Annotated in this window: 64 protein-coding genes, 1 tRNA gene, 1 pseudogene and 1 other annotated feature (2 of these 67 cut by a window edge); of the genes and pseudogenes, 19 read left to right on the top strand and 47 right to left on the bottom strand. The window is 37.2% G+C overall.

Annotated elements, in window-relative coordinates; translation table 11 throughout:
- From CCK98_RS08170 to CCK98_RS08120, 12 genes are all read right to left on the bottom strand, one after another.
- Positions 1-1,064, bottom strand: partial view of an aldehyde dehydrogenase gene (locus CCK98_RS08170; RefSeq protein ID WP_088086124.1) — the 5' portion only. Its footprint begins 397 nt before the window's first position; 1,064 of the gene's 1,461 nt are visible here — the first part of the coding sequence; it begins with the start codon at positions 1,062-1,064; the stop codon falls past the left edge of the window.
- Positions 1,065-1,106: 42 nt separating this feature from the next.
- The gene (locus CCK98_RS08165) at positions 1,107-2,402 is read right to left on the bottom strand and encodes an aspartate aminotransferase family protein (RefSeq protein WP_088086123.1); all 1,296 of its coding nucleotides are present in this window, start codon (positions 2,400-2,402) and stop codon (positions 1,107-1,109) included.
- Positions 2,386-3,771 carry an aspartate aminotransferase family protein gene (locus CCK98_RS08160; RefSeq protein ID WP_088086122.1) on the bottom strand — a complete coding sequence of 462 codons (1,386 nt, stop codon included), beginning with the start codon at positions 3,769-3,771 and terminating at the stop codon, positions 2,386-2,388. The genes CCK98_RS08165 and CCK98_RS08160 overlap by 17 nt, the downstream gene beginning before the upstream one ends.
- A complete protein-coding gene (locus CCK98_RS08155; RefSeq protein WP_088086121.1) occupies positions 3,759-4,949 on the bottom strand; it encodes a thiolase family protein in 1,191 nt (396 codons plus the stop codon). Before CCK98_RS08155 ends, CCK98_RS08160 begins: the two co-directional genes overlap by 13 nt.
- Positions 4,949-5,611 (bottom strand): 3-oxoacid CoA-transferase subunit B, encoded by a 663-nt coding sequence (locus CCK98_RS08150; RefSeq protein ID WP_088086120.1) that lies wholly within the window; start codon positions 5,609-5,611, stop codon positions 4,949-4,951. The genes CCK98_RS08155 and CCK98_RS08150 overlap by 1 nt, the downstream gene beginning before the upstream one ends.
- Position 5,612: 1 nt before the next feature.
- A complete protein-coding gene (locus tag CCK98_RS08145) occupies positions 5,613-6,269 on the bottom strand; it encodes a CoA transferase subunit A (RefSeq protein WP_088086119.1) in 657 nt (218 codons plus the stop codon).
- A 188-nt stretch (positions 6,270-6,457) separates the two neighbouring features.
- Positions 6,458-6,787, bottom strand: a complete 330-nt coding sequence (locus CCK98_RS08140) for a DUF3870 domain-containing protein (protein ID WP_088086118.1) — start codon at positions 6,785-6,787, stop codon at positions 6,458-6,460.
- A gap of 215 nt (positions 6,788-7,002) precedes the next feature.
- Positions 7,003-7,884, bottom strand: a complete 882-nt coding sequence (gene pdxS, locus CCK98_RS08135; RefSeq protein WP_088086117.1) for a pyridoxal 5'-phosphate synthase lyase subunit PdxS — start codon at positions 7,882-7,884, stop codon at positions 7,003-7,005.
- Between the two features lie 703 nt (positions 7,885-8,587).
- Positions 8,588-8,749, bottom strand: coding sequence for a hypothetical protein (locus CCK98_RS35180; RefSeq protein WP_179195741.1), 162 nt, complete (start codon positions 8,747-8,749; stop codon positions 8,588-8,590).
- 31 nt (positions 8,750-8,780) lie between these two features.
- Positions 8,781-9,260, bottom strand: coding sequence for a Gp49 family protein (locus CCK98_RS36095; RefSeq protein ID WP_256942284.1), 480 nt, complete (start codon positions 9,258-9,260; stop codon positions 8,781-8,783).
- 255 nt (positions 9,261-9,515) lie between these two features.
- A complete protein-coding gene (locus CCK98_RS08125) occupies positions 9,516-9,872 on the bottom strand; it encodes a GNAT family N-acetyltransferase (RefSeq protein ID WP_256942283.1) in 357 nt (118 codons plus the stop codon).
- 70 nt (positions 9,873-9,942) lie between these two features.
- Entirely contained in the window at positions 9,943-10,830 is an 888-nt protein-coding gene (locus CCK98_RS08120; RefSeq protein WP_088086116.1) for a DMT family transporter, read from the bottom strand.
- 372 nt (positions 10,831-11,202) lie between these two features.
- Here CCK98_RS08120 and CCK98_RS08115 point away from each other — a divergent pair, with 372 nt between their 5' ends.
- Complete coding sequence (locus CCK98_RS08115; RefSeq protein WP_256942282.1) at positions 11,203-11,571, top strand: DUF3888 domain-containing protein; 369 nt, start codon at positions 11,203-11,205, stop codon at positions 11,569-11,571.
- Between the two features lie 222 nt (positions 11,572-11,793).
- Here the strand turns inward: CCK98_RS08115 and CCK98_RS36090 are convergent, their stop codons facing one another.
- From CCK98_RS36090 to CCK98_RS08085, 7 genes are all read right to left on the bottom strand, one after another.
- Positions 11,794-11,919 (bottom strand): hypothetical protein, encoded by a 126-nt coding sequence (locus CCK98_RS36090; RefSeq protein ID WP_256942281.1) that lies wholly within the window; start codon positions 11,917-11,919, stop codon positions 11,794-11,796.
- A gap of 268 nt (positions 11,920-12,187) precedes the next feature.
- Positions 12,188-12,634, bottom strand: a complete 447-nt coding sequence (locus CCK98_RS08110; RefSeq protein ID WP_088086115.1) for a hypothetical protein — start codon at positions 12,632-12,634, stop codon at positions 12,188-12,190.
- A 247-nt stretch (positions 12,635-12,881) separates the two neighbouring features.
- A complete protein-coding gene (locus CCK98_RS08105) occupies positions 12,882-13,376 on the bottom strand; it encodes a PTS glucose transporter subunit IIA (protein WP_088086114.1) in 495 nt (164 codons plus the stop codon).
- A 29-nt stretch (positions 13,377-13,405) separates the two neighbouring features.
- A complete protein-coding gene (locus tag CCK98_RS08100; protein WP_088086113.1) occupies positions 13,406-14,410 on the bottom strand; it encodes a sugar kinase in 1,005 nt (334 codons plus the stop codon).
- The gene (locus tag CCK98_RS08095; protein WP_088086112.1) at positions 14,411-15,316 is read right to left on the bottom strand and encodes a Cof-type HAD-IIB family hydrolase; all 906 of its coding nucleotides are present in this window, start codon (positions 15,314-15,316) and stop codon (positions 14,411-14,413) included.
- A 156-nt stretch (positions 15,317-15,472) separates the two neighbouring features.
- Positions 15,473-16,129: a bifunctional 4-hydroxy-2-oxoglutarate aldolase/2-dehydro-3-deoxy-phosphogluconate aldolase gene (locus tag CCK98_RS08090; protein ID WP_088086111.1), complete on the bottom strand. Its 657-nt coding sequence runs from the start codon at positions 16,127-16,129 to the stop codon at positions 15,473-15,475.
- 161 nt (positions 16,130-16,290) lie between these two features.
- Positions 16,291-17,679 carry a PTS transporter subunit EIIC gene (locus CCK98_RS08085; protein WP_088086110.1) on the bottom strand — a complete coding sequence of 463 codons (1,389 nt, stop codon included), beginning with the start codon at positions 17,677-17,679 and terminating at the stop codon, positions 16,291-16,293.
- A 318-nt stretch (positions 17,680-17,997) separates the two neighbouring features.
- Here CCK98_RS08085 and CCK98_RS08080 point away from each other — a divergent pair, with 318 nt between their 5' ends.
- The 3 genes and pseudogenes from CCK98_RS08080 (at position 17,998) to CCK98_RS08070 (ending at position 21,657) form a co-directional block, all read left to right on the top strand.
- Positions 17,998-19,197: an enolase C-terminal domain-like protein gene (locus tag CCK98_RS08080; RefSeq protein WP_088086109.1), complete on the top strand. Its 1,200-nt coding sequence runs from the start codon at positions 17,998-18,000 to the stop codon at positions 19,195-19,197.
- Between the two features lie 153 nt (positions 19,198-19,350).
- A complete protein-coding gene (locus tag CCK98_RS08075) occupies positions 19,351-20,064 on the top strand; it encodes a GntR family transcriptional regulator (RefSeq protein ID WP_088086108.1) in 714 nt (237 codons plus the stop codon).
- A 377-nt stretch (positions 20,065-20,441) separates the two neighbouring features.
- Positions 20,442-21,657, top strand: a pseudogene (locus CCK98_RS08070) (IS110 family transposase).
- 141 nt (positions 21,658-21,798) lie between these two features.
- Here the strand turns inward: CCK98_RS08070 and CCK98_RS35175 are convergent.
- The gene (locus CCK98_RS35175) at positions 21,799-21,942 is read right to left on the bottom strand and encodes a hypothetical protein (RefSeq protein ID WP_179195740.1); all 144 of its coding nucleotides are present in this window, start codon (positions 21,940-21,942) and stop codon (positions 21,799-21,801) included.
- Between the two features lie 392 nt (positions 21,943-22,334).
- Between CCK98_RS35175 and CCK98_RS08065 the strand changes: the two genes are divergently transcribed.
- Positions 22,335-23,570, top strand: coding sequence for an IS110 family transposase (locus CCK98_RS08065; RefSeq protein ID WP_088086107.1), 1,236 nt, complete (start codon positions 22,335-22,337; stop codon positions 23,568-23,570).
- Between the two features lie 186 nt (positions 23,571-23,756).
- On the opposite strand, the gene CCK98_RS08060 is transcribed toward CCK98_RS08065, so the two are convergent.
- Positions 23,757-24,110, bottom strand: coding sequence for a DUF6054 family protein (locus CCK98_RS08060; protein ID WP_088086106.1), 354 nt, complete (start codon positions 24,108-24,110; stop codon positions 23,757-23,759).
- On the opposite strand from CCK98_RS08060, the gene CCK98_RS35170 reads away from it, so the two are divergent.
- The gene (locus CCK98_RS35170) at positions 24,102-24,371 is read left to right on the top strand and encodes a phage integrase SAM-like domain-containing protein (RefSeq protein ID WP_179195739.1); all 270 of its coding nucleotides are present in this window, start codon (positions 24,102-24,104) and stop codon (positions 24,369-24,371) included. The two genes, CCK98_RS08060 and CCK98_RS35170, sit on opposite strands and share 9 nt — an antisense overlap.
- Positions 24,372-24,482: 111 nt before the next feature.
- Here CCK98_RS35170 and CCK98_RS08050 read toward each other — a convergent pair.
- Positions 24,483-24,554, bottom strand: a tRNA-Val gene (locus CCK98_RS08050).
- Positions 24,555-24,746: 192 nt separating this feature from the next.
- Between CCK98_RS08050 and CCK98_RS08045 the strand changes: the two genes are divergently transcribed.
- The 5 genes from CCK98_RS08045 to CCK98_RS08025 all read left to right on the top strand — a co-directional run bounded on the left by CCK98_RS08045 (position 24,747) and on the right by CCK98_RS08025 (position 29,308).
- Positions 24,747-25,040, top strand: a complete 294-nt coding sequence (locus tag CCK98_RS08045; protein ID WP_088086104.1) for a hypothetical protein — start codon at positions 24,747-24,749, stop codon at positions 25,038-25,040.
- A gap of 38 nt (positions 25,041-25,078) precedes the next feature.
- Entirely contained in the window at positions 25,079-25,801 is a 723-nt protein-coding gene (locus tag CCK98_RS08040; protein WP_088086103.1) for an esterase family protein, read from the top strand.
- Positions 25,802-25,923: 122 nt separating this feature from the next.
- Positions 25,924-26,436 carry a YjcG family protein gene (locus tag CCK98_RS08035; protein WP_088086102.1) on the top strand — a complete coding sequence of 171 codons (513 nt, stop codon included), beginning with the start codon at positions 25,924-25,926 and terminating at the stop codon, positions 26,434-26,436.
- A 5-nt stretch (positions 26,437-26,441) separates the two neighbouring features.
- On the top strand, positions 26,442-26,864 hold the full coding sequence (locus tag CCK98_RS08030; protein ID WP_088086101.1) for a GNAT family N-acetyltransferase: 423 nt from the start codon (positions 26,442-26,444) through the stop codon (positions 26,862-26,864).
- A 137-nt stretch (positions 26,865-27,001) separates the two neighbouring features.
- On the top strand, positions 27,002-29,308 hold the full coding sequence (locus CCK98_RS08025) for a UvrD-helicase domain-containing protein (protein WP_088086100.1): 2,307 nt from the start codon (positions 27,002-27,004) through the stop codon (positions 29,306-29,308).
- A 25-nt stretch (positions 29,309-29,333) separates the two neighbouring features.
- On the opposite strand, the gene CCK98_RS08020 is transcribed toward CCK98_RS08025, so the two are convergent.
- From CCK98_RS08020 to CCK98_RS07990, 8 genes are all read right to left on the bottom strand, one after another.
- Positions 29,334-29,588 (bottom strand): stage VI sporulation protein F, encoded by a 255-nt coding sequence (locus CCK98_RS08020; protein ID WP_088086099.1) that lies wholly within the window; start codon positions 29,586-29,588, stop codon positions 29,334-29,336.
- Between the two features lie 176 nt (positions 29,589-29,764).
- On the bottom strand, positions 29,765-29,887 hold the full coding sequence (locus CCK98_RS08015; protein ID WP_088086098.1) for a YjcZ family sporulation protein: 123 nt from the start codon (positions 29,885-29,887) through the stop codon (positions 29,765-29,767).
- A 109-nt stretch (positions 29,888-29,996) separates the two neighbouring features.
- On the bottom strand, positions 29,997-30,353 hold the full coding sequence (gene spoVAE / locus CCK98_RS08010) for a stage V sporulation protein AE (protein ID WP_088086097.1): 357 nt from the start codon (positions 30,351-30,353) through the stop codon (positions 29,997-29,999).
- A gap of 4 nt (positions 30,354-30,357) precedes the next feature.
- Entirely contained in the window at positions 30,358-31,383 is a 1,026-nt protein-coding gene (gene spoVAD / locus CCK98_RS08005; RefSeq protein WP_088086096.1) for a stage V sporulation protein AD, read from the bottom strand.
- The gene (gene spoVAC, locus CCK98_RS08000) at positions 31,384-31,863 is read right to left on the bottom strand and encodes a stage V sporulation protein AC (protein WP_088086095.1); all 480 of its coding nucleotides are present in this window, start codon (positions 31,861-31,863) and stop codon (positions 31,384-31,386) included.
- Positions 31,864-31,879: 16 nt separating this feature from the next.
- Positions 31,880-32,350, bottom strand: coding sequence for a sporulation protein (locus CCK98_RS07995; RefSeq protein ID WP_088086094.1), 471 nt, complete (start codon positions 32,348-32,350; stop codon positions 31,880-31,882).
- 148 nt (positions 32,351-32,498) lie between these two features.
- Positions 32,499-32,660 (bottom strand): hypothetical protein, encoded by a 162-nt coding sequence (locus CCK98_RS35165; RefSeq protein ID WP_179195738.1) that lies wholly within the window; start codon positions 32,658-32,660, stop codon positions 32,499-32,501.
- Between the two features lie 82 nt (positions 32,661-32,742).
- The gene (locus CCK98_RS07990; RefSeq protein ID WP_088086093.1) at positions 32,743-33,099 is read right to left on the bottom strand and encodes a DUF1360 domain-containing protein; all 357 of its coding nucleotides are present in this window, start codon (positions 33,097-33,099) and stop codon (positions 32,743-32,745) included.
- A 137-nt stretch (positions 33,100-33,236) separates the two neighbouring features.
- Between CCK98_RS07990 and CCK98_RS07985 the strand changes: the two genes are divergently transcribed.
- Entirely contained in the window at positions 33,237-33,749 is a 513-nt protein-coding gene (locus CCK98_RS07985) for a CotY/CotZ family spore coat protein (protein WP_088086092.1), read from the top strand.
- Between the two features lie 43 nt (positions 33,750-33,792).
- Here CCK98_RS07985 and CCK98_RS07980 read toward each other — a convergent pair whose 3' ends face one another.
- From CCK98_RS07980 to CCK98_RS07970, 3 genes are all read right to left on the bottom strand, one after another.
- The gene (locus tag CCK98_RS07980) at positions 33,793-34,302 is read right to left on the bottom strand and encodes a CotO family spore coat protein (protein ID WP_179195737.1); all 510 of its coding nucleotides are present in this window, start codon (positions 34,300-34,302) and stop codon (positions 33,793-33,795) included.
- 130 nt (positions 34,303-34,432) lie between these two features.
- Positions 34,433-35,203 carry an enoyl-ACP reductase FabI gene (gene fabI / locus CCK98_RS07975; RefSeq protein ID WP_088086090.1) on the bottom strand — a complete coding sequence of 257 codons (771 nt, stop codon included), beginning with the start codon at positions 35,201-35,203 and terminating at the stop codon, positions 34,433-34,435.
- 121 nt (positions 35,204-35,324) lie between these two features.
- Entirely contained in the window at positions 35,325-37,184 is a 1,860-nt protein-coding gene (locus tag CCK98_RS07970; RefSeq protein WP_088086089.1) for a monovalent cation:proton antiporter family protein, read from the bottom strand.
- 94 nt (positions 37,185-37,278) lie between these two features.
- Here CCK98_RS07970 and prpE point away from each other — a divergent pair, with 94 nt between their 5' ends.
- Positions 37,279-38,019, top strand: coding sequence for a bis(5'-nucleosyl)-tetraphosphatase PrpE (gene prpE, locus CCK98_RS07965; RefSeq protein ID WP_088086088.1), 741 nt, complete (start codon positions 37,279-37,281; stop codon positions 38,017-38,019).
- Positions 38,020-38,068: 49 nt separating this feature from the next.
- On the opposite strand, the gene CCK98_RS07960 is transcribed toward prpE, so the two are convergent.
- Genes CCK98_RS07960 through CCK98_RS07945 form a run of 4 tightly spaced genes read right to left on the bottom strand, consistent with a single transcriptional unit; the run spans position 38,069 to position 40,864 of the window.
- Complete coding sequence (locus CCK98_RS07960) at positions 38,069-38,974, bottom strand: RluA family pseudouridine synthase (RefSeq protein ID WP_088086087.1); 906 nt, start codon at positions 38,972-38,974, stop codon at positions 38,069-38,071.
- 18 nt (positions 38,975-38,992) lie between these two features.
- Positions 38,993-39,787 carry an NAD kinase gene (locus CCK98_RS07955; protein ID WP_088086086.1) on the bottom strand — a complete coding sequence of 265 codons (795 nt, stop codon included), beginning with the start codon at positions 39,785-39,787 and terminating at the stop codon, positions 38,993-38,995.
- 53 nt (positions 39,788-39,840) lie between these two features.
- Entirely contained in the window at positions 39,841-40,479 is a 639-nt protein-coding gene (locus CCK98_RS07950) for a GTP pyrophosphokinase family protein (RefSeq protein WP_088086085.1), read from the bottom strand.
- A 19-nt stretch (positions 40,480-40,498) separates the two neighbouring features.
- Complete coding sequence (locus CCK98_RS07945) at positions 40,499-40,864, bottom strand: hypothetical protein (protein WP_088086084.1); 366 nt, start codon at positions 40,862-40,864, stop codon at positions 40,499-40,501.
- Positions 40,865-40,984: 120 nt separating this feature from the next.
- Between CCK98_RS07945 and CCK98_RS07940 the strand changes: the two genes are divergently transcribed.
- The 3 genes from CCK98_RS07940 to CCK98_RS07930 all read left to right on the top strand — a co-directional run bounded on the left by CCK98_RS07940 (position 40,985) and on the right by CCK98_RS07930 (position 43,051).
- Positions 40,985-41,575 carry a CYTH domain-containing protein gene (locus CCK98_RS07940; protein WP_088086083.1) on the top strand — a complete coding sequence of 197 codons (591 nt, stop codon included), beginning with the start codon at positions 40,985-40,987 and terminating at the stop codon, positions 41,573-41,575.
- A 206-nt stretch (positions 41,576-41,781) separates the two neighbouring features.
- The gene (locus CCK98_RS07935) at positions 41,782-42,189 is read left to right on the top strand and encodes a globin (RefSeq protein WP_088086082.1); all 408 of its coding nucleotides are present in this window, start codon (positions 41,782-41,784) and stop codon (positions 42,187-42,189) included.
- On the top strand, positions 42,182-43,051 hold the full coding sequence (locus CCK98_RS07930) for a ClpXP adapter SpxH family protein (protein WP_256942279.1): 870 nt from the start codon (positions 42,182-42,184) through the stop codon (positions 43,049-43,051). Before CCK98_RS07935 ends, CCK98_RS07930 begins: the two co-directional genes overlap by 8 nt.
- 602 nt (positions 43,052-43,653) lie before the next feature.
- Here the strand turns inward: CCK98_RS07930 and pepF are convergent.
- The 5 genes from pepF to spxA all read right to left on the bottom strand — a co-directional run bounded on the left by pepF (position 43,654) and on the right by spxA (position 49,887).
- Positions 43,654-45,477, bottom strand: a complete 1,824-nt coding sequence (pepF, locus tag CCK98_RS07925; protein WP_088086081.1) for an oligoendopeptidase F — start codon at positions 45,475-45,477, stop codon at positions 43,654-43,656.
- Positions 45,478-45,623: 146 nt separating this feature from the next.
- Positions 45,624-46,820 carry a competence protein CoiA gene (locus CCK98_RS07920; RefSeq protein ID WP_088086080.1) on the bottom strand — a complete coding sequence of 399 codons (1,197 nt, stop codon included), beginning with the start codon at positions 46,818-46,820 and terminating at the stop codon, positions 45,624-45,626.
- A 103-nt stretch (positions 46,821-46,923) separates the two neighbouring features.
- Positions 46,924-48,435, bottom strand: a complete 1,512-nt coding sequence (gene cls / locus CCK98_RS07915; RefSeq protein ID WP_088090336.1) for a cardiolipin synthase — start codon at positions 48,433-48,435, stop codon at positions 46,924-46,926.
- 79 nt (positions 48,436-48,514) lie between these two features.
- Positions 48,515-49,186: an adaptor protein MecA gene (mecA, locus tag CCK98_RS07910; protein WP_088086079.1), complete on the bottom strand. Its 672-nt coding sequence runs from the start codon at positions 49,184-49,186 to the stop codon at positions 48,515-48,517.
- Between the two features lie 305 nt (positions 49,187-49,491).
- The gene (gene spxA, locus CCK98_RS07905; RefSeq protein WP_026566143.1) at positions 49,492-49,887 is read right to left on the bottom strand and encodes a transcriptional regulator SpxA; all 396 of its coding nucleotides are present in this window, start codon (positions 49,885-49,887) and stop codon (positions 49,492-49,494) included.
- Between the two features lie 587 nt (positions 49,888-50,474).
- Between spxA and CCK98_RS07900 the strand changes: the two genes are divergently transcribed.
- The gene (locus CCK98_RS07900) at positions 50,475-50,660 is read left to right on the top strand and encodes a hypothetical protein (RefSeq protein WP_088086078.1); all 186 of its coding nucleotides are present in this window, start codon (positions 50,475-50,477) and stop codon (positions 50,658-50,660) included.
- Positions 50,661-50,703: 43 nt separating this feature from the next.
- Here CCK98_RS07900 and CCK98_RS07895 read toward each other — a convergent pair whose 3' ends face one another.
- From CCK98_RS07895 to CCK98_RS07875, 5 genes are all read right to left on the bottom strand, one after another.
- On the bottom strand, positions 50,704-51,642 hold the full coding sequence (locus tag CCK98_RS07895) for an ABC transporter ATP-binding protein (RefSeq protein ID WP_088086077.1): 939 nt from the start codon (positions 51,640-51,642) through the stop codon (positions 50,704-50,706).
- Complete coding sequence (locus CCK98_RS07890; protein ID WP_088086076.1) at positions 51,643-52,737, bottom strand: ABC transporter ATP-binding protein; 1,095 nt, start codon at positions 52,735-52,737, stop codon at positions 51,643-51,645.
- Between the two features lie 17 nt (positions 52,738-52,754).
- Positions 52,755-53,783, bottom strand: coding sequence for an oligopeptide ABC transporter permease (opp3C, locus tag CCK98_RS07885; protein WP_088086075.1), 1,029 nt, complete (start codon positions 53,781-53,783; stop codon positions 52,755-52,757).
- Complete coding sequence (gene opp3b, locus CCK98_RS07880; protein ID WP_088086074.1) at positions 53,780-54,712, bottom strand: oligopeptide ABC transporter permease; 933 nt, start codon at positions 54,710-54,712, stop codon at positions 53,780-53,782. The genes opp3C and opp3b overlap by 4 nt, the downstream gene beginning before the upstream one ends.
- Positions 54,713-54,827: 115 nt before the next feature.
- On the bottom strand, positions 54,828-56,522 hold the full coding sequence (locus CCK98_RS07875) for a peptide ABC transporter substrate-binding protein (protein ID WP_088086073.1): 1,695 nt from the start codon (positions 56,520-56,522) through the stop codon (positions 54,828-54,830).
- Positions 56,523-56,743: 221 nt separating this feature from the next.
- On the opposite strand from CCK98_RS07875, the gene CCK98_RS36995 reads away from it, so the two are divergent.
- Both CCK98_RS36995 and trpS read left to right on the top strand, forming a co-directional pair.
- Positions 56,744-57,109 carry a DUF3899 domain-containing protein gene (locus tag CCK98_RS36995; RefSeq protein WP_179195736.1) on the top strand — a complete coding sequence of 122 codons (366 nt, stop codon included), beginning with the start codon at positions 56,744-56,746 and terminating at the stop codon, positions 57,107-57,109.
- Positions 57,110-57,156: 47 nt separating this feature from the next.
- Positions 57,157-57,398: a binding site (T-box leader), on the top strand.
- 49 nt (positions 57,399-57,447) lie between these two features.
- Positions 57,448-57,671: the start of a tryptophan--tRNA ligase gene (gene trpS / locus CCK98_RS07865; RefSeq protein ID WP_088090335.1), read on the top strand. Its footprint extends 769 nt past the window's final position; the window shows 224 of its 993 coding nt (coding positions 1-224); its start codon is at positions 57,448-57,450; the stop codon falls past the right edge of the window.

Here is a 57,671-nt window from a genome sequence, read left to right as displayed (position 1 = left end):
ATTTTCCCACCTTCTTCAATCGCTGTTTTTACATATTTTTCGACTATATGAAGCTGGTCTTCATTTACGAGAGGTCCCACTTGTTTCCCTTCTTCAAGTCCATTTCCTATTTTCATAGATTTTGTTATTTCGACTACTTTTTGTACGAGCAGTTCCTTTACTGGATGCTCGACGATTACTCGGCTTGCCGCTGTACAGCGCTGACCAGTTGTTGTAAACGCTGATTTTACGATTCCGTCTGCCGCCTTGTCCAAGTCCGCATCCTTCAGGACGATCACTGCATTTTTCCCACCCAATTCCAATGAAATACGTTTTAATGTTTTACTGCTCATTTCAGCCAGCTTTTGTCCGACCTCTGTTGAGCCCGTAAACGAAATGACTTTAACATCCGTATGCTCTGCGAGTGTTTGTCCGACTGTTCTTCCTGAACCGGTAATTAAGTTCACAACCCCTGCTGGAAATCCGGCTTCATCTAACACTTCCACAAATATCTTTGCCGATAGCGCAACCTCTGAAGCAGGCTTCCATACGACGGTATTACCAGCAATCAGAGCTGAAAAGATTTTGTAGGAAGCAAGCGCAACTGGGAAGTTCCATGGGGTAATGCACGCCGCAACTCCAAGAGGTTCACGAACCATTCTTACGTTCCGGTCTGGGAAGCCCGCAGGGACCGTTTCTCCAAAGAGGCGTCGTCCCTCGCCTGCCATATATTGAGCAGTCGCGATGACCACTCCGACTTCGCCTAAAGACTCTGGCAGCACTTTTCCCATCTCCATTGTCATAACGCTAGCAAGTTCCTCTTTTCGTATTTCAAACAATTGGGCTGCTTTCGTTAAATAAGCCGCTCGTTCTGGAATGGGAGTGTTCTTCCATTGTGAAAACGCTTCATTCGCTTTTGCAACAGCCTCATCCACTTGCTCTGTTGTGGCGGCCGCACATACGCCGACAAGTTCCCCCGTTGCCGGATTTAAGCTTTCAAAGTAGGACTGATCGGGGGCACTTACCCATTTTCCATTTATATAAAGATCTCCCTGAAGAATATCTGTTTTGATTTGACTAGACATAAACTTGACCTCCTTTTTCGTGGTATTCCGAGGAATCGAAAATTAGTTTCCGGATATAATTTCTGTTATCACATCTTCTAAAATCGTTAATCCTATATCTAGCACATCTTCTTGAATATTAAGAGGCAGCATTAATCGGATCGTTTGCCCGCTTACACCGCAGTTCATAATGAGCAATCCATTTTCCAGTGCTTTCGATTTAATTTTCGGTACAAAGAAAGCAGCAGACTCAGAATCGAATTCGATACCAATCATCATGCCGACTCCTCGGACTTCAACAATGCCCGGTAAACGTCCTACCGAGTTATGAAGTCGACCGACAATCTTGGCACCGAGTTTAGCACTGCGTTCTACTAACTTCTCTTCCTCAATGACCTCAATGTTTGCCAATGCTGCAGCACAAGAAACTGGATTTCCTCCAAATGTCGAACCATGACCTGCCGTCGGCCATTTTTCATGAAGCTCACGACTTGCTACAATGGCACCAAGAGGCATTCCGCCGGAAAGGGCTTTTGCCAGTACTAAAATATCAGGAGTCACATTCGCATGCTCTGCCGCGAACATTTTGCCTGTACGGCCAAATCCTGTTTGTACTTCGTCAAAGATAAGCAAAATGCCGTGTTCCTCTGTAATCTTTCTTAACTCCTGCAAAAAGCTTGGCGGTGCTGGATAATAGCCACCTTCACCCATTACCGGTTCAATGATGATAGCCGCTACACGTGAAGGATCCACGCGTAGATCGAACAATTTTTGAAGCTGATTCAAGCAATACTCTTCAGCTTCTTCTTCTCTAATGTTTTTCAGCTGGCTGGGATACGGATATGGAACGTGATACACCTCACCTAAAATCGGTTCATAATAACGGCGGTATTTAGAGCTTGATGCTGTTATGGCTGTTGCTCCTAATGTACGGCCATGAAACGATCCTTCAAAAGCAATGATGGCCGGTCTGCCTGTGGCCGCCTTTGCTAGTTTAAGCGCACCGTCAATGGCTTCAGCTCCCGAATTGGAGAAAAAGACAGTGTCTAGATTTCCTGGTGTGATTTGAGCAAGCTTTTCCGCCAAATTCGCAGCCGTTTCATAATAACCATAGTTCAATCCAAGATGAATCAAATTTTCAGCTTGCTTTTTAATGGCATCAACCATTTTATCGTTCGTATGCCCAACTGCATTGACTGCCACTCCTGAAACAAAATCAATATATTCCTTTCCGTCTGTCGTCCAAAACTTTGCGCCATGCGCTTTTTCAATGACAAGCTCCGTTACCCTTGTCATAACCGGTGATAAATGCTTTCGTGCTTTTTCTTGAATTACGTTTGTTTTACTTTGCAATTTCATATGCCTCATCCTTTCTAAATTGGCCCTCGAATATCGATAATGATTCATCTAGTATTCTCACAATTTCATCAATTTCTATTTTCGTTACATTTAAAGGTGGACTGATGATAAAGTGCTCCCCCATTGTGCCGTCAATTGAACCGGAACCGGGATAAAAAACCGCACCGAGTTCCATCGCAATTCCATTCAATCTTTCAGCAGCTTTTTCAGATGGATCGAACAATAGATCCTGCTCACGATCCTTCACAAGCTCCATACCGATTAAAAGCCCTCTGCCCCGGACATCGGATATACAGATATGTTTATGCTTAAGTTCCAAAAGCCTATCGAAAAGGTAAGAACTCTGCTCTTTCACGTTTTCCAGCACCTTGTCACGCTCATATACATCCAGGGCAGCAATGCCCGCTGCCACTGCCACAGGATGCCCGCTATAGGTATAGCCGTGAATAAATTTCCCATCACTATTTTGAATGAGCCCATCTATCAATCGTTCATGAACAATCATTCCGGCCAGCGGAGCATATCCTGCCGAAACCCCTTTTCCAAACGTGATGATATCAGGTTCGATTCCAATCTGTTCTGTCGCAAAGTTGGTACCAGTACGGCCGAATCCAGTCATCACTTCATCGATAATTAAGACAATTTCGTAACGGTCACAAAGCTCTCGAACTCTCTTAAAATACCCTGGCGGCGGTGGAACAGCTCCTTGCTGGCTTCCGACAATGGGTTCAGCGATAAATGCCGACACGTTCTCAGGACCAAGCTCTAAAATGGTTCTTTCAATATCCGTAACGCACGTCCAGTTTTGTATAGAGAGACAATCATCTTTTTGACGATCGTATGGACATCGGTGGCAGTAAGGAGAATAGACATGGGCATAGTTTAAAAGATTAGGAGTGTATGCATGCCTTCTTTTAACGTCTCCTCCTGCTGATAAAGAACCGATGGTGTTACCGTGATACGATTGCCATCGCCCGATCACCATGTGTTTTTGGGATCTGCCGGCGTCCCTATGATATTGCCTCGCAAGCTTCAAAGCACTTTCATTTGCTTCTGAGCCTCCGGTTGTAAAATACACTTTATTTAAATGGTCGGGGGCCATTTTTCCGATTGTTTCAGCCAGTTCATGCAACGCTTTCGTCTCGAAGCGCATTGTATGGACGAAAGCTGCTTTTTTTGCTTGTTCTGCCATGGCCTCTCCTATAGAACTAATCCCCTGGCCCAAGTTGGCTGCAACTGCTCCCGAGCAAGCATCCAAATATTTTTTCCCATTCTCATCTATGAGATAGACCCCTGCACCGTGGGTAATAATCGGGTACTCCTTTTTTAGATCACGATGAAACACGTAGTCTTTTTTTATTCCATCCATCTTTCCACCACCATTGCCATTCCTAATCCCCCCGCGACACAAATCGTCGCAAGGCCAAATTGCCGCTTTTGTTTTTCAAGCTCATGACATAATGTAGTGATGATTCTTGCACCGGAGCACCCAAGTGGATGACCTAAGGCAATCGCCCCTCCGTTTACATTCACATTGTCTCCTTTTATGCCCCATTCTTTTAAACAAGCAAGACTTTGAGCGGCGAATGCTTCATTTAATTCAATCAAATCGATATCTTCTAAACGAAGACCCGCTTTTTTCAATGCAATTTGGGAAGCAGGAACCGGACCGATTCCCATTTCTTTTGGTGATACACCCGCTGCAGCAAAGGAACGAATCGTTGCCATCGGCACCACTCCAAGTTGTTTCGCTTTTTCTTCCGACATCAACAGCAGCATCGAGGCTCCATCATTTCTTCCGGAAGAGTTTCCGGCAGTTACCGTACCATCGTTTTGAAACATAGAACTTAGTGTTCCTAACTTTTCAATGTCCGTCAATCTTGGGTACTCATCTATCGCAAAGTGTCTGATCCCCTTTTTTCCTTCCTTTACCGGAACAGGAATGATTTCTTCTTCAAAATGGCCCATTTCAATTGCACGTTTCGCTTTCTGCTGACTCGTGAAGGCAAATTCGTCTTGTTCACGGCGGCTAATGTTATATTTTTCAGCTAGCCACTCAGCTGTTTGCCCCATCGTGAAACGACCATATATCTCCTCCGGCTGCGATTTTGGCTGACTCTCCGTATTTGAATCATACAGCGTCAGATCTCCAATCTTAAGGTCGAATCGAGTGCCAACCGTATAATGAGGCGCTTGTGACATGCTTTCGACACCTCCTGCTAAAACGACGTCCGCCTGACCTGTCAAAATGGACATCGCTCCGTTAATGACGGCCTGCATACCCGAACCACACTGACGATGAACAGTATAAGCAGGAATCGATTCTGGAAAATGGGCCTGTAATGCGGCAACTCTTGCAATATTCGGAGCATGCGCACTCTGCTTTGTTTGGCCGACGATGACTTCATCGACAATATTGGCACTATAACCAGAAGACGAAAGATTATTTTTCATGATGAGAGATACGAGCTCTTCCGGGCGCGTATCCGCCAGTGATCCACCGATGCTTCCGATAGCAGTCCGAAATGCATTTACGATTACAACCACTACACAGTCACCTCTTTGCCTATATTGAAAGATTCAGCAATATGGAAGGGTGCATCCGTTTTCTGTTGAACTTCCTCAAGGGAAATTCCAGGGGACAGCTCAATAAGATGAAGTCCATCTTCCTTTACAGCGAACACCGCCAAATCGGTAATAATTAAATCCACTATTCGTTCCGATGTGATCGGATAGGTTAATTCCTTGACGATTTTTGAATCTCCCTGGTTAGACGTATGCAACGTTGTTACGATTACCTTTTTGGAGCCCTCCAATAAATCCATCGCCCCGCCTACACCAAGAACACTTTTTCCTGGTACGGCCCAGTTGGCAATCCGCCCAATTGCATCGATTTGCAGCACACCAAGAATCGAAACGCTTACATGTCCTCCGCGAATCATCGCAAAAGAGGAAGCGCTATCAAAATAGGATGACCCTTCCAATACTGTGACAGGAAGTTTCCCTGCATTGACAAGATTTTTGTCAATATGCTCTGGATCAGGGGTAGGACCTACTCCAAGGATGCCGTTTTCCGAGTGTAAAAAAACTTTAACATCTGATGGAATGTAATCAGCAACCAGCGTTGGAATCCCTATGCCCAAATTGACGATATCGCCATGCTTTAATTCCTTCGCCGCTCTTGCAGCAATGTATTGTTTTACGTTCAAGCTAGTTACCTCCCTTCACAACGATAAAATCAACGTATAAATGAGGGGTCACAATTTCTTCAGGAGAAATTTGGCCTACCTCCACAATCTCGTCCACCTCTGCAATAACCACATCCGCAGCTGTTGCCATCATCGGATTGAAGTTTCTTGCCGATTTGTTGTATATGAGATTTCCTAATTGATCCGCTTTTTTCGCTTTAATTAAAGCAAAATTGGCTTTAAGAGGCTCTTGGAACACATATTTTTTACCGTTAAGAGTACGCTCTTCTTTGTTTTCGGCGATTTTTGTTCCTACGCTGACCGGTGTATAAAACCCTCCTAGTCCCGCACCACCCGCTCGAATGGCTTCAGACATCGTTCCTTGCGGTAGCAGCTCCACTTCCATTTCCTTATCCTGATAAGACTTAACCACTTCCGGGTTGGATGTAAAATACGAACCTATCGCTTTTTTCACTTGCTTTTGCCGTACTAAAACTCCAAGACCTCTGCCTGGTTCACCAAGGTTATTACTAATAATCTCTAAGTCTTTCACTTTCGATTGAGCCAAAGCGGCTATTAAACTAAGCGGACTTCCTACAAGTCCAAATCCCCCTACCATAATTCGTGAGCCGCTTTTAACCTTTTTTACAGCTTCTTCGCATGTAATCAGCTTGCTCATCTTTTTTCCCTTCCTCTCCATCGACTTTTGTGGGTGTTAACAGTTCGGTAAAATAAAAAACCGAGCAAAACATAAATCTCTATAAAGAATGTCGTTCCAACGAACATTCCTTACAAAGAGTTCATGTTTGCCCGGTTTTAATAAGACCATGGGAAGAGGTCATCTTCCCACTTTATTATAACCAAACGTTATGTATTCATTTGCTTCACATTATCCCAGTAACGTTGAACTGCAGCTTGTAGAGCCACAATGATCGCTTGCTGGGATGGAGCAAAATAAAAACTTTGAATTCGTTTAATCAACTGCTCGACACCGTCTTCAAGACAGTAGCCTATCAGCAGTTTTTGAAAATAATTTTTAGTTAGTTCAGTTACGAATGTGAATTCAGCTCCGATAATCTTATGATCTTTCAGATTCACTTCGAGAACAATTCCCGCATGCTTATATATTTCATACATGGAAGTTCCCTGTGGAGCTTTTGCATATCCTGTAACAATCACCGTTTCCAGTGTTTGCATGCTATAATCCACCTTTCAAAAATCCACTGAACATGTTTCTAACACGAGTATACGGGTCAGAATAAACAATGTCAATGTGAATATTTTAAATTTTCAAAAATGTTAAAGCGCTTTCACTAATAAGAAAGAGCTTACGACTATTTTTTAGACCTATACACAATAAATAGATTATTCTCCCCTGTATGTTAAAATCCTTCTAGAAAGATTTTAAATTTTTACCAACCACGTTCCTGCATTCGCGCTTCAGGAGACAGAGTTGAAATCTCAATACCTTTCATTGCAATTCCAAGATTTTTTGAAATCTCTGCAATTAGTTTATAGTCCTTATAGTGGGTTGTTGCTTCCACGATAGCTCTAGCGAATTTTGCTGGGTTATCAGATTTGAAGATTCCAGAACCAACAAATACTCCATCAGCACCTAATTGCATCATAAGTGCAGCATCAGCAGGCGTTGCTACTCCACCAGCTGCAAAGTTTACTACAGGCAGTCGTCCATGACGCTTAATCTCTAGAAGAAGTTCATAGGGAGCTCCAAGTAGCTTAGCCTCTGTCATCAATTCATCTTCACTCATTGTAGCGACTTTACGTACTTGTGCATTTACCTTACGGATATGACGAACAGCTTCTACGATATTACCAGTTCCCGGCTCTCCTTTTGTACGCAGCATAGATGCACCTTCACCTATACGGCGTGCTGCTTCGCCAAGATCACGGCAACCACATACAAATGGAACTGTATAATCATTTTTATTTAAATGGTATTCTTCATCTGCAGGTGTTAAAACTTCACTCTCATCAATATAATCAACGCCCAATGATTCAAGAATTCGGGCTTCTACGATGTGTCCGATACGTGCTTTTGCCATAACTGGAATAGAAACCGCATTCATAACTTCTTCAGTAATTCGTGGATCTGCCATTCTTGCTACTCCGCCACTTGCACGGATATCAGAAGGAACGCGCTCCAATGCCATTACAGCTACCGCTCCTGCTTCCTCTGCTATTTTTGCTTGCTCAGCATTCACAACGTCCATAATGACGCCGCCCTTTTGCATTTCAGCCATGCCTCTTTTTACACGATCCGTACCTGTTTTCATTGTTAAGCCCCCTTAGATGATTATGGACATCAAAAAATGGATACCAATACATATTTATCCAAGATTTAATTTTCACTTATAAACTTGCAATTACCGTGCCAATATTAAAAACTCCTATTTGTTCACTATTTGTGGAAAGGATATGCAAAATTTATTGGCACTTTTCTTGTTTTTTTGCACTTAAACTGCAAAAAGAATATTTGAGGTACGGTGGACACATTTATTAGAAAAAATGGAGAGGCTCTAGTTCCATTAAAGGACCAAACGGAGCGATTTGAAATAAATTTTAACTTAAAATAAGAAACTAAAAGATATAAAAAAAATCCTAACATCATAAAGATGTTAGGATTTTAGTTGATGACCTGTGAGGGATTCGAACCCACGACCCCTTCCCTGTCAAGGAAGTAAAGTGAATCTGATTATAACAGTTTAGTTATGAAAACGTTGATTTAAAAGGATATTATTTCATCCATAAATGGTTTAATAAGGTGGAGTTGGTGGCAGTATGTTGGAGTTTGCCACCAACTTGCCACCATTGTTTCTACATACACTTGTGTCGTAAACTGGTCACTACTTCCATCGACCAGAAAAGGGTTAGAAAAACCGTAGTGCATAATAAGATGCTTGTTTTCCTTCAGCTCAATTTTATGAATAAGCTTATGAAGTAACTCCGGGGTTATATCATTTATATTTATAAGCTTCTTTAGTTCATTTTGGACTTTTCAACCATCTCTGTACTTTTTGTGTATCGTTTTAACATATCCTTCTTTTCAAGAATTTCTGATTGTAGCTTTTTTATTACATTTCTATTTTCATTAACCGCTTCATCATAATCAACTTTTTCGATTACTTCATTCGCTGACAATTTTAGAAATTTCTTATTTTCCTTTTTCAGCTCAGCAATTTTGTTTTCCCTGATTCCTATTTCTTGACTGTATCGCTACACTTTGAGTTTTGTAAGCTTCAAGCTCACTAATTTTATGTTTAATCCGTTCCAAACAAATCTGGGTGTTTGTTTCTTTGTTATAGGATGCCTCATCTACACTGGTTATCGATTCGGTGATGATAAACCCATTGGGCAGCTGGACCGCAACCATAGTGCATATTCCAAAAGCCTTAACAACTTTAACCTGAGATTTTTCGATCATTTCATTGATATCCGCTGGTACACTATGATTTATCATTAGTGCCTTTGCTTGTTGTTTCTCAATAGAGGAATAATCGGATGATGGTTCAAATGCCATTTCAAAGGCTCGCATTGTTGTTTCAATGACCTCATCATTGTTGATATCCCTAACCTTCACTTTCCCATTCTCTGTGATTTCCAACAATTCCATTACACTATCTGGCGACCCTTTCACTTGGTATATCTTCAAGCTCTTTCCCTCCACCATGCCTTTTTAAATAAGCTTCCATTAACCTAGTCTATTCAGCATGTAGAAAAGCTGTGAAACTTGAGAAAAAATTAGAACCGTTCATACGAAAAAAGCCAGGCCACATCGCAAGAAGGCCTGACACTAACTAGGAATCATCGCTCTTTTTCAAATACAATCATATCTAAAGCTCTTATCCCGTTTTCAAAGATCGGTGTTGGATAGGCTTTAAAAAAGTCTCTTTTATTTTCCGCCATTCTAAATCCGCAGCTTTTGATAGAAAGCAATGTTATCAATAATGGAATTCGCCGTGCCGACGATCATTTTTTGCAGTCCCGTTGATTGATATAATGTAAAAGCCTGTTTGAATGCTATCTTGCCTAGCCCCATCCCACGGTACTGTTCGGCTAAGGCGATGTTTTTAAGCTCTGTGTTGTTCGGATGGAAACAAAATAATACAACACCGGCAACCTTGTCCTCATAACCAATCGAGAACATCTCGCCATCATTTATGGACTGCTTGACGATTTCTTCGCTTTCATCGGCCATAAGTAGGTAATCTAAAAGCAAGATTCGTTCCTCTGTCTTGACTGGAACTAAAGATACTTTTTTCATGTTAATCCTTCCTCTATAAACTTTTTACAACTGGTTAATCTGTTGGGTGGCATCTACCCTCACAAAATATCTATTCCATATACTTCTGATAATTTAGTTTTAATAAACTTTTAAAATCTAGTTCAGCAATTAGAACACTTATTAATAAGAGTAATGCCCCTAAATAACCTCTAGATGTGAGAGTTTCACCCGTGAAAAAGAAAGCAAAAACAGAGGAAAAAACAGGTTCTAATGTAAAAATAAGACCTGCATGGGTTGGACTGGTATGTTGCTGGGCAATGATTTGAACAATGAAAGCGATTCCCGTACAAAATATACTTAATGCCAAGATTGCAAACCATGACTCATAATTGTCGGGAAGTTTTGGTTTTTCCATAAAAATAGAGAAAATAATACTAAACAGTCCAACAAAACCAAGTTGTAAAACTCCAAGGGAAATGGAATTTACATGCTTAGCCACTGCTCCTGTAATCATGATATGAACGGCATAGAATAAAGCACAAAGAATACAATACAGATCACCAAAACCTATCTTAAATTGGTTTTGTAAGGTTAATAGACCTATTCCTACTATTGATAAAACAATTCCGAAAACAACTTTTTTTTCAGGCGTTTGTTTTAAGAATACAGAAGATAATAATGGTATAAATATGACTGTGAGACTAAATAAAAAACCAGCATTCGAGACGGATGTATACTTCGTACCGAAAGTCGCAAACACATAAACAATAAACAAAATAAACGATAATATAAAAGCATATTTTACTGTTTTAAAATCAGTCTTAATTAAGTGCTTGTAAAATACAATCCCTGATAAAAGAAATGCAAGAGTGAAACGTAATGAGATTAAATTATATTCTTGCAGATAGTCGAGACCAATTTTTGTAAGTAAAATCGATCCACCCCAAAAAAATGTAATCATTAGCAGCATTAAATCAGCTCTAAGTTGTAATTTCATCTATTTTCCCCCGTTATATCTTGAGCTAAATGTCTGGTTTGGTTCAAACTTATATCTCAAAATAGAATTATTTTATTTTAGATATTCTATATACTTCTTCAATAAACCTGCTCCGGTAGTGGAACAACAAAAGAAGGCTGCCGAAGCAGCAGAATGGTTTCTAAGGTAACGCACCCGTTCAATAAGCACATACCCTATTCAAAAAAGGTAATAATAAATTAAATAGTTGAAAAGAGGTGTATTAAAAAGAATGAAAAAGATGCTAATCGCTTTTATACTATCCTTTCTTGCTATTACTTCTTTTCAAACAACAACCGCTTCCGCAGATAACCAACTCAAGATTCCGAAGAACTTCGTTTACAGGATATGCTTATGAATTTGCTTACTCCTTATATCAGAGAAGATTTGAATAAGTATTATTATCCGAAGATTTTAAAGGATTTTTCACCTCAAGTCTCTCCATGGTTAATTGAAGTGATTGAAACAAGAAGAGTAAATGGCTTCCGTGGCTTAATATTGGAGATTACATTTGAAATCGAGCTTGACGATGGCGGACACCATGTTCAAGTAGGGAAGGACCGAATGACATATCGGATTTCTTATGGACCTGAAGTGAAGTTAATAACTCACACGCACTTAAAGACATATAAATACCCTCCTCCTGACTTGCACTTGCAGGGATCGTTTGATTTTAATAAGCTGCCATATTTGTTTAAGTATGTTCTTAAGAAACCTTTTTAGGTTAATGTTACTGCCAATAAAAGATGCAAACTCGTCTATTCCTTCTTCAACTAAACTCCCGTTGCTGAACAAGAAAAGCGAATGTTCTTATTAAACAATCGCACCCGTTACTTTAAGTACAATATTTCACAAACTTAATATTCTTTTAATATGGTAATTAATCAAATTGTAACAACGATATTTTCCTTATAAAAGGCATCCCATATGAAATGCCTTTAAATATTAACTCGAATAAGATTCAATCAAGACTCTTGTTAAGTCAATTAATAGATTCAATCGAGTAGCAATATAAATCAAAATGCCAACAACAGCAAGCCTATAAACTATCGTCCAGTGTTTACTTTCCATATTAGATACCTCTTCTTAATTTTATATTAAAGCAGAATATAAATTTCTACATAATGGACATTTTTTCCTTCTTCTACTAATTCCTTGTTAAACTAAACTGCTTACGTTAGCTCAATAAGAAAAAAGATGCTGCTACTGCAACACCTTGTTAAACTCTTGCACCCGTTACTTTAAGTACAATCTTTCACAATCTGCTTCGTTAATCAAAACCAAAAAAGGTGATGCCTTGTTAAAGCATCGCACCCTTTAGTTTAACATGCATGCTATTCTAGTTTACAAACCTCTTGTAATAAACCAATAAAATAACAAGCAAGATAGGATTAATAATTGCTGAATATCCTAAATTCCACCATCCGTAATGAAAATATCCCCAAGGTTCGGGCAATAGGGTGATGGATTCATAGGTTAACAAACATACTTCCCAATAGATAAAATAACGTATTTGTTTAATTAAGGAACTTTTAAAAGGATACCAATTCAAAAACATCATATTTACAGGTGGAAGTAACATAGTATTGGCTGGTAATGCTGCCCAATCCACATTTTTAGTAAAATACCAGTATGCATGATATTTCAAATCTATGTAAGCATCTAAAGACATTTGAAATGCAGTTGTAAATGACCAGATATGAGCAATTTGTTTTGCCGATAAATTCTTATTAGTTTTGAAAGCAAGCACATTAAATATGATAATTGCGATAAAAAGTCCAATCATTATTATTTTTCCTTTTTCTTCTTACAATATCCTTATTAAGTAATTATCATACTCAAGGTCTTCTTCAACTAACCTGCTTACGTTAGTGGAACAACAGAAGAAAAGGCTCTACTCGTTATTGAAGTAAAGCACCCCTTTAGTTTAAGTACAATTTTTCACATTCTTATTTTTACAAAAAAAATGCCATAATAAATCCTTGCACTTGCACGCCTTCAGTTGAACAATACCTCAAAAAATCCCAAACATTTTATTTAATATTGCAACTTAATAATAAATCTCCCCAGGTTATTTCATGTTTATTATTTGGTTCCACATTCAAAACCTTCTCCATATTTGTAATAATAATAGGAGTGATTATGTCTTTGTTTTTACTTTTTAAATACTCTAAATTTACATTTGCCAAGGTGTCCCCTGTTTTAACATGTTGATTGCTGCTAACTAGTACCTCGAAACCTTCTCCATTCAATTCAACAGTTTCTAATCCAATATGGATAAGTATTTCAAGCCCCTTTTTAGACCGAATACCAATTGCGTGTTTTGTAGGAAAAACCTGAATAACTTCACCATTAACCGGTGAAACCACCTTTCCACTCTTTGGAATAATAGCAATCCCATCTCCTATCATCTTTTGGGCAAAAACAGGATCAGGCACTTCCGATAATGGAATAACATCACCAAATATAGGTGAAAGAACTTCCTCTATTTTAGAACTATTTTTCTTATTTAATAAACCTTTAAGCATGATTACACCCCAACCTCATTTATTCCAATCTACCGTATAATTCTTTGATTTTTACGATTCATAAATTCTTCAATCTCTTCTATGGAAAATTGGTTACAATCTCCATAAACTGTATGTTTCAATGCTGAAGCAGCAGTTGCGAATGATACAGTATAATCATAATCTTTTTTTGTGAGTAATCCATGTAAAACACCTGCTGAAAAGGCATCTCCCCCACCAACACGATCAATAATTGGTGAAATATAGTGTTTTTTCGAAGTATATAAAATACCTTTATTCCAAATTGTTCCTACCAAAGAATTGTCACTAGTTGATTTTATTTCTCTCAAAGTTGAATAAAACACCTCAATGTTAGGATAAAGCTCACTCATTTGTTCGTAATAATAAGAGGCATTATCTGTATTAATACTTTTTTCTTTAATCCCAAAAAGATGAATAGCGTCTAATTTTCCGGCAGAGCAATAATCCACCAAAGGGAGCAATGTTGATAACACCTTTTTTGCCTCGGTATAACTCCATAATCTTGCCCGATAATTAATATCAAAACTTATTTTCACATTACGTTTTTTTGCTTCTCTCATTAGTTTTTCGGTTAGCATTGCCCAGCTACTTGATAGTGCTGGAGTAATTCCTGAAACATGGAATAATTCCACATTGTCAAAGAGCTCATCCATCGACCATTCAAGCATATCCATTTCTGCAAAACTAGAATTAGCACGGTCATAAATGACGGAAGAAGCACGTTCTCCAACACCATCTTCTAAGAAATAACTCCCTAATCTATTCCCACCAAAAAGTAATAAATGGGTTGAAACTCCAAAATGCTGTAAGTGTTTTTTTACTGCTTGTCCCAATGAATTTTTTGGTACTCTACTTGCGAAAGATACAAAATGGTTATAATTAGCCAAACTAATAGCCACATTGGCTTCACCACCACCATAATGAACTTGGAATTGTTTTGATTCACTTAATCTAGTATCTTTACTAGTAGATAACCGAAGCATAATTTCACCTAAGGTCAAAATTTTACTCATTTATCTGTCTCCTCTAATTGCCTGTACTGAATTAATATATTGCTCTTGTTGGTTCAGTATAAACTGATCTATGGCATATGAGACCCCGTTTTCAGCATTAGAAAGTGTTACGGCTTTGCAAAGTTGTTTAACTACTGTATCTGCATTCCCCATGGCGATTGAGAATCCAGCTACTTTAAGCATTGGGATGTCATTAAAGTTGTCTCCAATTGCCACGGTATCCGCCATAGAAATACCATAATAGTCAGCAACGATTTTCAGGGCATTTCCCTTATTACCATATTTATCCATAACTTCGATGTTCATTGGTCCTGACGAAGTTGTGGCAACTCCGGAAATATTACTAAGGTAAGTAGTCAACTCTGATTTTCTCTGTTGATTTAAAGTAAGTATAAAGAATTTTTGAATTTTCAAGTCTACTCTATCAAACAATTCATTATAATCATGAAAATACTTAATTAAATTAGACTGCTGTGGTTGTTCTGTTATCCTTCTAAAGGTTTCATCGGAGAGACCTTCCACTTTTATGGTATCCCCTTGGAGGTCACGGTTCACTCGCTCCGACCAGTCTTCAGGTACAAATATTCCCTGATTGGCATAGATACGATAAGGAGCCCTCTCGTCATCTAATTTCTTTGCGATTTGTATGATATTTTCCCGACTCATTGAAACGATTCCTAATAATTTTCCTTCAGCTTGAACAACCGTTCCGTTGCTTCCTGCCAAGGGGCAAGAAAGCTCATATTTTTTAAGGATTTCTCGAATATCTTCAGGGGCACGTCCAGAGCATATCATCACGATATGCCCCTGGCTTTGTGCCTTTCGAATAGCCTGCACATTTTCCTGAGTAATGAGAGTATCTTGGGACAATAGGGTACCGTCCAAATCAATCGCAATTAGTTTCATATCCGTCACTCCTAATTGAAAAGTCCAAAAAATGATTATAACTAGCCAAACTAATCACCACCTTGGCTTCACGACCACTACTTGAAATGGTTTTGATTCACTAAGTATGGTATCGAGATACACGGCAGCACCATGCATCTAAAGTCAAAACTCAGCTTAAGATAATCTGTCTCCTCTGATCATCTTAAGCTTATCTATGTATTGCTTTGCAAGATAGGTTACTTTGTCAAAGTCTCCCGTTTTAGCTGGTGCGAATAAATTGCCACCCACTCCAACAGCAATACATCCATGTGCAAACCATTCTTCCATATTCTCCAAATTTACACCACCAGTAGGCATAATATTAACATGCGGCATAGGTCCTTTTATTGCACTGACAAATCCAGGACCAAATGCACTACCAGGGAATAGTTTTAAAATATCAACACCGGCTTTTAAAGCAGTGGAAATTTCAGTTATAGTCATACATCCAGGAAGATACGGGATCTGATATAAATTACAACATTCCGCTGTTTTCTGGTCAAAATAAGGACTAACGATATACTCAGCCCCTGCCATAATTGCAATTCTTGCTGTAGTAGCATCTAAAACTGTACCAGCTCCAACTACAATATCCTCATTGTTTGCATACTTGTCCTTTAATTCACGAATTAAATCTTCAGCTTGTGGTATTGTAAAGGTTACTTCCAATCCAGTAAATCCACCTTTAATAATTGCTTCTGTTACACTTAAAGCTTCACTATTCGAAGCTGCTCTTATAACTGCAATTACACCACTACTCACTAATTTATTTAATATTGAAATTTTTTTCATATGATCACCTTATAATTGTTTCTTATGGTTTTCGTAAAGATAATGCTTGACCACCTAAAAGCAGTCAAGCATCATTATAGCCTATAAAACGACTTGTTTATTTGTCTTGATTAACAAACATGATTCCATTTGGGACACATCTAATGGTTGCAAATCAATAATTAACTAGTTTTCTTCAAAACACTAACGTTTTGTGATTCGCTATTTACTGTTTTTTTTACAAGAATATAAGTAATTGCGAACGAATTACCTATTGCAATTGCGATTCCAATTAATGCATACGGAAAATATGGTCCAACATAAGCCACTAAACTCACAATACTTGAAAGGATATAACCATAAATTCTAACACCCATTGTAGCAAAAAATGTGGAAGCTACTGCACTACCAATCGTACATGCGATAAAGGCTTTCTTATTTTTAATTAGTACACCGAATAAAGCTGGTTCTGTAATCCCTAGAAGAGCAGAAACACTTGCCGAAAGAGCAATAGTTTTTTCCGTTTTGCTTTTAGCTTTGAAAAACATCGCAAAGGTTGCACCTGCAATCGCCATGTTTGTCATAAACATCATAGGCATTAGCATGTCAAATCCTTTATCGGCGAAGTTTTGAAGCGCAATTGGAGTTATTGCGTGGTGCACACCAAATACAATTTCAATTGGTCTTGTTGCACCCATCACAACACCTGCCAAGATAGGAGAAATATTAAATAATCCTTCAACCATGAAAGCGATTCCTTTTCCTACGTAACTACCCAATGGTCCAGATACGATTAACGCAAAAGGGATAGCAATAAATAAAGTTAATGTTGGTGTAAATACAGTTCTTAAAATGTTAGGCATAAACCTATCCACCCATTTGTGAATATAACTTAATGCCCAAACAGATAAAATGACTGGAATAACATTACCTGCATAATTAATGACTGGAATTGGTAAACCAAGAAAATGAAATTGACTGATCTCACCTAATTTAGCCGCATCATTTAAGGTTGGATACATAAATCCAGCTGCAATGGCAATGGCAAGATATTGGTTGGTTTTAAAAATTTTGCCTGCTGAAGCAGCTAGGAAAAATGGTAAGAAATAAAAGACGCTGCTTGCTACCAAGTCTAAAATTTTTACTGTTTCAGTATCCGCAGATAATATTTTTAATGCAATGAGACCAGCAATAACCCCTTTGAGCATCCCGGCACCAGCTATTGCGGGAACAATTGGACCGAATACACCTGACACAACATCAAATAATCGTCCGAAGAAACCTTTTTTCTTATCAATTTCTTGCTCGTTTTCTTGCTCTCCGTCCATCCCTAGTTCTTCTGTCAAAACTGCATAATATTTTTGTACATTTGTACCAACTATGATTTGATATTGATCGCTTTGTAGTTGTTCTCCGATAACTCCTTGCAATTGTTTAACTTTATCATGTTCTATTAAAGATTGATCATACAAATCAAAACGCAGCCTAGTCATGCAATGCCAAGCTTTCTTAATGTTCTCTTTACCACCGACATAATCGATGATTTTTAGTACAGTGTCTTTTTCTTTCACTGTTCGTTCATCCCCTTAAAATGAATTATTTAATAGACTTCCCAAAATAATGGCTGCAAAATTGCAATTCGAATTGACACGCCAATAATAGCATAATGAAAAGCACTTTGAAAACGGTTTAAAAAATCCAAAAAAATAAAGAAAACCCTATTATATCAAGGTTTCACCCTTATGCTTTTTAAAAATTGGTATGGTAAATTACTTAAATAAAACTACTTCCCGTACCAAATTGACGCTGGTGTTTTTACTATGTTTTAATTTAGGTATAAATTGCTTCGAGTTGACAAATGCAATTTAAAACGAGAGGAAGAATCACAGTTGGAACCTACACTTATAACAGATATTAAATCATTTGTGACTAATCCACATAGACATAATCTTATTGTTGTCAAAATAGAAACAAATAAAGGTGTTTACGGATATGGTTGTGCAACTTTTCAGCAACGCCCTTTAGCTGTTCAAACCATTATTGATGAATATTTAAAACCACTACTAATAAATCGTGATGCGAACCATATTGAAGATATATGGCATATGATGATGGTCAATTCTTATTGGAGAAATGGTCCAGTTATTAATAACGCTATTGCTGGTGTGGACATGGCTTTATGGGATATCAAAGCCAAATTAGCTGATATGCCTCTTTATCAATTATTTGGAGGAAAGTCAAAAAACGCTATTGCAGCTTATACGCATGCCGATGGATTAACACTCGAAGAACTTTTTTCCAATGTTGGTCTATTAATCAAGAAGGGATACCGCCATATTCGTTGTCAATTAGGTCTGTATGGCGGCAAAAATCACAATATGCACTTAACAAAAGGTTTAAGTGAGGGAGAATACTTTGATCAAGACATTTATATGAGAGATGTCCTGACTATGTTTAAGGCATTACGTGAAGAATACGGTTATGAAATTCATTTTCTTCATGATGTTCATGAAAGACTGTTTCCTAACCAAGCACTCCAATTGGCAAAAGATCTGGAACCATATAAGCTTTTCTTTCTAGAAGATATTTTACCTCCTGATCAAAATGAGTGGTTATCTCAATTACGAGCACAATGTACTACACCTATAGCAACAGGGGAATTATTTAATAATCCAGCTGAGTGGAGAAATCTCATTGTAAATCGTCAAATAGATTTCATTCGTTGCCATGTTTCTCAAATCGGAGGAATTACACCTGCACTAAAGCTAGCTGCACTTTGTGAGAATTTTGGTGTTCGGATTGCTTGGCATGGTCCGTCTGATATGACTCCTATTGGAGTCGCGGTCAATACACACTTAAATATTCATCTTCATAATGCAGCAATTCAAGAGATTCAAGAACCAGATGAAAATACGAAGAAAATGTTCCCTAACTCTGTTGAAGTAGTGGATGGATATATTTATCCTATTGAAAGAGTTGGTATTGGCGTGGAATTTAATGAAGATATGTCAAAAGAATATCCGGTCATTTATCGTAAACATGAATGGACCCAAGCACGTATTCCAAATGGCACTATTCACACACCATAAAGTACAGACTCTTCTTTTATTCAAGTGCCTCTAGAGTATTTACGCTTTAGAGGCATTTTTATTGTAAAAAAAATATTAAAAACTTTCCTGCAAGTAAAAAATATGAAAAGATAAATTAAAGGAAGTAAATCTTTTTTCTAGAGGTAAATGACTATGAACAAACGTGATTTCATTGCTGATGATATCCTGAGTAAGATTTATCAAAATAAATACAAAACTGGTGAAAAAATGCCTACAGAAAGGGATCTTGCTGACCAATATGATGTATCGCGATATACAATTCGAGAGGCATTGAAAAAATTAGTTAATATTGGATGTATTAAAGTTATTCAAGGATCAGGAATTTTCGTAAATGAAACAAGATATAAAAGTCCATTAATTTATAATTCATTAACCGAAAAAAAATTTAAAGATATTCAATCTAAAATTATTTATCTAAAAAAGATCAAACCCGATAATAACTTAGAAAAGATTTTTGATATAAACGGACATCACGCAAAATTATGGGAATATAAACGAGTTCGGATTGTTAATTACCACAAAATGCAAATTGAAACCACAAGATTACCTTATTCTTACTTTCCAGATTTAAATGAAGAAGAAATAAAAAAGTCTGTGCATGATTATGTGCAACAATGTGATTATCAAATATCTCACTTCATCACAACCTATACTCCTGTAAATGTTAGTAAAGAGGATGCTGCACTTCTTAACTGTAAAAAAGGAGTGGCTGCAATGAAAATAATAAATAGAGGAATTCTTCAAAACGGTAAAGTGTTCGAATATAGCGAAATGATAAACTTGGATTATTCGGTTTCTTACTTTACACCTTTTAACCCGCATAGTCATAAATACAGAAAAAAATAATGTTACTCTAGGTACATTTCTTCACAATATTTTGTGGAGTAAATATTTTGGGTATTATGTTTACTCGTACCAAAAGGGACCGTCAAATTACGGTCCCTTTCTTTCACTAAAGCACCCCTTAGCCATCCATGAAGCGCAAAAATCGGCGCTTCACCACAAAGAATGAAAATATATCGAATCCTAGATACTGTTCCTAAGGCTGGGAGAGGAAGGTCGATAAACTATGGTGCCTTAGAGCCCATCCGTTAGTCTGACTCCAACGACCACGGTGCACCACAAACTGTCGCTCCCTTACGGGAAGCACTCGTGGTAGATTAATCCTAGTTCTGATTGCTTGCACCAGCCTCCAATTTTCAAGCCTAGAAAGGAAGTTTTCAATGGATGTTATTATTGAAAGAGCATGTGGATTGGATGTCCATAAGGACAATATCACTGCTTGTATTATGACTTCACAAGGAAAGGAGATTCAAACGTTTTCTACTAAAACGGTTTTTCTATTAAAGTTATTGGACTGGATTAAGGAGAATAATTGTACTCACATTGCTATGGAAAGCACGAGTGTTTATTGGAAACCTATTGTTAACTTATTAGAGTCCGAAGGAATCGAGTTTTTAGTTGTAAATGCTCAACACATGAAGGCACTTCCGGGACGTAAAACGGATGTTAAAGATGCCGAATGGATAGCCCAACTTCTTCGTCATGGACTACTGAAAGCAAGTTTTATTCCTGATCGGAATCAACGAGAACTGCGGGAACTTGTACGCTATCGCCGAAGTATCATAGAAGAACGAGCCAGACAACATAATCGAATTCAAAAGGTTTTAGAAGGAGCTAATATCAAACTTGGTTCTGTTGTTTCTGATATTATGGGCGTTTCATCGAAGGATATGCTTCGAGCCATTGCGAATGGTGAAGACGATCCTGAAAAACTAGCAAACTTCGCTCGTCGTACAATGAAACGAAAAAAGGAAGAACTTGAATTAGCACTTCGGGGCTATGTTAACCCACACCAACGTTTAATGATAAAAACTATTTTAACGCACATTGATTTTCTTACAGAGCAAATTGAAATGTTGGATCAAGAAATAGCTCAAAGAGTGAGCTCGTATCAGGAAGATATTGAACGACTCGATTCCATTCCAGGGATTGCCACCAGAATGGCTGAACAAATCTTAGCTGAGATAGGAACGGATGTTGGGAACCAATTCCACCGCCGCTCATCTATGTTCTTGGGCTGCTTTAGTTCCTGGACATAATGAAAGCGCGGGTAAAAGGAAATCTAGTAGATCTAAAAAGGGAAATAAGTATTTAAGATCCGCATTAACAGAAGCAGCTCAATCAGTAAGAGGGTCAAAAAACTATCTCGGTGCACTATATAGACGTACAGCCGGACGAAAAGGAACGAAAAAGGCAGCAATTGTAGTCGCCCATGCGATGTTACGAATCGCATATTACCTTCTAACCCGAAAGGAAATGTATGTTGACTTAGGCGAAGATTATTTCGATAAACAAAAACAAGTATCTATTGTACGCCATTCAGTTCGAAGACTAGAAAACTTAGGTTATACGGTGACAATTACCGAAGCATCCTAATCCATTATTCGTTGTCCATAAACACCTTGATCAGGCGCACTGCTCTTTTAAAAAAAAAATGAATGAGCTGCGTCTACTTAAGTATTGCCATTTTTAGGATCTGGCAGAAGTTAATTTTCATGGTAGTTGAAGAAGAAGATACTAATTTTTATTATTCTTTGCTAATTCTTCACGTAGTTTTTTTATTTCTACTGTTTGGTCCAAGATATTATTATTCACTTTTCTTAAGGCGTCATATAACGCAAAAATACCCGCAAATATTAAAAAGCCGACTAGTAAATCCATTCTCAAACCTTCTTCATTCAATATATTAAATTAATAATAATCCGATTTGGATATTTTTGTAATACGAAATTAGTCTTAGTTAAACTAATCTGCTTCGTTAGTTGAAGAAAAAAAGCATTACTCCTTATTTAAGTAAAGCACCCGTTCGTATTATAAGTTCAGCCAGATATTTCTGGTTGAACATTTTTTATATAGTTTTATTATAACGGTAGCCGGGGTAGAACGTAAGCACCCGTGGGACTCGATCCCGTCAACTAAACAGTTCGCCCCCTACTTGTAGAAACATGATTGAGGCTGGTTGGGACTATGATCTCGTATAACAAGCGAAGCTATGATACTGCAAGAAGGAATTAGGGGTACCGGTAATTTTATTTTGGAGAAGGAGATTTAGAATGAATCCAGTCATTGGTCTGGATGTAGCAAAAGGTGAAAGTCAGGTACAAGCTTTCTTGGATAAGAAAAAACCTTACAAAAGTAGTTTTAAAGTAACACATACCCTTGAGGGATTAGATACGTTACATCAATATTTAAGAGAAATTGAGAACTTAACAGGGGTTAAACCTCCGATTGTTCTGGAAGCTACAGGACATTATCATACCCCGGTTGTCCAGTATATTGAGGACAGAGATTATTTAATAATTATAGTTAATCCTCTTGTCTCCTATCGTGCCAAGAGCTCGAGTTTACGGAAAGTAAAAACAGATATAATCGATGCAAATCATCTCTGTGAAATGTACTATAAAGAGGATTTGGAGCCTTATAAAAAACGTGGAATTCAACTCTTAAACCTTCGTAATCTAACAAGACAACACGAAAACTTAACAGGAATATTTGTACAAACCAAGCTACAGTTTCAAGCAGTTCTTGATCAAGTTTTTCCTGAGTATAGAGGTGTTTTTGGGGACTTATATTCAGTTGTTTCTTTACTAACTTTATTAGATTATCCTACATCTAACGATGTCTTAGAAGCTGGTGAAGAAACCATAGCAACTAGAATCAAGGATCATTGTAAAAGTCGTTCTCGAAGGTGGGCGGATGTAAAAGCAAAGAAACTTATAGATGCAGCAGCTCGGAATCCTTTTCAGGAAACCTTATATCAAAGCCACATTTTAACCTTAAAAATGTATATAAATATGCTTTTAGAATACCAAAAGCACCTATCTACGTTTGAAAATGAGATAGATGCTTTAGCAAAAGAACTTATAGAATATAAGATTATCCAATCAATCCCTGGTATCGGAGAAAAAATCGCGGCAACGATTATTTCAGAAATTGGTGAGATTGATCGGTTTACTCACCCTAAAAAACTCGTAGCATTTGCCGGAATTGACCCTAGTATCTTTGAATCTGGCAGGTTTAAAGGAAATGTAAACAAAATAACTAAGAGAGGTTCGAGTAGGCTAAGGCGTGCCTTATATTTGGCGGTTAAATGTGCCATTCGTGATTGTCGTAAAAAGAAAATGACCCAAGAAATCATCCCGCGTAACAAGAGGTTACGAGAGTTCTACGATAAGAAACGCGAAGAAGGAAAGCCTTATAAAGTAGCTGTAATAGCCTGTGCAAATAAACTCTTACAATGGATCTATGCTCTTTTAAGAAGCAACTCTACTTTCCAAGATATAGCTTAAATAATAAATAAAACTAAACAATACAAAACCTTCCAAAAGTTGAGATAAGGAAGGTTATTTGGCATGCACATTTTTAGTATACCATGAAATATTTTAAGTTTTTATTGAAAAATATTGACAAACTATTAGCTGGTTTAGTTTAAGCATAAAAGCCAAATCTTCCTCGAATAAATGGATAATAGTGTGCTATGTCTCCTTCGATATTTCAATAATGTTAGATTCCAGTTTTTTTCGAACTGGTTTTAATAAAGCTTTTCCTGCCCCCCAGTCAATATCCAAAATTCCATCTCCATTTCCTGCTGAGATACACTTTACAATTGTCACTCCTGTAAAATTATCGACAGTGACAGTTAACGAAGCTGTATTACCAGTACGGAGAAAAAATTGTTCAAATACTAATATTGAAATCTCTTTCTCAACATTCTCAGTAACTTTATAATCCTCAAATATTAAAGTTGACTTTATATCTTTGTCCTCCAAAATAAGTTGAACCGCTTGGAAGGGTTTCACATCCACAGTAAATTCAAGATAATGTCTCATTTGTTTTCCACTCCCCCAGTCCTTTTGACTTGGAATAATTCAAAAATACTAAGTTTTTTGGAATCTTTAAGCAAAGATGGGATGAGGTCGGATGGAAAAACAGGTCAATTATCATCGGCAACCATCCAGTTTTACCATCGTATCCTGAAAAATATTTTTAATAGAGCTGTTGAGTGGCGGGTCATTAAAGAAAACCCTGTCGAAAACATAAAAAAACCCTTTGATTACTTGTTTCAACAAAAACAACAGGAAAAAGCATAAAGAATTACTTCATAAATTAATCTGCCACCAATTCATCTGTACTAATAAAATAAGGACTCTGTAACAATAGAAAAAGCCTTGATAACTCAACGTTACCAAGGCATTGTTTGATGACCTGTGAGGGATTCGAACCCACGACCCCTTCCCTGTCAAGGAAGTGCTCTCCCACTGAGCTAACAAGTCGTATTTATTTAAACTACATAAATAATTATATAAAAATTTGTGATAATGTCAATAGTTTAATTATTATTCTTACATTTTTTTTGATGACATTGTTTATCATCCCAAATAAGGAACATTCGTTCTATTTTCATTGAATAAAGAACAAATGTTTGGATATAATAATAACATAAGAAAACGAAAGGGGTGATTCACATGGATGGGCTTTTCATCCGTTCAATCGAGGAAAATATTCCATTAGAAATGATTTATTTAGCCGACAACCAAGAACTCTCACAACGGAAGTTGATTGTGAAGGAAGTTCAGGACGAATACATTCGTGTTTGCTACGCAAACAAATGCGCACCTTTAAACGAGAAAATATATTATCGATTATGCCTGAATCTCGCACGAAACAACGCTACCTTCACTAATCCTCTTCCTACCTACATTCATATAACAATCTTCCCTCCGATCATTAAAAGCATTTCCTCTTTAGTTTTGTTATAATGCAGTGGTAAAGATCGAATTATTGGGGGAATAATTGCATGGAATTTCCAAAAGGCACAATCAAAGAACTTACCTTTCACAGCAGGGAGCTTGGAGAAGATTTACAGCTTCTCGTTTATCTGCCTGCAAATTTCTCACCATTATATAAGTATTCGCTGCTGATTGCCCAGGATGGCAGGGATTATTTCCAACTTGGCAGAATTGGCCGATTAGCAGACGAGTATCTTTTTGAAAGGGAAATTGAAAATTTAATTATTGTTGGGGTACCCTATAAGAATGTAGAAGAACGCCGCAGGAAATACCATCCTGAAGGCGAACAGAATCAGCAATACATTCGCTTTCTTGCCCATGAATTAGTTCCGTATTTAGATCAAGAGTTTCCAACTTATCAAATGGGCTTGACCAGAGCGCTTATTGGAGATTCTCTGGGCGCAACTGTTTCGTTAATGGCTGCCCTTCAATATCCTCATACATTTGGAAAAGTCCTTCTACAATCTCCATATGTGGATGAAAATGTATTGAATTCGGTCCAGAACTTCTCGGATGGACAGATTTTACAACTCTATCACGTGATAGGTGAACAAGAAACTGAAGTTCAGACAACAAATGGCAAAATTGAAGATTTCCTGACCCCTAACCGGAAGCTTTCAAAAATAATTTCAGAAAAACCCATTACATATTTTTATGAAGAATTTAAAGGGAATCATACTTGGACCTACTGGCAGCCAGATTTAAGACGGGCTCTTAAAATGCTATTTTAATCTTATTAGAATATACATCAAGATAAGTCGTTTAATATTTTTTGAAAATTTGCTATAATATCAGGAAGGTTAATTTTTTGTTTTAAAAAAAAAGGTCAGTTCATCAAAACGGAGGTATACGTATGAAATTTGGAGTTGTTATTTTTCCATCAAAAAAACTACAGGATTTAGCTAATTCCTATCGAAAACGTTATGACCCGCATTATGCTTTAATTACACCTCACCTAACATTGAAAACTGGATTTGAAGCGACTGAAGAAGAAGCGAAGGAATACGCTGAAAAGTTACGGAGAGTAGCTGCTAGCCATAATGCATTCACATTAAAGACTTCAAAAATCAGCTCTTTTCAGCCTGTAAATAATGTTATTTATTTCAAAGTAGACAAGACAGATGAACTTTCCGCCTTGCATAATGAAGTCAATCAAGAATTTACGGAGCAAAACTTAGAATATGCATTTGTTCCACATATCACGATTGGTCAAAAGCTATCCAATGATGAGCATTCTGATGTATTTGGATCACTGCGCATGACTAAGATTAATCATGAAGAAACGGTTGACCGTTTCCATCTACTTTATCAATTAGAAAATGGTTCCTGGACCGTTTTTGAAACATTTCGTCTTGGAAAGGAATAGTTTAAGTGACAGTCAAGATTGTAGAAAATCAAAAAGAACTTGAAGATGCCTATTCAGTTAGGAAAATCGTTTTCGTTGAAGAACAAAATGTACCTCTCGAAGAGGAAATCGACGCCTACGAGGGCGAGGCAGAACACTTTGTCATGTACGATGAAGGTTCTCCAATTGCTGCTGGTCGATTTCGTTTCGTTGATGGCTATGGAAAAGTTGAACGAATTTGTGTATTGAACAAGACAAGGAAAACTGGTGCAGGAAAAACGATTATGAATGCAATTGAGAACTATGCGCTTCAAAAAGATATTCATAAATTAAAGCTAAATGCTCAAACACATGCCATCCCCTTTTATGCAGGACTTGGTTATGAGATTGTTTCAGAGGAATTTATGGATGCTGGAATTCCTCATAAAACGATGGTAAAAGAAATATAAACGAAGGAGGCACTTGACGCTTTATGTGGCAAGTGCTTTTTGGTAATTCCAGCAATGTCGGTGAAACCCTTTTAGTTACCCTCAGGTTTTGATATGATAGAACATGTCTTGATTTTTGGATATAGAGGGTAAAAATTATGAAAACAGCAATTTATCAAAATCAGAATATTGTCCTTGAACAATTAAGCAGGGATCAATATCAAAAAATATTCCTTGCCGGAAAAAATGGTCAACTGAGCTGCCCTGCATGTAAAGAGAACGTTCGATTGTTTTTAGGTATTCAGAAGGATCCGCATTTTTACCATACACATTCACCTGAAATATATTGCCCAGAGCCTACAATAATAGCGGAAAAAGAAAAAGTAGATACACAACAATTTTCCGAAGTAAACGGATTTAGCATCCCAAAGGGTAGAACCATTACACAGACCCCGCAAAGCGTGGATCTTTTCAAAAAGTCCATAAATATTGAATATACGGTTGCGTTTAAACAGACAATTAGTGACAAACATGAGGAGCGCTCACCTTATTTACAGCAACTTGCAGACAGTGGAGTTGTTCTTGATGGAAGTCAGGCTGCTGCTGTCATGGAGACAGAAGGCTCCTTATTAGTCCTTGCTGGTGCAGGGAGTGGCAAAACTCGGGTGTTAACAGCACGAACAGCGTTTATGCTAGATGACAAACACATCGACCCAAGGACAATCATGCTCGTTACATTCACGTCAAAAGCAGCTGCTGAAATGAAAAACCGTCTGCTTTCCTATCCGCAAATGAAACGAGATAAAATCAATCAGCTTGTTACCGGAACCTTTCACAGTATTTTTTATCGTATTCTTATGTTCCATGATTCAATTAATTGGTCTTCAAATAAGCTGCTCAAAAAAGAATGGCAGCGAGACAAAATCCTGAAGGAAGCTGGCAAAGAACTCGACTTGTCTGAAAAAGAATTTGCCTATGATTTAGCTCTTCAGCAAATCGGATTATGGAAAAACTCTCTGCTGATGCCAGATGAAGTAAAGCCCACCACCGAATGGGAAGAAAAAGCAGTCTTTTTATATAAAAGATATGAAGCCTATAAGAAAAAAGAAGGTCTGTTTGATTTTGACGATATGCTAATTGGCTGCTATCAACTGTTTGCCACCACCCCTTCCCTGCTTGAACAATATCAAAATCGGTTTCATTATTTTTTAATTGACGAGTTTCAGGATATTAATAAGGTCCAGTATGAGCTGATCAAACTTTTATCCAGAAAACACAAAAATGTATGTGCCGTTGGCGACGATGATCAAGCGATCTATTCGTTTCGGGGTAGTGACCCAAGCTATTTGCTAGAATTTGAAAAAGATTTTCCCTATGCCAAAATGGTCACACTTGATCAAAATTATCGATCGTCTCATGAAATTGTCTCGGCTGCTAATCAAATGATTGCAGCTAATAATATAAGAAGAATAAAAAAAATGAAAGCACAGTTTTCATCAGAAAAACTCCCACAGTTATTTTTCCCCTATGATGAAGAGGAAGAAGCAACAATGATTGTTACCGATATACAGGAGAGGATTTCACTTGGTGCAAATCCTTCAGACTTTGCCATTCTTTATCGGACCAATGCAGGTTCTCGTGCAGTGTTTGAAAGACTGGCTGGCTCCAATCTTCCTTTTAAAATTGATTTGGATGCAGAGGCTTTTTACGAACGCTATATTGTGAGAAGCGTCCTGGCATTTCTAAAGGTGAGTTTAAATGAGGATGACACGCAAGCAATGTCAGACATTTTACCATTATTATTTTTAAAGCAGGCAGTCCTAAAAGAATTAAAAGCACAAAGTATCCTAAAAGACTGCAGTCTTCTTGAGGCACTCGCACATTTAACGACAGCCCATGCATTTCAGGAAAAGAAATTAAAAAAAGCTGTCACGATTATTCGAGGGTTAAAGCATTCTTCACCTCACACTGCGATTGAAAAGGTCGAGAAAGATATTGGCTTTCTTGATTTTCTGAAAAAACGCGGAAATGAATCGAATAAACTTGAAAAAGGATCGGACGATCTTAAGGATTTAAAGGTGGCTGCAAAAAGTTTCGACAAAATTGAAGCATTTCTAGCTCATTCCGAGCACATGTCGGCGATGAACAAAGAAATCAAAAATTTAAGTAAACATTTTCATGAAGCAATCAGCCTAAGTACAATCCACCGCTCAAAAGGCCTTGAATACAAAACCGTTTATATGATCGGCGCAGTCGATGGCAGCCTTCCGCATGATTTTGCCTTGGAAGCCTATCGAAATGGTGACTTTACTGCACTCGAAGAAGAAAGAAGACTATTTTACGTGGCGATGACTCGCGCAAAGGAGCAGCTATTTATTTCTATTCTGCAAAATAGACGAGGGAAAAAAGCAAATCGCTCAAGGTTCCTAATTCCTCTTACTAAAAAGAAGAAGACCGATTCCTAAAACTTAGGAAAGTGGTCTTCTTCTTTTACTTTTTATTGATCATATTCGAAATTGTATTAAGGTCAAGCTGCTTTCCATCGTTAACAATTGATTTTACAATTTGATCTTCCATTTCTTTACTTACCGGTTTATTGGCAATTTGAGAAACCCGACGAATCACATTACGGACTGTTTTTTCATCTTTAAAATTCGCATTTTGTAATGAATTGGCTAAATCTAAGATATCTTTCATATTAACTCCCGTTTTCTTTTCAATGTTTTTAAAAAATCCATTATCCATGGTAAAAGATCACGCTCCTTTATAAACTACTTTATTGTATGAAGGAAAGAGAAAATGGTGAATTAAATAGGAAAAGCGTACGCGCCCTTAGGCGCATACGCTAAACAAGTAAAGAAAGGGCTGGCCACTTTTTTGGCCAACCCCTTCCCCTTCCATTAATATAAGCTTACTGTTTATTAATAGAAGCTTGCACCAACAATGATTAAAAGGATGAATAATACTACGATTAACACAAAAGTTGAACCGTACCCGTATCCACCGCCGTATCCGTAGCCGCAGCCGCCATAACCAAAGCCCATAGAAATGTCACCTCACTTCTGTAATCTCATTAATAACATATGAAATTACTTTATACTGTGTGTAGGCGCGACATCCATTTCTGTAAATTGGATATTAATAATGAGTAATTTATCCTTTAGGTTTAAAGATTAGTGCACCAAGAAACCCGAATATTATAGCTGCAGAGATACCAGAACTTGTCACTTGGAACATACCGGTGAGTACTCCTATCAGCCCATGTTTCTCTGCATCCTGAAGTGCCCCATGGACTAATGAATTCCCAAAACTGGTAATTGGAATGGTAGCACCTGCCCCTGCAAAGTCAACTAGGGGCTCATACAGTCCAAAACCATCTAATATAGCTCCAATGACAACCAGCAAACTTAGTGTATGACCAGGTGTAAGCTTGGCAACATCAAATAAAAGCTGCCCTAGAACACAGATTAGCCCACCAATAACAAATGCCCAGAAAAACATTGCTAGCATAGGATCACCCCTTATCTCCATTCATTTCAATAGCAACAGCATGTGCAATACATGGGATCGATTCGTTTTGCTGAAAGCTGAGCGGGGATAACAGAGCCCCCGTCGCAACTACTAAGATTCGTTTATATGTACCTTTTTTCATTTGGTTCAGTAAATGCCCATATAAGGCTGTGGCTGAGCATCCCGCACCGCTTCCCCCCGATTGTACAGGCTGATCATCCTTATACATTAATAAACCACAATCCTGAAATTGTTTTCGTTCTAATTGAAGTCCACTCTTATTGATTACCTCAAAAGCTGTATCATGACCAACTCGGCCGAGGTCTCCAGTTACAATCAAGTCATAATATGAGGGGTCTAATTGAAGATCGCGGAAATGGGCCATAATTGTATCAGCTGCTGCTGGTGCCATCGCGCCGCCCATATTAAACGGATCGGTTAATCCCATATCGATGACTTTTCCAATCGTTGCCGAAGTTGTTACTGGGTGCATCTGTCCTGGTTCATTTGGTTGAACTAAAGCTACACCAGCACCTGTTACCGTCCATTGTGCAGTCGGAGGCTTTTGACCTCCATACTCTGTTGGGTATCGAAACTGTTTTTCGACTGCTGCATTATGACTTGATGCACCCGTAAGCACGTATTTTGCCCCCTGGTAATTTACCACAAAAGAGGCTAAGGCCAGCCCTTCCATGGACGTTGAGCAAGCCCCAAACAGACCAAAGTATGGAATCTGCATTGTCCTTGCTGCAAAACTGGTTGGTGTAATTTGATTAATTAAGTCTCCAGCAAATAAAAATTGAATCTGCTCTTTTTCAACATTCCCTTTTTGTAAAGCAGTTTTAATTGCTTCTTCTAATAGTAAACGGTGAGCTTTTTCATAAGACTCCTTTCCCATCCATAAGTCTTCATATAATAAATCGAAATCATTGGCTAAATTTCCATTGGCTTCAAATGGTCCACCAGTAACCCCGGTAGCAGTGATCATTGGCCGATTTGTAAATATCCAAGATTGGTGCCCTTTTAGCAATTACAAAACCCCCCAAATCACTAACAGCGTTTTAACAAGCGCAACAACAAAAGCTGAGAAAACACCGAAGAGCACTACCGATCCAGCTAGCTTGAACATATTTCCACCTACACCTAAAACAAAGCCTTCCGTTCGATGTTCGATACATGCCGAGATTACGGCATTACCAAAGCCCGTAACGGGCACAGCACTTCCTGCACCAGCAAATTGTCCGAGACGATCGTAAATTCCGAAGCCAGTGAGTAACATTGATAGAAAGACCATTGTTGCCACGGTCGGATTTCCTACACTCTGTTCGGTAAAATCAAAAAAGTAAATATAAAAGTAACTGATGGCTTGGCCGACAACACAAATAAGTCCACCAACAAAAAATGCCTTCATACAATTCTTCAAAACAGGCCTTTTAATTTCATGCTTCTGCTGAAGCTGTTGATAGTTGCGCTGCTGAGGCGTCATGTTCTTCTGCTTACTGGTTGCCATCTTCATTCTTCCTTTCTTACTTCATATCTTTCGTCATTTTAACGATTTCGTTAAAGCGCTTTTCAGCCCTTTGATGAGAAAATTTAGAGGAGGTTTTCATTCTCTCATCAAGTCTCACTGCTTCAAGGAAAATTTTGTAGTCACTTGAAATGGTAAAGTTATCATTGGGATATTTTTCTTCAAGCATTTTGTTGATGTTTTTTTCAATTTTTTTCATTCTAAACCGATGCAAATGCTTAACCTTATATACCACTAGTGTATCCTTTTTCCCTTTTATAACGGCCACATCATATAATTCTGGAAACGCGCTTACATCATGTTCAATTTCTTTTACATGATTTTTACTTATGCTTTTCCCGGTTACGATCGGATTAGGATTCGTTGTTTTCATAAGGGCTATTTGACTATCCTTAACCTGTGGATTTTGACTACAGGAGGAGAGTAATAATAAACAAGCGAATAATACCCAATGATGAATAGCTTTCATTTGATTCCCATCCCTTATTCCGTTTTTTAACCATCACTATAGGTAGTTTTTTCGATATTGTCTAAAATTATGACTAGTTACGAGTAATTTATCTATATTCCTTCGTAAAACAAAAAAACTGCCAGTCAATCTGGCAGTTCCCTTAAGCCTATTTAGAAGTTTTTTTTCCGCAGCCACAACCTGAACCTTTTTGCTTTATGGATTTTGACGGTTGATACATGTGAGTGGATTGTGTTGTTTCTATATCTTGTGTTGTTTCTGTACCTTGTGTTGTGTTTGTATATTGGTTTCTCCTTTTTTTCTGACTCATTAATTCTCTCTCCCTTGCTATCAATTCATTCCTACTTGTATTAGAATATGACCAAGATGTAGGTCTTGTCTCAGCAAACATCTTATTTATCGATAAAATACTGTACAATTAACTCCAATATTGATGCAATGCCAGCAACCGCTAAAATTAATATTATAGGGTAGGAAACGATTGGATATAGAAGTGATATACCGACAACTCCTACAGAAGTCCATATTCCTGTACACCAATAACAGCTAAGAAGTTCACCGAGGAACTTTTTGACCCCTTTTTCCTTTGGTACATAATAAACCTCGATTTCACCATAATCATCTACTTCTTTGATTTCATTGAAAAAAGGCTCCCTAATAAATTCGGTTATTTTATCAAAAACAAATAATCTTGTTAGCCTAAAAGACGCAAGTGATAGAATAACCAGGTTTAATAAAGTTATTTTCATGTTGTGTTTCCTTTCTTCCTTTCAGAGACATTTTTTCGCCTAATTTACTCAAACAAGGCTATTGTCCGTTACCCAAAAGTGCTCTGTGAAATATGTTAATAATGTAAGATATCTATCGGATTAAGGAGGAAAAATAAATGGGTTGTGGAAATAATGATCATGATTTTCATAAAGGTAATTGTGTTTGCGAAGTCGTTCGTGCAATTAAGGATATCCAAGATAATGCTATAGAAGAAGATGAATGTCCTGAATGTTCCAGTTGCTTCAATGAGCCACTGGGTACATTGGTATCACCAGCAAGGAGAGATCCAGTTGATACTCGTGTCTTTGTTTTAAGTACTGCGGATGGTTCACCATTCCACGCTTTCTTTAGTAACGAAAACAATGCATGTGTATCCATCTACTTCCGTGTCGAAGATGTTTTTGATAACTGCTGTGCTACACTTCGTGTATTAGTACCTGGTCGCCGTGAAGGTGGAACTTTCTGCCCAGTAAACTTAGTTTCAGGTGGAGATAAGTGTTGTATTAACCTCGATAAGGTTTGTCAAGTTGAACGTTTCCGCGCAAGTAACGATTGCATTACAGTTGACTTAAGATGCTTCTGCGCTGTTCAATGTATTGCGGATGTTAACTTAGGAATTTGCAACTAAAAATATTGCCAGTCGGTATAATCGGCTGGCTTTTTTGTTGTCTCTATTTTTTGAGTCCAATCAGGATAACCCCTTTAAGTGTTTGGACCGGCACTGTTTTAGTCGATTTATCATGAAAACGAATCGTTACTTCGTTTCCATCGTACTCTGTTAGGTATCCCTGATAATTTTTTTCTTCGGTAATAAAAACGCATGGTGGAGGCGGAAGGACTATTGGATAGTTGATTAAATAATCTAATCGTTCTTTAATATCCATTTCTTTAAAGGGTTTCACCCTGTTAAAGGGAGAATGCTTCCTTTCCTGAATCGATGTTGTTGATTTTGTTGCTGGATTATCTGATCTAGATGCTTCCGTTCCTATTAGCTCTTGAACTATTTCCATTTTTAAAAGAGAAATTTTCTTTTTGCTTTCAGCCTCTACCAGCTTTTCTTCCTCAACCAGCTCTTCATCTTCCTGTCTGCTCGTATAAATGTCCTGCATGTTAGTTGCAGGAGTCCTTGCAAACGGCTGGTGTATATAGAGTAATGGACCTTTACTTTTCTTTTCCGACATGCTCTGTACCTCCATTTACGTAATCCTACACATTATATTTATGCTAGAGGCCCATAGGCGTTCATAGGAAAATAAGAAATTTACTGCAAGCAAAAAGGCCCGCATCAAATGCGGGCCTTCATCATCATCCTTATAGAATATGATATCCGGAATCAACATGAATGTTTTCGCCGGTAATTCCTCGTGAAAGTTCACTGAAAAGGAATAGCGCTGTGTCGCCTACTTCTTCCGGTGTGGTAGCTCTCCGTAATGGTGCTCTTTCTTCCACTACTTTTGTAATTGCGTTAAAATCACCAACACCTTTAGCAGATAAAGTCCGAATCGGACCAGCTGAGATGGAATTAACACGAATGCCTTCTTTTCCTAGATCCGCTGCAAGGTAACGAACACTTGCATCAAGGGAAGCCTTGGCAACTCCCATGACATTATAATTTGGAAGGGCACGCTCACCGCCTAAGTAAGTCAATGTCACAATGCTTCCTCCGTCAGTCATTAATCCTCTTGCCTCTTTGGCAACAGCTGTCAATGAATATGAACTGATGTTATGAGCGAGCAAGAAGCCCTCTCTCGTTGTATTCAAATATTCACCTTTTAGTTCTTCTTTATTTGCAAAAGCAATACAATGTGCCACGCCTTGAATAGTCCCAACTGCTTCTTTAATTTCAGCAAAGCACTTCGCAACGTCTTCATCGCGTGTAACATCACACGGTAAAACAAGTGTCCCTTCAGCCTCTAAGGAATTAGCAAGTTCACGAACACTGCTTTCTAATCTTTCACCTGCATAGGTAAAAATTAATCTTGCTCCTGCATTGTGCAATGAGCGGGCAATTCCCCATGCAATACTGCGTTTATTGGCAACACCCATTACTACATAAGTTTTTCCAGATAAAGAAAGATTCATATTGAAAAAGTCCTCCTACTATTACATTAGTTATTAGTTATTAGTACTTGGTACTAATTTTACACTAATTTACGACAAATGAAAAGTTCAACACATCAAACAACATTTTTTCAAAAATACTTTAACAGGTTTCGCAGAATTCTAACTCTCTTTTTAGTTCATCCACATATTCCTTCGATCCAGTAACAATCAAGCGGTCATTCATTTGCAGCTCTGTATCTCCATGTGGGACGATGGAATCCTTGCCACGGAAAATTCGGACAAATATGATATCTCCTGTAAAAGGAAATCTCCGTAAAGACATCCCATCAAATTGCCTATTCAGCATAACAATTTCATAAAGTCCTGTCTCCTGATTTGTTAATATATTTAACAAGGTTGGCGATTCAATTAAGGCCCGAAGCAATACTTTGGTTGACATAAAGGCAGAAAACACTTCTATATTATGCTCCCGTAAGCTTTCCTCTAATTCAGGACTTTCTATTCGGGCAATGACCCTAGAAACTCCTTTTTCTTTCGAAGCTACAGAAAGTGTAGCATTTACTCTTTCATCACCTGTTGAAATCACTACAACTTCTGATTGAAAGACGTTTGTATTCTCCAACGTTTCAAGGGAATAATCGGGAATTTCAACTATGTCAAAAAGAGAATTAGCAATTTGCTTTTCTGATTTCTCCATTTGTGTATGATACAAGATTGGATCATACAAGCCTGATTTTAATTCTCGTGAGACGGGCAATGTGGTCTGATTGGCACCTAAGAATGCCACGTTTACCCTTTTATTAGCAACCACTTCTTTAGGGAATAACTTTTTAAAAACAATCGGTGTAAAAATAGACGTAATTACAGCAACCAATATTAATGTGCCGCTCATCTGCGGTGTTATGATTTCTAACCTTTCTCCTATTGTCGCTGCCGCAATGACCAGTGAAAGAGTAGAAGTGAGTAAAAAACCCGCTGCAATGACTGTTTTCAACTCATACCAAATTTTCAAAATATACACGGGGATTAGTTTTGATAAAAGCAGCCCCAGTAATAGCAACGGTATCAATAATAAGAGTTTTTTTTCATTAAAAAGGGACCAAATATCAAGTTTTACCCCCACCATTACAAAAAAGATGGGAATCAAAAATCCATACCCGAATGAGTCTAGCTTATGTACAAGCTCTTGGTTCGGAGATAACAACGAAACAAGGACACCTGCTAGAAACGCTCCTAAGATATTTTCTGCACCCACTGTTTCAGAAAGCCCTACTAATACGATGATCAGTGTAAACACTGCCCTCGTCCCTATTTGAACGGTTCCCGTTGAAAGTGTTTCTATAAAAGTTCGATTTTTAAATCTTTTGCCAAGAAAATAAAGAACGATACCTGCGGCAAATAAAATAAGTAACAGCCACGTATTTCCATGTCCTGATTCATATAGCGATACAAAGACAGCAAGCAATATCATCGTTACTAAATCGGCTATGACCGCAACCAATAAGATAATTTGTCCGATGACGGTTTTCATCAGATGTGCCTCTTTCAAAGTAGGCACAACAACACCCAATGATATGGTCGAAATGATCAGCGTCATTAAAAAGGCATTCTCAATAAAACCAGCTATCACAAACAAAAAGGATAAACCAAGTGAGAAAATAAAGATACCTGCAAAGATTAGCCCCGCAACTACAAATGAATTAGGCTCTTTTTTTCCATTTGGAAGCTTTTTACCCAATTTCCTCCCAGCAAAGGCCGTGAAGTCTATCTCAAGTCCGCTTAAAAACATGAGAAAAATAAACCCTAAGGTCGATAGGGTTGAGAGCCACATATCTTCGTGGACCACATCAAAACCGCTTTTACCGATGACCAATCCCATAATAATTTCAGCGACGACCACAGGGATATAATTCAATTTAAACCGATGTAAAAGAATCGGTGTTAAAAATGCAATCGTAACAACAATTAATAAAGAAATAACTGAAACCTGCTGCTCCATTCATGTAACTCCTCTCAAAAAAGTTTTAGATTAGAATCCTTTTTATAAAAACTAACTCTAAGGCAAAAAATATCGATATAAGGGAGTTGAATTTATGAAAATTGATATAATCGGTGATATTCATGGGTGTTTAACGGAATTAAAGGAACTGACCATTTCACTTGGTTATAAATGGGAGAACGGTATCCCGAGACATCCCAATAATAGAGTGCTGGGATTTCTCGGTGATTTAACAGACCGGGGACCTGCTTCACTTAACGTAATCGAAATTGTATGGCAGTTAGTCATTAAAGAAAAAACAGGCTATTACACACCAGGGAATCATTGTAATAAGTTATACCGTTTCTTCCTTGGCAACAAAGTTCAGATTGCCCACGGGTTAGAAACAACAGTTGCCGAATATGAATCATTATATAAAAAAGAGCAGCAATCCATTCGAAAAAAATTCACCGAACTTTATGAAAGGGCTCCATTATATTTAGTAATAGACAACAAAAAGCTTGTTATTGCCCATGCAGGGATTAAGGAGGAATTTATCGGACAATCGCATACTAAGGTCAAAGAATTTGTCCTTTACGGCGATATAACAGGTAAAAAACACCCTGACGGTTCACCGATTAGAAGAGATTGGGCCAAAGAGTATCACGGTGAAGCATGTATCGTTTACGGACATACTCCTGTGAATGAGCCAAGAATCATCAATAATACCTATAATATTGATACTGGGGCAGTCTTCGGAGGAAACCTAACCGCCTTAAGATATCCTGAAATGGAATTGGTTTCGATTAAATCTACTATGCCATATGTAGAGGAAAAGTTTAAGCAATTTGATTGAAATTGAAAAAGCGGGATCGCACGCAAGCTCAAATTAAAAAGGCTGCCTCCTATAAAAGCGAGTCAGCCTCTAAAATTTCACTCATATCCCTCGGTAATGGTGCAGTAAAAATCATTTCCTCTCCTGAAAACGGATGAATAAATTTTATTCTTTTACAATGAAGAGCCTGCCTAGCAATTAATGTTAGATCTCCCCCATACAAATCGTCACCTAGCAAAGGATGGTTTAAATAAGACATATGGACTCTAATTTGATGGGTTCGTCCGGTTTCAAGTGTGAGCTCCAAATAGGTAAATGCAATATGTTTCTCGATCACTTGATAATGAGTGCAGGCATATTGACCATCCGCACGAACTTCCCGCTCAATAATGCTGTCCTCTTTGCGGCCAATGGGCGCTGTAATCGTGCCACTATCTAGTGAAATCCAGCCTCCAGCAAAAGCTTCATATGTCCTTTTCACCTGCCCACCCCGTTGCATCAAACTGAACAAGTGATGGACATGGCGATGCTTAGCAATTAGAACAATCCCTGAAGTATCCCTGTCAAGCCGAGTTACTATGTGGGTTGTAGCCTGCAGCCCACTGCGCTGATAATAGCCTACAAGGGCATTTGCCAAGCTGTGTACGGGGTGTTCTCGAGACGGAATCGTATTCATTCCTGCGGGTTTATTGACAACCAACAAATACTTATCTTCATATAAAATCGTTAACGGGATTTCTTCGCCCTTTAGTCCCTCGCTAGGACTCTCCATGGGGAAAATAACCATTACTTCATCCCCAAATGCCAACCTGTATCGAACATTTACTTCTTCTCCATTTACTTGGATACTGCCGCCCTTGAACTTAATATCCGTTAAGGCCGTTCTGGAAATTTCTTCCTTCTTTAAAAATTCTCTTAAAAGTTTTCCACTATCGCTTTCACTAATTTTCCACTTCATTTGAAACGGGGAAGTCATTATAATGGCCCCTTCTCGTCAATCTGAAATAAAGGAATCATGAACTCTTTTCCAAAAAGGAAACGGCCGGAAACGGGCAAAGCGGATTTTTTCTTCTGGCACCCTAAATTGGATTGATTTTACATCCTTATGAAGCAAGGTCAGATGGTCGATGGTCACTTGAAAATCAGACCGATTCACTGGTTTAAGCATACATGTATGGTGTTCAGGGAGAATAAGCGGCGAGCCTATTGTTCTAAAGACTTTGTTATTTATCGATGCCATCTCAGCCACTTGGAGGGCAGAAATCGAAGGATGGATAATCGCCCCGCCAAGTGCCTTATTATAGGCGGTACTACCCGATGGTGTTGAAACGCATAAGCCGTCCCCACGGAACCGCTCGAAATGCTGTCCGCGGATTTCCACATCCATGACGAGTGTCCCCTCGACACTTTTTACAGTTGACTCATTTAAGGCAAGATACCTTGATTCCTTCCCTGCATGTGAGTAACGGATAATCACTTCTAACAATGGGTATTCCACGACTTGATAGGGTGTTTTAGCAATCGCAATCACTAACTTTTCAATTTCATCTGGGATCCAATCTGCATAAAAGCCGAGATGGCCTGTGTGAATTCCTACAAAGGCTGTTTTATCCAAACGGCTGCTATAGCGATGAAAGGCATAAAGGAGTGTCCCGTCACCACCAATGGAAACAACTATATCTGGTTGGTCCTCATCGTACACAAGATCAAAATCAAGTAAATAGGTCCTCATTTTGTGCATTAAAATATTTGATTTTTGATCTCCTTTTGATGTTATCGCAAATTTCATAGTATTTTTGCTCCTTGTGACTTGAATGGCTTTTCAAAAGACGGTTATGACAATTAATCCTTTTCTTCTTGTTTTAATTCTTTCTTTCTTGTAAAAAAGGCCTGAGCATCCTGAATTTCACCACGAATCAATGACATCTCCTCATCTAACCGAAATGCCGCTTCAGCTGCTCTTTGCAAACGCATTTGAATATCACTTGGAAAAACACCTTTATACTTATAGCTAAGCGTATGTTCAATTGTCGCCCAAAAATTCATTGCCAAAGTTCGTATTTGAATTTCCGCTAAGATTTTCTTTTCCCCATGTATCGTTTGAACGGGGTAGCTTATGACAACATGATAGGACCGGTACCCGCTTGACTTTTTATGGGAAATATAATCTCTATCCTCTACGATTTCAAAATCATTCCGGTTTCGCAATAAATCGACAACCGTATGAATGTCATCGACAAACTGACACATAATACGCATACCTGCAATATCCTGCATTTCTTCTTCCAATCTTTCTAGTGGTATTCCTTTCTGATTCGCTTTGTCAAGAATACTTGCGATTGGTTTAACTCTTCCCGTCACAAATTCAATCGGTGAATGAGTAGCATCGAGTTCAAATTGACCTCTCATCCCCTTTAATTTTACTTTTAATTCTGCAACAGCCTGTTTATATGGAGCTAAAAATTGGTCCCAATGCTTCATGATTTCACCTCAAAACAAATTATGTTAAGAAAATACACTCTACTTTTGTAACCAATTCTTTTCCATAATTACTATTACCTTTAATATTTGTTAAGAGATAATCAAATTCATCATGAAAATTTATTAGTTCTTTTTGCTCATCATTAAAGGTGACCCAGACAGGCAACTTTTTTTCCTGGGCATTTTTTAAAAGCGGCCAGATTTGTTCATGTAAAACGATATATGTATAATCATTTTTATCTTCCATTAAGTAAATGAAAGAGTATTGGGCAGAGTCTACAAGAATCTGTTCCCCAGGAACCAATTCCAGAATTGGCTCATTTGTTTCTAACAATAGTTTATCTTCATTTATGTATGCCTTTAGGATTGCAATATTTTTCTTCATCTCTTTACCTCCATTGTCTACCTACCTATTTTAGCATAATTCATCCATTTCTCCCAAGGATTGATGTTTAAGTTGGAAGTGAGATAATAAAGAAAACACTCAGTTGAAAGGAAGTTCGGCATGACGCAAAATATTGAAATCGAATTTAAAAATATGCTAACAAGAATAGAATATGAAAGCCTCCTTAAGTATTTCAAGATAGACAAAAACCAATTATTTTCACAAGAAAACCACTACTTTGATACACCTGATTTTGCTTTAAAAAGTAAAGACTCTGCACTAAGAATTCGTAAAAAGGGAGGGGCCTACGAAATGACCTTAAAACAGCCGGCATCTGTAGGGCTGCTAGAGACAAATCAGATAATAGGGGAAGAAGAAGCCTCTACCGCAATTCACCATGGGAGACTTCCAACAGGGATCATTCAGCGTCTTATCGAAGACTACCAAATTTCTTTTTCAACTATTGAATATTTTGGATCATTAATTACGGAGCGAGTAGAATTCAATTACAAACAAGGCTTACTGGTATTGGACCATAGTATTTATCTAAGTGAAGAGGATTATGAATTAGAATATGAGGTTGAAAACTATCAGGTTGGAGAAAAAAATTTTCTTGAATTTCTTAAACAATTTAAGATTCCTACACGAAAAACAGAAAATAAAATTCGCCGTTTCTATAACAAAAAATACGAACAAACAAAACGTGATTAAATTCTTTAAATTAGCTAAAGGGAAGTTTCAATTTGGAGTTTTTTCCAACATACTACTGCCTCATTCTCCTTTTAAGAATTGCTCACTTGGTACACATTAATAATGTGTTCAGAGTGACAAATTCACATTTTCAAAGCAATTAATTTGAGATATGAAATAGGCATTGTTAAAATAAATCTACATAATACTTTAAAGGAGTTGTCAACATGATTGAGAGAAAGCTTTCACCATTTGAATCCATTGGTGAAGATACATTACACCATCTTGTGGACACTTTTTATGGACTTGTTGCACAACATCCTGATCTTGCTCCAATATTCCCAAATCAATTTACAGAAATTGCTCGTAAACAAAAGCAATTCTTAACTCAATATTTAGGCGGCCCTGCTTTGTATACAGCAGAACATGGCCATCCAATGATGCGTGCTCGCCATTTGCCATTTCCAGTTACTCCAACACGTGCGAAAGCATGGTTATCTTGCATGACTCAAGCAATGGACAAAATTGGCTTAAATGGTCCAATAAGGGACGAATTTTATTCAAGACTTCATCTTACTGCCCAACACATGATTAACACGCCTGATGGTGAGGTATTAGGTGAAGATAGTGAATAGTTCAAGATCTTCTCGCTCCAAGCAACAATGTGGCGGAAATGAGAAAAAGCCAATTGAGATTTATATGTTTATTGACCCATTATGCCCGGAATGTTGGGCATTAGAGCCCATTTTAAAGAAGCTTCAAATCGAATATGGCCGTTATTTTTCAATTAAGCATATTTTGAGTGGTCGATTAGCTGATTTAAATTTGAGTAAGAAAAAGAAATTTGAGAATCTCGCTCAAGTTTGGGAAAAGACTGCTAGCAGGTCAGGAATGTCATGTGATGGAAGCCTATGGTTAGAGAATCCCGTCGATTCTCCTTTTACAGTTTCCATAGCTCTAAAAGCAGCTGAATTGCAAGGGAGACGTGCTGGTCTTCGTTTCCTGCGAAGAATACAAGAGGGCTTGTTTTTAGAAAAACTAAATGTTTCTAATCTTGAAGTGTTAAAGGATTGCGCTAAGAGTTTAGGTTTAGATGTGGAGGAATTCATGTATGATATCCATTCCGAAAGTGCTGCGAAAGCCTTCCAATGTGATTTGAAGATCACATCTGAAATGGATGTACAAGAAATTCCTACGTTAGTATTTTTCAATGAAAATGTAGAGGATGAAGGAATTAAGATAACTGGTTCTTATCCATATGAGGTATATGTCCAAATTTTAGAGGAAATGCTCTCTGAAAAGCCAGTGCAATCTCCCCCGCCTCCGTTAGAAACGTTTATGAAATTTTTTAAATTTGTTGCCTCAAAGGAAATTGCTGTTGTTTATAATATGTCTATTTCGCAAATTGAACGGGAGATGAAGAAACTACTATTAAAGCAAGTAGTCGAACAAATCCCCGCTAAATATGGAACCTTTTGGAGATATATCGAAGAATAGAAAATGTCGTTTGCAAACGGCATTTTTTAATTTAAGGCCATGTTAAAGGGTTATTGTTGGTTTTATAGGCTAAGTTGATTGGAGCTGAAATCAACAGCCTCGTTTAACAGATCCTATGAAAAAAACGAAAATGCCTTGCAGCTTTTATACTGCAAGGCATTTTTCTATTATACGAACAAAGGGGATGGGAGAAATTTTTCACGGTTCAAACAAAGGGGTATATGTTTGTTGTGATCAACTTCACGTATATAATATAGCATGGGGTAAAAGATATTGACAATAAGTTTGTGCTTTATTTCACATAATTGTCAAAAATCATAATTTCATGGAATGGACAATAGACATAATAGTACGAAGAATGAAAACTACTTTTTAAAAGGGTGGCCATGTTCGATGAGAAAATTCCCTTTCATTATTATGGTACTGTTTATTTTGTTTGGCTTTTTCCTCCAAATACTCGCATTATTAAAGATCTTCCCTCTATTGCTTAGTACACCAATATTGTTTGTATCCATTTTTATTTTCATTTTTTATCTTAATGACAGAAAACGATTTAGAGGATTTTAAAAGGGATGGATGCCAATAGGCACCATCCCCTTTATTTATGCTTTTGATAACAATTGTTCTAATTCATTCAATTTCTCTTCAAATACCTTACAAGCATTTTTGATTGGCTCTGCACTTGTCATATCTACACCGGCTTTTTTCAGCACTTCGATAGGATAATCTGAACTTCCCGAACTTAGAAAGTCAATGTATCTTTTGACTGCTGGCTCTCCCTCTTCTAAAATTTGCTTGCTTAATGCAGTGGCTGCACTAAAACCAGTTGCATACTGGTAAACATAATAATTGTAATAAAAATGAGGAATTCTCGCCCATTCTAATCCGATTTCCTCATCAATCACAATATCCTCATCACCGAAATATTTTTTATTCAATTCGTAATAGCTTTCCGTTAATGCATCCGCTGTTAATGCCTCGTTATTTTGTGCCTTTTGATGGATCATGTGTTCAAATTCCGCAAACATGGTTTGACGGAACACGGTGCCTCTAAAGCCTTCTAAATAATGATTGAGTAAGTATATTCGTTTTTGTTCATCATCAATTGTTTTTAATAAGTAGTCATTTAGAAGTGCTTCATTGCAGGTTGAAGCCACTTCAGCAACGAAAATAGAATAGTTACCGTAAGGATATGGTTGTGATTTCCGTGTATAGTAACTGTGAACAGAATGGCCAAATTCATGGGCAAGTGTAAATAAATTATTTACATTATCCTGCCAGTTCATCAGAATATACGGATGTGTACCGTATGCTCCTGAAGAATAAGCCCCACTCCGCTTTCCTTTATTTTCATGCACATCAACCCAGCGATTTTCAAAGCCCTCTGTTAATATTTTCGAATATTCCTCGCCTAATGGGGCTAACCCTTTAATGACTAAATCCTTAGCCTCATCGTATTTGATTTCCATTTTTACATCCTTCACAAGTGGAGTAAATAAATCGTACATATGAAGCTCATCAAGCCCAAGCACTTTTTTACGAAGCTTCACATAGCGACGTAATAAATGAAGATTATCGGTAACAGTATTTACAAGGTTATCATAAACACTCTCCGGTATATTGTTTGCGGAAAGGGCTGAGTGTCTAGCTGAATCATATTTTCTTACTCGTGCATTAAAATTATCTTTCTTCACATTTCCACTTAATGTACTTGAAAATGTATTTTTAAATTCACCATACGTTTTATATACGGCTTTAAACGCATCATGTCTTACCCTTGGATCTGAGCTTTCTAAAAAGCGAATATAACGGCCATGAGTAATTTCTACTTCTTCGCCATTTTCATCTTTGATAGATGGAAATTGAAGGTCCGCATTGTTTAACATTCCAAACGTATTGCTAGAAGCATCCATCACTTCACTCGCTTCAGCTAGCAATGCTTCCTGCTCCGCTGTTAGGACATGCGGTCTTTGCAAATTAATTTCAGCTAGAGCATGCTCATATAATTTTAGTTCTGATTTCTCATTTAAGAAGCTAGTTACTTTGCTCTCGTCTAGAGAGAGAACTTCTGGAACAATATAAGCCAACTGGCTGGATGCTTGTGAATACAGATTTTTCATTCTGTCATCCAAGCCCTGATAAAAAGAGTTCGTCGTGTCTTGGTCATAGCGCATATGTGAATATGTATAAAGCTTTCCAATTCGTTCTAACAGCTTGTCTTGGAACTGAAGAGCTTGATACAGTGTCTCTGCACTTTCCCCTAATTTTCCTTCGAATTCTTTAATCCCCGGGATTTGAGCTTTTACCTCTTGAAACTCTTTTTCCCATTCCTGGTCACTCGAAAAAATATCTTCTAATTTCCATGTATCTTGTTCAGAAATTTCACTTCGTGCTGGCAGCGATTTTACTGCAGTTTCATTTGCCATCCTTAATCCTCCATTCTTTTATTCGCCCTACGTAAAGAAATGATCATTACATTATATTCTCCTTATCTTTTCAAACTCCTTTTCACAATTGGCAGCTAGGAAACTATTTACACTTTTATATAGTATGCCCTTATACATATTTTCATTTATTTATTTAAAAGGATTCGCTGGTATTTTTGAAAAAATATCAGCTTCGCTTCCTCTCTTTCTCGATTGGACTTTGGAATCGATATCTTCCGTATCAATTGGTAACTAGTATCTCCTTTTCTTGATATCATACCCAATTGCTCTAACAGTAAAAGGTAATCGAAAATAGCTAAAAACGGATTAACTTTTTCAAGCAGTGATAAATTTCTTACAACGATTTCTTTTTTCTTAATTCTCTTATTTAAATTGCAGTTAATTTCATGTAGGGATATTAAATCATCGGGGCTTTTGTCGGCGATTATATCTATAAAAAAATACGTTTGCCAAATGATCGGTGGTGTTTGGAGAAGTAGTGAGTGATGGACGGGAAGACCAATTTCTGGCGGTAATAAGAAAAGATTAAGATGTTTGTTATATATTTCATGAAAAAATGATTTATGCTGATTCCCTGGATGAAGAGCCCAATTTAGATTAAATTTTTCATTTTCACTATTCCAGCTTGATAGATTAATCTGATTGCCCATCTTGGGTTCCAATAAATCACGTAAGTCTATTTTTTTTATAGGATAAAAGGAATGATTGGCGAAAGCATTTTTTGTGGAATAGGGAGTGATTGATTCAACCATATGAAATTGCTGTTTTTCGGGGCAATATGATGGAATATAGAACTTTCCAGAAGTAGTGGTCCGTAAAAATAAGTACTGAAAGTTTGACAATGCAACGATATTCCTCTTTTTAATGCGTATTTTGTTGCTAGAAAGAATCCATAGTGGTATGTACCCATTCTGAAGATATGAATTCGTCCGCTTAATAAAAATGCTCTCTGGAATGGTTGAGCATTGATACTCTAACGCGTATTTCTTTCCATTATAATTAAACATGATATCAGGTCGCTGTTGAATATCCCTATCATAGTACTCTAAAACGGAAGGAATCTTTTGTCTTATCAGCCACTGATAGAGTTGACGTTTTCCCTCCATGTGGTAATTCGATTCGCTCTCATAAAAATCACGGCAAGCTCCCCCCTGCTTATGGGCAAAATGAAAAATCCTCTGATCTCCTAACTTAAGCAAAACACTTTCCCCACAAATAGGGCAAAAAAATTCTTCTTTGCTACGGAGGGCCAAAAGAGTGTCTTTTTTGTAATCAAGCCCTAGACAGATTTTTTCACCAATTTTTGTTTGTGCTGTTAACAATTATTTCTCGCCTCCTTCATCTATCATAATTCGCTATAATTATCATTAATTCCTTTGAATAACAAAAAAAACTCGCCAATTGGCGAGTTTTTCATCAAGGTTTTTAGAGCAAGGGAGATAGTAACCGAGCTGTTGATTCAAGTACTCTTAAACCCAGATGTCTTTCATGAAAAATTGTTTTATCCAGCTGTTTAGAATATTCAAGGTCATTAATATATTCATCAACTAGCTTCTGGGTACTTTTAGTACGGAATAAGAATGCATTTACCTCAAAATTCAAATGGAAGCTTCTCATATCCATATTGGATGTTCCAATCGAGGCTAGTTCATGATCAACGATAACAATCTTACTGTGCATAAAGCCCCGTTGGTATTCATATACCTTAACGCCTGCTTCTAAAAGCTCTGGGAAATAAGATCTTGATGCATGAAAGACGATCCGTTTATCTGGTTTATTGGGTACAAGGAGCCGTACGTCTATACCACTTAAGGCTGCAACTTTTATTGCTGAAAAGATATCTTCATCTGGAATAAAATACGGTGAAGCAATCCAAACTGATTTTTCCGCACTTGCAATCATTGAGAAAAAGATATTTTTGATAACACTCCATTCGTTATCAGGCCCTCCTGCGATGAGTTGAACACCACCGTGATTTTCATTATCATTTTGGGGTGATAAGTATTCGGCTGTTAGGAAACTGTGATTAGTCATATAATACCAGTCTTGTAAAAAAATTAGCTGAAGTGTTCGAACAGCTTCCCCACGAAGCATTAAATGCGTGTCACGCCAAAAACCAATGTTCTTATCTCTTCCTAAATATTCATCCCCAATATTGAGCCCGCCAACAAATCCAATCGTCCCATCTATTATGATCATTTTACGATGATTACGGAAATTAAATTTATTATTTAAAAAAGGCAGTTTTACTGGCCCGAAAATCACCATTTCGATCCCGGCATTTCTTAGGTCGTTTATATAAGACTTGGACAACTGCCAAGAACCCACTGCGTCATATAAGAAACGAATCTTTACACCTTGATGGGCCTTTTCAATAAGAATATTTTTAATTTCTTGACCAATATGGTCGTGACGAACAATATAATATTCAAGATGGATATGATGCCTAGCTTTTTTTAGTTGTTCTAAGATATGGTGAAATGTTTCTTCTCCATTTGTTAAGATTTTTGTGGAGGTATCAAAGGAAATTGGACTATTCCCCAGTTTTTGAGCCAAATTGAATAATTTACCTTGGTGTTCCCCCATTAAGCTAAGCTTTTCATCACTTCTTGGATCATCCTCACCTTCAACTGTCAAAAACGCTTGTTTATCTAAGAAATATTTCTTCCTAAACATCTTCTCTTTCCGATAATTTCGGCCAAAAAGGAGGTAAAAAATAAAACCAACCAAAGGAAAGCTACCTAGAACTACTAACCAGGTGATCGTTTGAGTTGGGTGGCGGTTCTCAAGGAAAATAACAAAGCCAATAAAAATAACTGACAGTGTAACCAAAACACTTAGGAATCCAAAGATCCCACTTGCTAATTGATCCTTAAAGAAAAACAATAGTACGGATAATACCGCCAAAAATATAATAACCCTTACTGTGTTTTTCAGTGCCCTCACCTACCTGAGTTTTTTCAGGAAACAGTTAATGTTAAAAATACCGATTTCAATATTGAAATCGGTACATTAATTAGCGAAAATGTTTTCGTAATTCAGTAAAAACATTTCCAGAAATTATTTCTTTACCATATTCTTGAATACGATGAATGGTAAGTTGTGTTTCAAAACCGTACTCAAGCAAAATACTTAATATATCGTCAATTTCATCTTCTGCAAATAAGTCTTCAGGAAATTCAATATATAAATAGTATTTTCCTTCAAAATGATACAGCATTGTCACTAAATCATCCAATCCTGAACGATTAGATAAGCTAATAACATCCTCAAAGTCATTAAAGCCAATGAGGAATTCTAACGTTTCTTCCTCAAGAATTATATCTTCCTCATCTGAATGATTTCGATTAAAATGATGATCCAAAAGATCTTCAATCTTATCATCAGCAGGAAAATCTTTTATTTTTTCATTAGGAATGGGGAGTTCAAACTTTTCTCCATCTTTTGACAGCTGTGCTTTGGTTACCAGAACTTCTAATCCTTTATCAAGTGCTTGGACTTGAATCCAAAGAGGACCTTCAATAACAAATTCTTCCTCATCATGGACTTCATCCATCATTTCCCAAAAGAGTTCTTCACTACGTTCCCGATTGTACCAAATCTCTTCACGGTCAAAGCCTCTTTCCTCTATATCTCCATATGAAATGTAAAATTTCACTGTATATTCATTAATGCGTTCAATCTCCATTAAAAACCTCTCCCTTCCGTTTTCCAGATTGAAGGGACTAAATACCCCCAAGCAGATACTGCCTTAGCATTTACTTAATTTCAAAAAAATTATCATAGGGTGTAAAAAAGTAAATACTCGTGTACTTTTATTTTATGATAAAAGTACTAATAAGGGAAATAAAAAAGGCTGAAATCTAAAAAACAGTGTTAATACCTATTCAACTTTGTTAAGATTTTCATTATATTGTAGCAAAGTGGGATAGAAACCACAACGATATTATTTTTTATATACAAAAAAAGACCTCCAAAAGAAGGCCTATTTATTTAATTAACCATACGCTGTGCTTCGCGCAACTGAAACGTTCTGACTCTTCTTGGGAGGAATCGTCTGATTTCATCCTCATTATATCCAACTTGTAAACGTTTTTCATCGATTATAATCGGCCTGCGCAAAAGACCAGGATTCTCTTTTATTAATCCAAATAAATCCTGAAGCGGCATTGCATCTAAGTTAACGTCTAATTTTTGAAATGTCTTTGATCTTGTTGAAATAATTTCATCCGTACCATCTTCAGTCATTCGAAGTATTTCTTTTATCTCTTCCATGGTTAATGGTTCGGAGAAAATATTTCTCTCTGTGTATGGTATTTCATGTTCTTCTAACCATGATTTGGCTTTCCTACATGATGTACAACTTGGTGAAGTGTATAGTGTAACCATTCGATCTTCACACTCCTCTTTTATTTGCGTCTATTTATTGATATATCCCGTATATTGAATTATTAAACCAATTTATTATAATCAAGTTAAATCATCTTTCAATAATCATTATAAATAAGTAATTTATATCATTGATTATACACCACTGTTTCTTAAAAGGGTATCTTTTTTTCAAAAAATATTGTAAGAAGAAAAACAATTCAAAAATTATTTGTATCACTATATTAGACGAATAATTCTCCTAAAAGTTTCATATTTTTTTATTATTTCATCTTGAAATTTTTTAATAATCATTATTCATCTTCCTATAATGTTCGTCTATACTGTGTAATAAAGTGAGGATCACCAAGAAATAAATTGTTTTCACTACTTTTACATTTTATTTATCTACGGTAAAAAACGATAAATCAATATTCTATTCTCAATTAAAAATTTATAATGAAAACGCATTCATTTTTTTGAAAATCAAATCGAAAGTTATTTAAATTCCTCTTTAAATAAAAGGTAAGTTCTTTTACAATAAAGGAGGGATATTAATATCGCGCTACGAATTTTCAAAACAGCTGATAATGAAGGGGGTTAATACTATGGGAGCATACATATTGGATTTAACTATTGTTGCTTTACTAATTGTAGGAATTACTGCCCTAATGGGTGTTATTACAAACAGTTTTGGTGAAAAAGTGTTTGGTGGTAAAAATCGAAGTGAATTTGTCGACGAAAGTGCTAAATACCAGACTGGATGGAAAACTGTCGGGGGCAATAAGAAATAATGAACAAAAAAAAACGATCTCGCAGCGAGATCGTTTTTTTGTTTTATTTAGATTGTACTTTGTATTGTTTGAACTCTTTCTCCGAGCATAGAACAAAGTGACCAGGAGTCACCTCTCTAAATTCAACTGATTCATTAGGCTCGTAGTTATGACTAGCTGGATCATATGATTTCCGTTTCCGTGTCCGTTCACTGATTGGATCTGGAGCAGGAATCGCTGATAATAGTGATTGTGTGTACGGGTGTAGTGGATTTTTATAAAGTTCATCGGCAGGTGCAAGTTCTACCATTTTACCAAAATACATAACACCAATACGATCACTAATGTATTTTACCATTGAAAGATCATGGGCAATAAAGAGATAGGTTAAGTTTTTCTCTTTTTGAAGTTTTTTCATTAAGTTAACAACCTGCGCTTGGATAGAAACATCCAACGCTGAAATAGGTTCATCAGCAATGATAAATTCTGGTTGAACAGCAAGGGCACGTGCAATACCAATTCGCTGACGCTGACCACCACTAAATTCATGTGGATAGCGGTTCGCATGCTCTCTATTCAAGCCAACGGTTTCTAAGAGCTCATATACTTGCTCCATCCGATCTTTTTTTGAATTTGCCAAGCCATGGATATCAATTCCCTCGGCAATAACATCAGCTATTTTTAATCTCGGATTTAATGACGCATATGGATCTTGGAATATCATTTGCATTTTCCGATTAAAATCTTTTAATTGTTTTTTTGACTTTTTACCGTGAACGTTAACTCCATCGTATAATACTTCGCCGCCAGTAGCATCGTATAAACGGATTATGGTGCGCCCTGTTGTTGATTTACCACAACCAGACTCTCCTACTAATCCCATTACTTCACCTTTAAATATATCAAAAGAGACATTATCTACTGCTTTTACTTCGTTCACTTTACCTTCATTAAAATATTGCTTTAAATTTTTAATTTCAAGTAATTTTTCATTCTGAGCCATTTATTTTCCCTCCTTTTTTCCAGGGAATTGACCTTGATTCGTTTTCACTAGAGTAGCTACTGGAGCATTTCCTGCAAATTGATTTTGGCGTCTTTTTACAGCCTCAGGTGGGTTAACCTTTGGTGCATCAGGATGTAACAGCCATGTAGCTGCATAATGTGTGTCAGAAACTTTAAAGAAAGGCGGCTCTTGCTCTAAATCAATTTTCATAACAAATGGGTTACGCGGTGCAAACGCATCACCTTTTGGAGGATCTAATAAATCAGGTGGTGTTCCAGGAATCGAGAATAACTCCTCGTCATGTGTATCCATGTCAGGCATTGAACTGATTAAGCCCCATGTGTATGGATGTTGTGGATTATAGAAAATCTCATCGGCTGTCCCAATTTCAACAATTTTCCCACCATACATAACTGCTACACGATCCGCTACATTGGCAACAACCCCAAGGTCATGCGTAATGAAGATTATCGATGTATCAATTTTCTTTTGTAGATCCTTCATTAATTCAAGAATTTGTGCTTGAATTGTAACGTCTAGAGCTGTTGTCGGTTCATCGGCAATAAGAATTTTAGGATTACATGCCAAGGCAATAGCGATAACAACCCTTTGCCTCATCCCACCGGAGAACTGATGCGGGTATTGATCTACACGTATCTCTGCCTTTGGAATACCAACTAGTTTTAATAAATCAACTGCTCTTTCCTTTGCAGCGTGTCTGCTCATATTTTGGTGTTTAATAAGAGGCTCCATAATCTGGTTACCAATTTTCATTGTTGGATTTAATGAAGTCATCGGGTCCTGGAAAATCATTGAAATATCTTTTCCACGGATCTTTTGCATTTCTTTATCTTTAAGTTTTGTTAGGTCTTTTCCTTCGAAAAGAATTTCACCACTTTTAATTTCTGAATTGTGTTCAGGAAGTAACCGCATGATTGATTTTGTTGTAACTGATTTTCCAGAACCTGATTCACCAACGATCGCTAATGTTTCACCATTATATAAATCAAAGCTTACACCACGAATCGCTTGTACTTCTCCAGAAAATGTATGAAACGATATTTTTAAATCCTTTACTTCTAAAACTTTCTCCATTTACATACACCTGCCTTCTAATCACGCATTTTTGGATCCAACGCATCTCGTAATCCGTCCGCCACTAAGTTAAAGCAAACCATAATTATAGCTATCATAATGGAAGGAATAATCATTTGATAAGGAAATGCAATCATAGATTTAAATCCTGAATTGACTAATGTTCCTAAAGATGCATTCGGTTCTTGTAATCCCAACCCAATAAAGCTCAAAAATGCTTCAAAGAAAATAGCATTTGGGATTGAAAACATCGTATTTATAATAATGACACCAAACATGTTCGGAATCATATGTTTAAAAATAATTGAAGAATTGGAAGCACCTAGTGTCTTGGCAGCCAAAACAAATTCCTGACCTTTAAATTTCAACACTTGTGCTCGAACAACTCGGGCCATACTAGTCCAGCCGGTTATAGTTAAGGCGATTATGATTGGAATAATACCTGGCTTTAACACCAAAATCATTAATACAACAACAATCAGGTTGGGAATACCAACAATAACTTCTATAATACGTTGCATAACACCGTCAATTTTCCCGCCTAAATAACCAGATACAGCTCCATATGCAACTCCAATGGCCATATCAATTAATGCTGCCATGAAGGCAATAAATAACGATACTTGTGTACCTTTCCAAATTCGTGCAAACTGGTCTCGGCCTAAATTATCAGTTCCAAACCAGTAATAGGCATCAATTTTCCGAACTTCATATGCGTTATATACTGTGCCGTCTCTCCTGGATAAGGTTCCATCAAATGGAAGCCATTCTACATCCTCTAAACCTTGAATACGCGGCGGCAAGTTATTATGCTTAGTGTTTTGTGTATCGAAATCATACGGCGTAATCATCGGACCAACAAATGCCAAAATAAGCATGATTGCTAAGACCACTAAACTAACAACCGCACCTTTATTCTTCCGAACTCTTAGCCATGAATCCTGCCAAAAGTTCAGGCTCTTTTTGGAGATTTTTTCACTTTTTGATGGGTCAATATGGGCAGGAGCAAACATATCCTTTGAAATTGTAATGTCTTTGTTGCTCATTTAGTTTTCCCCCCCGATATACGAATACGTGGGTCGATGATTCCATATAGAATATCAACAATCAAGATAACAACAACAAATAATACAGCAAATAAAATATTGGTTCCCATAATGACAGGATAGTCATTCATATTAATTGATTTAACAAATTGTTCCCCTAGTCCTGGAATTCCAAAAATTTGTTCAATAACTAATGAACCCGTCATTAAGCTAACTGCTAAGGGTCCTAATACAGTCACAACAGGTATTAATGCATTTCTTAGTGCATGCTTTAGACTAATTTGCCAACGGCTTGCTCCCTTTGCTCTTGCCAAAGTAATATAATCAGATCCTAATACCTCTATCATTTCAGTACGCATAAACCGTGCCGCAATTGATATCGGAAACATTGCTAGTGCAATGGTAGGCAAAATGGTATATTCTGGTCCTTTCCATAACATAACAGGAAGCCAATGCAATTTAACAGAAATATAAAACTGAAGCAATCCAGCAAATATAAATGACGGTACTGATTTTCCAACTACAGCAATAAATGTAGACCCATAATCTATCCATGTATTTTGCTTTAAGGCAGCAATTACACCCAAGAATATGCCAATTATTGCACCAACTATCATAGCTTGCAACCCTAATTGTGCAGATGGCCCAATGCGGTTAGCAATAAGTTCTGTTACAGGGGTATTGTCAAATTGAAAGGATACTCCTAGGTCACCTTTTACCAAATTCCTCATATAATTAAAATATTGAACAGGCAGAGGTTCATTTAAACCATATTTATCTAGCAAAATGTCACGCTGAACTTCTGAGAGCTTTTCGAAGTTATTAAATGGGCTACCAGGAATTAGCTTCATGAGGAAAAATGTAAGTGATGTTACGATTAAAAGTGTAATTATCATATAGCCAGTTCGTTGTAAGATATATTTTGCCATGACTACACCTCCTAATATTTTTCTAAATATTCGACGTTTTTTGACAATTCCCATACAGGTAAAAAGAGAGTATATTTCTTCAATATACTCTCTCTCTATTTGATTAGTATAGCTACTATTTTGTGATTTTAATCCACTGGTAACTATAATCTGGACCGAATGCATGGTGCGCAAAGCCTTGAACCTTCGGATTGATAAGCAGGTTAACTGAACGTTGGTAAAGTGGTGCGATTGCCGCATCATCTTCTAACAAGATTTTTTCTGCATCTTGTAGAGCTTTCCAACGATCTTGTGGCTTAGCTACAAGTTCTTCACTAGCTGATTTAATTAACTTATCAAATTCTGGATTACCATAATCCATGTGGTTTTGTCCGCCGCCAGTAACCCATAGATCCATGTATGTCATAGGGTCAGCGTAGTCAGGTCCCCAACCACCCATTAATAGATCGTAATCTTGAGCGTCTTCACGAGCAATACGAATTTTGAATGGTACAGCCTCGACAGTAATTTTTAGTCCAGGTAAGTTTTTCTCTAATTGGTCCTTAACGAAAGCGTCAGTTAATTTTGAAGTTTCAGTATCTTGACCAACATAAGTAAATGCTACTTCTTTAAGGCCTGTTTCTTTAAGACCTTTTTCCCAAAGCTTTTTAGCTTCTTCTTTGTTAGTGCTTAGGTAAGTTCCAGCAGTATCACGGAAATCTTTACCATCTAAGAATGAGAAACCTTTTGGTACAAGGAAATCAGCAGGGATAGATCCGTTTGCTAATACATCTTCTGTTAAAGCTTTTTTGTCAACAGATAATGCAATTGCTTTACGGATGTTAACATTTTTCAATGCTTTATTCTTTTCGTTCATTTTTAACCACCAGATAGATGGCTCTTGGTAGCGTAGTAAATCTTTTTGTCCTTCAAATTGAGAAAGAATTGCAGCTTGTGCAAGCTTCCCTGTGATATCAGCTTCGCCTGCAGTATATGCGTTTGCAGAAGCTTGTGGATCTTTAGAAACGTTAAAGTTGATTTTCTCTAAAGTAACGTCTTTAGCATTAACGTAATCAGCATTCTTTTCTAATACCCATTCAGTTCCAGTTGGGCCATCCCACTTGGTCATTTTAAATGGACCATTGTAAAGTAGGTGAGTAGCATCTTTCGCATAGTTAGCGCCTTCTGCTTCAACAAACTTTTTGTTTTGTGGGTAGAACAATGGGAATGTTAGGTAAGATTCGATATATGGAAGCGCTCTCACTAAAGTGATTTCCACAGTATAATCATCTAATGCTTTAATACCTAAATCTTCCAGTTTTGCTTTACCAGCAACAATTTCAGATGCATTTTTGATTTTGCCTTCCATGAAGTATGCGCCATATGGAGCAGCAACTTTCGGATCAATTGCACGTTGCCATGCAAACACAAAATCATGCGCAGTAACTGGGTCACCGTTTGACCATTTTGTATCTTGTTTTAGTTTAATTGTAATAACAGTTTTGTCGTCATTGTAAGTTGGTGCACCCTCAGCAACGCCAGGGATAACTTTTTGGTCGGGATCTAAACGATATAAACCTTCGTTTGTAGCATTTAACATTGTGAAGCTTAATACGTCTTGAGACATTACGCTGTCCATAGATGGAATTTCTGCAGTTTCGAGAACATTAAGAACTTGTTCATCTGCTAAAGTTGTTTCCTTAGTGCCAGCATTATTATTGCCTTTATTCGTTTCTTTGCCTTCATTCTTGTCTCCGCCTGAACATGCTGCTAGAAACATGCTTAGAACTAGTGATAGAACTAAAAGTAGTGAAAGTTTTGATTTCTTCACTTGTAGACCTCCCTTTTCTATTATTCTGAAAAATTACTACATTCTCTATTATACATATTTTGAATTAATTGTACATTATTTTTTACAATTTTATTTACAGTATTGAAACATTCGTTACGTATTCGTTACAAATTCCTGTGTTATAATTTACACTTATAATAATTTTTTTGTATAATATTAAGTGTCTACCCTCATTAAATCTATGTTTTGGAGGTTATACTGTGAATTACGGATTAAGGAAAAGACTTTTAATATTGGCACTAACACAGTTGCTTATACTAATAATTTCTTCACTTTCAAAAAAAGGATTTTCTTTATTAAGTTATATCGATATATCGTTTTATGTTTCTTCTTTGCTCCTTCTTACTTTCTTACTTCTTTATACGATAAATTCTGGCTTTTACGATGGTATTGGTAAATCATTTAATTTGGCTTTTTCAAGAGGGCAAAAGAATAGAAAGTTCGAAGATATTCCTGCATTATCTGAGCTCATTACATTCAATCAATCCCCCCTTCTATTTCATGGATTAGCTAACTTTCTCCTAATGCTAATCTCCTGCTGCCTATATTATTTTTTACGGACTTGAAATTAAATATACAGTTCATTTATAATAAGAACAATTGTATAGTTGCTTAACAGGCTATGATAAAGAGTAGTACGTATTTTCCTTCGTTTCAGAGAGTTTGTGGCTGGTGTAAACAAACACGAATAAATACGGAATGGACTTTGGAGCCTCTGTCTGAACATATAAAAGTAGGATTTGACGTTTTCCTTGCGTTAAAAGGACTCCCGTTCGTCATTGTGGATGATTGTGGAATTGAGTGACTCTTTATTGAGTAATTTAGGGTGGTACCGCGGAACCATTCGTCCCTATTAGTTTTATGGGGATGAATGGTTTTTTTATATATTTTTAGGAGGAAATTAATCATGAAAACGATTTTTTCTGGTATTCAGCCGAGTGGAACAATAACACTTGGTAACTATATCGGAGCATTAAAACAGTTTGTTGAAATGCAAAACGAATACAATTGTTTCTTTTGTATCGTTGACCAGCATGCCGTTACGGTTCCACAGGATCCAATAACACTTCGCAAAAATATTCGAAGTTTAGCGGCATTGTATCTAGCAGTTGGAATTGATCCAGAAAA

The organism is Bacillus sp. OV166 (genome assembly GCF_900177675.1).
Classification (GTDB): Bacteria; Bacillota; Bacilli; order Bacillales; family Cytobacillaceae; genus Neobacillus.
This window is presented reverse-complemented; position numbering and strand designations above follow the sequence as displayed.

Coding starts and splice junctions, on each gene's coding strand:
- CCK98_RS08115 (WP_256942282.1), top strand. CDS start 11,203: ATGAATTTGCTTACTCCTTATATCAGAGAAGATTTGAATAAGTATTAT.
- CCK98_RS07980 (WP_179195737.1), bottom strand. CDS start 34,302: ATGTCGGAAAAGAAAAGTAAAGGTCCATTACTCTATATACACCAGCCG.
- pdxS (WP_088086117.1), bottom strand. CDS start 7,884: ATGAAAACAGGTACGGATCGTGTAAAAAGAGGCATGGCTGAAATGCAA.
- CCK98_RS35170 (WP_179195739.1), top strand. CDS start 24,102: ATGTCTCATTTGTTTTCCACTCCCCCAGTCCTTTTGACTTGGAATAAT.
- CCK98_RS08025 (WP_088086100.1), top strand. CDS start 27,002: ATGAAAACAGCAATTTATCAAAATCAGAATATTGTCCTTGAACAATTA.
- CCK98_RS07890 (WP_088086076.1), bottom strand. CDS start 52,737: ATGGAGAAAGTTTTAGAAGTAAAGGATTTAAAAATATCGTTTCATACA.
- CCK98_RS08125 (WP_256942283.1), bottom strand. CDS start 9,872: ATGAAAAAAGTATCTTTAGTTCCAGTCAAGACAGAGGAACGAATCTTG.
- CCK98_RS07985 (WP_088086092.1), top strand. CDS start 33,237: ATGGGTTGTGGAAATAATGATCATGATTTTCATAAAGGTAATTGTGTT.
- CCK98_RS07940 (WP_088086083.1), top strand. CDS start 40,985: ATGACGCAAAATATTGAAATCGAATTTAAAAATATGCTAACAAGAATA.
- CCK98_RS07960 (WP_088086087.1), bottom strand. CDS start 38,974: ATGACTTCCCCGTTTCAAATGAAGTGGAAAATTAGTGAAAGCGATAGT.
- CCK98_RS08140 (WP_088086118.1), bottom strand. CDS start 6,787: ATGCAAACACTGGAAACGGTGATTGTTACAGGATATGCAAAAGCTCCA.
- CCK98_RS07900 (WP_088086078.1), top strand. CDS start 50,475: ATGGGAGCATACATATTGGATTTAACTATTGTTGCTTTACTAATTGTA.
- CCK98_RS08160 (WP_088086122.1), bottom strand. CDS start 3,771: ATGGATGGAATAAAAAAAGACTACGTGTTTCATCGTGATCTAAAAAAG.
- CCK98_RS08015 (WP_088086098.1), bottom strand. CDS start 29,887: ATGGGCTTTGGTTATGGCGGCTGCGGCTACGGATACGGCGGTGGATAC.
- CCK98_RS08095 (WP_088086112.1), bottom strand. CDS start 15,316: ATGAAACTAATTGCGATTGATTTGGACGGTACCCTATTGTCCCAAGAT.
- CCK98_RS07990 (WP_088086093.1), bottom strand. CDS start 33,099: ATGAAAATAACTTTATTAAACCTGGTTATTCTATCACTTGCGTCTTTT.
- fabI (WP_088086090.1), bottom strand. CDS start 35,203: ATGAATCTTTCTTTATCTGGAAAAACTTATGTAGTAATGGGTGTTGCC.
- CCK98_RS36090 (WP_256942281.1), bottom strand. CDS start 11,919: ATGGAAAGTAAACACTGGACGATAGTTTATAGGCTTGCTGTTGTTGGC.
- prpE (WP_088086088.1), top strand. CDS start 37,279: ATGAAAATTGATATAATCGGTGATATTCATGGGTGTTTAACGGAATTA.
- opp3C (WP_088086075.1), bottom strand. CDS start 53,783: ATGAGCAACAAAGACATTACAATTTCAAAGGATATGTTTGCTCCTGCC.
- CCK98_RS08060 (WP_088086106.1), bottom strand. CDS start 24,110: ATGAGACATTATCTTGAATTTACTGTGGATGTGAAACCCTTCCAAGCG.
- opp3b (WP_088086074.1), bottom strand. CDS start 54,712: ATGGCAAAATATATCTTACAACGAACTGGCTATATGATAATTACACTT.
- CCK98_RS08110 (WP_088086115.1), bottom strand. CDS start 12,634: ATGATTGGACTTTTTATCGCAATTATCATATTTAATGTGCTTGCTTTC.
- CCK98_RS08105 (WP_088086114.1), bottom strand. CDS start 13,376: ATGCTTAAAGGTTTATTAAATAAGAAAAATAGTTCTAAAATAGAGGAA.
- CCK98_RS08165 (WP_088086123.1), bottom strand. CDS start 2,402: ATGAAATTGCAAAGTAAAACAAACGTAATTCAAGAAAAAGCACGAAAG.
- CCK98_RS07935 (WP_088086082.1), top strand. CDS start 41,782: ATGATTGAGAGAAAGCTTTCACCATTTGAATCCATTGGTGAAGATACA.
- CCK98_RS35165 (WP_179195738.1), bottom strand. CDS start 32,660: ATGAGTCAGAAAAAAAGGAGAAACCAATATACAAACACAACACAAGGT.
- CCK98_RS08120 (WP_088086116.1), bottom strand. CDS start 10,830: ATGAAATTACAACTTAGAGCTGATTTAATGCTGCTAATGATTACATTT.
- mecA (WP_088086079.1), bottom strand. CDS start 49,186: ATGGAGATTGAACGCATTAATGAATATACAGTGAAATTTTACATTTCA.
- CCK98_RS08045 (WP_088086104.1), top strand. CDS start 24,747: ATGGATGGGCTTTTCATCCGTTCAATCGAGGAAAATATTCCATTAGAA.
- CCK98_RS08075 (WP_088086108.1), top strand. CDS start 19,351: ATGAACAAACGTGATTTCATTGCTGATGATATCCTGAGTAAGATTTAT.
- CCK98_RS07995 (WP_088086094.1), bottom strand. CDS start 32,350: ATGAAAGCTATTCATCATTGGGTATTATTCGCTTGTTTATTATTACTC.
- CCK98_RS08020 (WP_088086099.1), bottom strand. CDS start 29,588: ATGGATAATGGATTTTTTAAAAACATTGAAAAGAAAACGGGAGTTAAT.
- CCK98_RS08090 (WP_088086111.1), bottom strand. CDS start 16,129: ATGAAAAAAATTTCAATATTAAATAAATTAGTGAGTAGTGGTGTAATT.
- CCK98_RS08145 (WP_088086119.1), bottom strand. CDS start 6,269: ATGAGCAAGCTGATTACATGCGAAGAAGCTGTAAAAAAGGTTAAAAGC.
- CCK98_RS08040 (WP_088086103.1), top strand. CDS start 25,079: ATGGAATTTCCAAAAGGCACAATCAAAGAACTTACCTTTCACAGCAGG.
- spoVAE (WP_088086097.1), bottom strand. CDS start 30,353: ATGCTAGCAATGTTTTTCTGGGCATTTGTTATTGGTGGGCTAATCTGT.
- pepF (WP_088086081.1), bottom strand. CDS start 45,477: ATGGCAAATGAAACTGCAGTAAAATCGCTGCCAGCACGAAGTGAAATT.
- CCK98_RS08065 (WP_088086107.1), top strand. CDS start 22,335: ATGAATCCAGTCATTGGTCTGGATGTAGCAAAAGGTGAAAGTCAGGTA.
- CCK98_RS07950 (WP_088086085.1), bottom strand. CDS start 40,479: ATGAAGCATTGGGACCAATTTTTAGCTCCATATAAACAGGCTGTTGCA.
- CCK98_RS08100 (WP_088086113.1), bottom strand. CDS start 14,410: ATGAGTAAAATTTTGACCTTAGGTGAAATTATGCTTCGGTTATCTACT.
- CCK98_RS35175 (WP_179195740.1), bottom strand. CDS start 21,942: ATGGATTTACTAGTCGGCTTTTTAATATTTGCGGGTATTTTTGCGTTA.
- spoVAC (WP_088086095.1), bottom strand. CDS start 31,863: ATGGCAACCAGTAAGCAGAAGAACATGACGCCTCAGCAGCGCAACTAT.
- CCK98_RS07970 (WP_088086089.1), bottom strand. CDS start 37,184: ATGGAGCAGCAGGTTTCAGTTATTTCTTTATTAATTGTTGTTACGATT.
- CCK98_RS07895 (WP_088086077.1), bottom strand. CDS start 51,642: ATGGCTCAGAATGAAAAATTACTTGAAATTAAAAATTTAAAGCAATAT.
- spxA (WP_026566143.1), bottom strand. CDS start 49,887: ATGGTTACACTATACACTTCACCAAGTTGTACATCATGTAGGAAAGCC.
- CCK98_RS08035 (WP_088086102.1), top strand. CDS start 25,924: ATGAAATTTGGAGTTGTTATTTTTCCATCAAAAAAACTACAGGATTTA.
- CCK98_RS07955 (WP_088086086.1), bottom strand. CDS start 39,787: ATGAAATTTGCGATAACATCAAAAGGAGATCAAAAATCAAATATTTTA.
- CCK98_RS07945 (WP_088086084.1), bottom strand. CDS start 40,864: ATGAAGAAAAATATTGCAATCCTAAAGGCATACATAAATGAAGATAAA.